Origin of the sequence: Caballeronia eucalypticola (assembly GCF_047608185.1) — a bacterium.
Lineage (GTDB): Bacteria > Pseudomonadota > Gammaproteobacteria > Burkholderiales > Burkholderiaceae > Caballeronia.
This window is the reverse complement of the sequence record NZ_JBLKRU010000011.1, coordinates 1-55822: the sequence shown is the minus strand read 5'-3', so window position 1 is coordinate 55822 and position 55822 is coordinate 1. Positions and strand designations below refer to the sequence as shown.

The window sequence follows — 55822 nt, the reverse complement described above, 5'->3', positions numbered from 1 at the left end:
CCACGATAGAAGCTGAACAAACAGGCGAGAGTCAAATCGCAGTTGTGACACCTGCCGCAGGACCTCAAGTCTAATCAGCCGGCACGGGAGAGGAAACACCTGGATGCCGCGATCCCGGACCAATCAATGTGAATTTTGGGCCATAGGCGAGCCGGAGTAGCCAACGCAGTAACGTGATACGTTTTGCATCGTCGCTTCCGGAAAGTCGACATCTCCGCCTTGTTCCCCGCACGCAAAAGACTTTTGCCGGCTAGCTCATCCTTCTTTTCGGGCTATTGCGTTAATCTGCCTTATCGCTCGTCAATACCGGTTAGGAGGCATGTGCAGCCCGACAAGATCTTAGTTCGTGACGGCCGCCTCTTTACCTCAGCAGGCGTGACGGCTGGTATCGATCTGTGCCTGTCGCTGGTTGCGGAAGACTGGGGACACGAGTTGGCGGTGCATGTTGCAAAACGCCTTGTCGTCTATATTCAGCGAGAAGGCGGCCAGTCTCAGTACAGCCCGTATATTGGTGCAGGAAGGGATGAAGATCCGATTATCCGCAAGGTGCACCGCTACGTGACCGAGCATATAACCGACGCGCTTTCGATCGAACAGCTCGCGGGCGCGGTTGCCGTGAGCCGAAGGACCTTCTCAAGAATATTTTCGAAGTACGCGAAGGTGACACCGTCGGTGTTTGTCGAGCAGGTTCGCGTCGACGGCGCGAGAAAGCTGCTCGAAGAGACAGATGCGCCGCTGAAGACAGTTGCATTTAAATGTGGCTTCCGTAGTGCCACGCATATGCGCACAACCTTCTCCCGGCGACTGGACGTCACGCCAAAACAATATCGGCAACGATTCCGCGGCGAGGCAGGCAAGCAGCCACGGACCAGTAACAGCGCGCCCAGGCAGATTGCTTTTCAAGGGCGGCCTGCTGCGTCGACCGGAGTTAGCGTTTTGATCCCTTACTCCAGTCCCATGCAACAGGGAGTGTTGTGAGTAACGTGGACTCCGAACCATCCCTTCCGGACCTTCTGGAACCAGGCTTGTCGCTCATCTTTTGCGGCATCAATCCGGGTATGCGTGCGGCATCGACAGGTCATCACTTCGCGGGTCGAGGCAACCGGTTCTGGCGGGTCATGCATCTTGCGGGTTTTACGCCTGAACAGATTCGTCCCGAAGACGATTACACCGTTCTTCGATACGGCTGCGGTCTCACAACGGTAGTCCCGCGACCAACCGCGCAGGCGGCAGAGCTATCGCGATTGGAAATTGAACTCGCCGGCGATGCTTTTCGACGCAAGATCGAGCAGTACGCACCGCGCCACATCGCGTTCCTTGGGAAGATGGCGCTCGCGGCGATCTCCGGCACGAGCAATATCGAATGGGGGCTGCAATCCAATGTATTTGGCGGCGCACACGCATGGGTCTTGCCGAACCCGAGCGGACTGAACAGGGCGTTCGATCTCGATGCGCTGGTGGCAGCCTATCGGGAAGTTCGCTTGGCTGTAGCGTCCATGCCCTGAAGGTGCGCGTTCTTGCGTAGTGTCTCGGTAACGAATTCCACGAAGGCCCGAATCTTGCCGCTGGTGCTTCGCCGCTCTACATGCAACAGGCTGACCGGCGTCGACTCGGGCTCGAATGCGTTCAGGATAGTCTGGAGCTTGCCATCGTCGAGGTCAGGGGCCGCCTGATACGACAGGAATTGGGTTATGCCCACGCCATCGACGGCCGCAAGAATGGCCGCGGGACCCAGGTCGACGATCATCCGCGGCCGAAGCCTGACCGGCAACCTCGCACCGTTCTCGTTGATATCGCTGGCCAAACAGGACCGGCGCAGAAATGGTCAACGTGCCCACGGGATTGAGTTGGTCAGCCGTAATGGTGGCTTCTGCATCGGTGATGGCATCCAACACTTTCCTGCAGGCTTCAAGATAAGTTATGCCTGCGTCGGTTCGTGGCGGGCGCGGCGGAATATCCCACGCTGGACGGCGCGGCGTCGTACGACCGCGAGCGCGGAAGTCCGAACGGCATCCTCTCGCTGCTCGGGGTCAGCCCAACGGAAACGCAGTCGCAATCCGCCTCGGGTGCTACGCCGCTGGGCGTGGCGCCGTTGCCGGGGTCCAAGGGTTCGCCGGCTTACAACCTCTATCAAGCAGGTGCCGATGCATCCTGGGAACTCGATATCTGGGGCCGCAATCACCGCGGTGTCGAAGCCGCCTCCGCCCTCGCGGACGCTTCATATGAAGACCGGAACGCAGTCTTATTGTCTGTGCGCGCGGAACTCGCGAGAGACTATATCGAGTTGCGTGACATGCAATCATTACTTCGGATCGCGAATCAAAATCCCGATATCGCTCGCAATACCGCGAAACTCACGCAGGTACGCGAGCATGAAGGCGTAACGACGGACCTGGACGTCGCCAACGCTTCAGCGCAGGCGGAGTCCATCGAAAGTCTGATTCCGACGCTGGAATGGCGCAGCGAGACCACGATCAATGCGATAGGCGTATTGCTCGCCGAGGAGCCCGGCGCGCTTCGCCAAACGCTCGGCGAGCCGCATGACGTGCCTGGGCTGCCTGCGCAGGTGCCTATCGGCTTTCCGTCGGAACTAATGCAGCGCAGACCCGATATCAGGCGAGCCGAAGCGCAACTGCATGCGGCCACGGCGTCGATCGGCATGGCAAAGGCCGACTTTTACCCGCGCATATCGTTGAATGGCAGTGCGGGATTCCAGACGCTTCAGTTCTCCAGTCTCGCCAACTGGGCGTCGGGACAGTTCGTTGTCGGCCCCTCGATTACTATGCCGATCTTCGAGGGTGGGCGCCTCAAGGGGACGCCCCATTAGCGCGAGGCGCAACAGCAGGAGGCCACCATCGTCTATCAGCACACCGTACTGGAAGCATGGCGCGAAGTGGACGATGCACTTGTTGTCTACGACGCCGAGCAGCGCCGACGCGAATCTCATCACGCTCTGCAAGGCGCTCGGCGGCGGCTGGGAATCGACTTACGAGCATGGAACCGTCTCGCGTTGACGGGGGCATTGAAGCCCCCGGCAAGCGCACTACTGCTGCGGCAAAGCGTACGCAATGATGTAGTCGCCAAGCTTCGTACCAAACGAGCCATGTCCGCCCGCCGCGATCACAACATACTGACGGCCGTTGATCGAATAGCTCATCGGCGTGGCTTGACCGCCTGCGGGCAGGCGGGCCTCCCAGACCTGCTTGCCGTTGTTCACATCGAATGCGCGGATGTAGTTGTCCGCCGTCGCGCCAATGAACGCCACGCCGCCCGCAGTGACGATCGGACCGCCCAGCATCGGCATGCCCATCTTGAACGGCAGTGGAATTGGCGAACTGTCGCGCACCGTGCCAATACGCTTCTTCCACACGATCTCATTGGTCTTCAGATCGATTGCAGAGATATAGCCCCATGCCGGCTGCTTGCACGGCAAGCCCAACGGCGAGAGGAACGCGTTGATCGTGACGCCGTACGGCACGCCGTATTGCGGCTGGATGCCCGACTCCGTGCCGCTGCCCTTCGCGCCCGGCACCGGCTCCATCGGGTTGCCCTGGCCGCGCGGAATCAGACGCGAGACGAACGGCAACGCGATCGGGTTCGCCACCGCGATCTGGCGGTCGGTGTCCACAGCGATACCACCCCACTCGAACATGCCCAGGTTGCCGGGGAACACGAGCGTGCCCTGCAGCGACGGCGGCGTGAACGTCCCTTCGTAACGCAGCTTGTGGAACATCACGCGGCACACGAGCTGGTCGTACATCGTCGCGCCCCACATGTCGGCATCGGTCAGGTTTTTCGATGGACGATAGGTGAGCTGCGAGAACGGTTGCGTCGGCATGACGTGGTCGCCCGGCGCAGCGCCTTGCGGCACTGGCGTTTCGGGCGCCGGCACGACAGGCACACCGGTGCGGCGATCGAGCACGAACAGGTTGCCGGTCTTGGCCGGCGCGTAGACGACCGGCACGGTCTTGCCGTCCTTGTCGGTGATGTCAGCAACCGTGGGTTGCGACGGCTGGTCCATGTCCCACAGATCGTGGTGCGCGGTCTGGTAGAACCACGCGAGTTCGCCAGTCGAGGCATGAAGTGCAAGCAGGCCACTCGCGTAACGCTCTTGCTCCGGCGTACGGTTGCCGCCCCAGATATCGGGTGTGGTCACACCCATCGGCAGATAGACAATGTCGAGCTTTGCATCGTAAGCGGCGGGTGCCCACGAGTTCGGCGAATTCCACGTGTAATGCTCGCCCGAGCCCGGAATGTGATTCGGATCCTTCGCGCCCGGATCGAACGCCCAGAGCAACTGGCCTGTGCGCACGTCGAAGCCACGGATGACACCCGACGGCTCGCGGCTCGAGAAGTTGTCCTCGACCGAACCCGCCACGATGATCACCTTGCTGGTGATGATCGATGGCGACGTGGGCTCGTACATACCGGGCGTCGTGACTGGCTGGGCGTGTTGAAGGTCGAGGTCGCCGTTGCTGCCGAAACCCGCGCAACGTTGGCCCGTCAACGCGTCGAGCGCATAGAGGTGGCCATCGTTGACCGGCAGGAAGATGCGGCGGGTGCAGGCAGCCGTCGCAGCGGTTCCCGAGGTGTCTGCGGCCGGGGCGGCATCGCTCGCCGGCGTTGCGGCGGCTACGCCGGCTTCAGAGGCCGTGGCGGGTGCAACGGCCGTGGCACTGGCCGAAAGATCGACGTACGACACGCCACGGCAAGTCACGTGCTGGAACGACGGATCGGCCTTCAGTTGCGGATCGAACTTCCACTTGAGCGCGCCCGTTTTCGCGTCGAGCGCAAACAGGATCTGATGCGGCGAGCACAGATAAAGCAAGTCGCCAATCTTGATTGGCGTGACTTCGTTGGTGATCTCGACAGGGTCGTTGGGCCCCTTCATGTCACCTGTTCGAAAGGTCCAGGCCACCTGGAGATTCTTCGCATTCTCAGGCGTGATCTGCTGCAGTGGCGAGTATCGAGTGCCTTCCTGGGTACGGCCATAGGCAGGCCAGTCCGCAGGGTCGATCCCGGTACTGTTACCGCTCGTGGCCGTGGCAGCATTCAGCGTACCGTTGACCTGCTGCGGGTCATTGAAGCTCGCGTATACGAGCACGCCCGCCCATGCCACGAGCGCAATGACGAGTGACGCTACACCCAGCTTGCGATCGCCCGCCAGCCGCCAGCTAATGAGCAGCAGCAACCACACGCCGAAGATGACAAGCACACCGGAGCGCGGCGCGAGTGCCCAGAAGTCGGGACCTGACTCAAAGAGGGCCCAGATCGCCGTGCCGATCAGCACAAGCGCATAGAGCAGAAGCGCGGCGGGACTGCGCCGCCAGAGCAGCCATGCCACGACCAACAGCACGACGCCTGTGATGACGTAGTACGCCGAGCCGCCCACCGCGAGCAGCCAGGCGCCGCCAATGAGCAGATAGAGCGCAGTCAGTACCGTAAAGAGCAACGTGATAACGCCGATCACACCCCGCGAATTCGACTGACTGGTCATTGATCTCGTCCCTTTTGAGTGGATACCGCCTGCCAGTGGTACCGACGCCGAATTCACAGGCCGGAGCACGGGAAAAAGCATATCAGAACGCCTGCATCATCTCAGCGTACCCGCGGCCTTGCAACTCGCCCGCTAAGGACGAATCATGCCGTCGCGATCGCCTAGCACGCGCCGTTCCTCCTGCAATTTACATAGGCCATGATTCGGCAGAGGAATGTGCGCGCAACTAGGTTATAGGTCGTTCAGAGTGCATAAGGCAAGGGTTGACCAGCAGAGTCGTGCAAAGCGTCCTAGGGGGATCGAGGATATAACTGATCACAGGCCAGTTCGCGGCTCATAAGGCTTGCCGGGATGGTTCTGAATCGCGGCGAACTGTTGCTTGAGCAGCGAACTCACAGCCGTCTTCTGGCTGTTGTCCAACGCTTCGTAGAAAGTGATCCACGCATTGGCTGACTGTTCGCGTGCCTGGGCATCCTCCTTTTCCACCTTGAGGTTCGCTGCATGAATGGCACGCAGGTCGAGAATCTGCGTTTGCTGCGCCGCCTGAAACTGTTGCTGAAGTTGATCCTCATTCATCCGTGCGCTGAGATGGCTTTGACGCATGGTGTCCATTGCAACGTCATAAGCCGTTTGCTGTGTGGTACTAAGGTTCAATTGTGGCTGCAAGGATTTCATCTCTTCAATGAAATGATTCCCGGCTGGCGCGGCGAGCGTGCCGGCCTGGGCCGATCCAAATGTCACGGCGAGCGCCGCAGCGGCTGCGATGAGAATCCGCGTTGTTTTTGCCAGCATGATGCTTCTCCTTATGTTTGGTCGTTGGTTGGACCGGCAATGCTTGCTGCCGAATCCATAGGACAGAATCGTAACGACCAACAATTAGAGAAGAATGAGAAGCACACGCCTTGGAATATGCCGTTGGCACTACTTGCGCCTGGGCGCCATGTAACCCAGATAAGCGATGATCGCATCGAGGTCAGGATCGCTAATGAGGTCCTTGTTGAAGCCTGGCATCTTCATGCCGGACCATTCCCGGATTGATTTCGGATCGCGGATATAGGCCCTTAGCGCCCACGGCTGGAAGTACTCGGTCGGATTATGCGGAAGGTTCAGATCAGGACCGACCAATGCATCGCCCGCGCCGTTCATGCGATGACAAACCATGCACTGCGTGGCAAAGAGCGCCTGTCCGCGGCGAACAGGCGAGTTCGCCGGCACGTCTTTATCCACGGCGAGTTGCGGCCATTTTGCCGCGCGCGATGTCACCACGCGGATGGCATTGACCTGATACGGCCACTGTTCGCTCATCACACCCGACGCGCCCGGATTGATCCATACGAGATAGAACGGACCCACATCGGTTCCCTTCGACGTCCGCGGCCAAGGCTTATCGTGCGATTCGATAGCAAGCCATGGCGTCGCGCCGTGACCGCCATCGCCACGCACGAGCGCGGCAGGCAAATTCGTGATGAAGCCATCGGTTGCGGTGATCTGCAGTTCGGAATCCGCGGGCAACGTTCGCACGCCGGGCAGCGATCGCAATGGCACGGCGCGGTAAGTCATCATGCGATGGAAGGTGACATCGTCCGGGACCTGGATCGTCGCGGCATCGGGCATGGCGAGCAGGGCTTCAGTCGCGAGCGTAGCGGGCTTATCTGTATCGATTACTAACGTTGCAGCCGTGCAAGGAAAAGCGAAGAAGAGCAGCAACATCGCCTGTACTAATGCGACCTTACTCAGCGATATCGTCATTGCGAAGGCTCACAAAAATCAACACCAATGCAAAGGTCGTAAAGAACCGGAACGCGCTTTCCTCTCCGTTCCATGTCGTCGACATCCACATGTCGAACCATTCGCCGCCAATCGACATGAACGAAACCTGCCACGTGAGGAAGCCGAGCGTGAGCCCTGCAATCGCCATCCGTTTCGCGCGGCTGAACGCCGGTCCGGCCGCCCGGCGCGCGCGCCAGATATTGAAGGCGCCGATCCAGCAGCCCACGGCGGTCGCCGTTTCCAGCGAAATGATCAGCGCGTAACCGGCGTTCTGCACGACGGGCGATGTAATCGCGCGATACCGGTTCGCGTTGCCCGGAAAAGTCGTGTCCATGAGGAATACATGCTGCACGAACGCAAGGTTGCTGCCGTAATCGGTGAGGTTGCCGAAGCTCACGAGTGATGTGAGCAGCGCCATCGCCATCACGAGCAGAAGTTTCGATACGCGGACAATCACATGGGCCTCGCCAGGTCGATGCAAGCTCAGTCGTCGGAGGGTTTGCGCTCTTGCGGCATGCCGAGCATCACTGTCCAGCCGAGTCCGCGCACGTTGCGGATCACGCCCTGGCCGAATTTCTTGCGCACTGAATGGATTAGAACGTCGACGGCATTGCTTTCCACTTCCTTGCCCCAGCCGTACAGCTTGTCCTCGATCTGCCCGCGCGAGAAGATCGTTCCCGGATGTTCGAGCAGCGCGTGCATCAACGCGAATTCGCGGGCGGACAATGCGCCGGCCTTATCGCCGAATGTGAGCGTGCGCTGGTCGAGATTGAGGCTCAGGGTCTCATCGCCAAGCCGGGACACGGCATAACCCGCCTTGCGCCGCAGCACCGCCCGCATCCGGGCCAGCAGCTCGCCGACTTCGAAGGGCTTGAGCAGATAATCGTCGGCGCCAATATCGAGGCCTTCTATGCGCATGTCGAGATCGTCACGCGCGGTCAGGATCAGCACCGGAACCGGATTACCACCGGCACGCGCGGAGCGCAGCAAGTCGATGCCCGACATGCCCGGCAAGCCGATATCAAGCAGGACAACTGTGTAATCGGCGGCGCTCATGGCCTCGCGTCCGGCAACGCCGTCGCGCACCCAGTCCACGGCGTAATCCGCGTCCTTCAGCGCACGCATCAGGCTTTGCCCGATCTGGAGATCGTCTTCAACCAGCAGGACTCTCATGCCTCTCTCCTGTCGACCTTCGACCAACACTTCTCACCCTATTCTCACACGCTCGCCAGCGGAAAACTCACCGCCGCCACAATCCCCGAGCGGCCATCGCGGCGATTCTGAATCACCGCCTGACCGCCATATTTCCCCGTGATCGCTTTCACGATCGACAGCCCGAGACCGGTTCCCTCAACGTCTGCGTGCGTATCCGAATTCGCGCGAAAGAAGCGGTCGAACACACGCGGCAGCGACTCCTCCGCGATACCCGGACCGGTATCCGTGACCTCGATCCACAAGGCGTCCGCCTCGCGACGCATGCGCAAATCGATCGTGCCGCCATCCGGCGTGTAACGCACCGCGTTGCTTACGAGATTCTTCACGGCAATAGCGACGTCCGCGCGCGGCGCGGCGACCTTATGGGTGAGCATGGCTTCCGCGCCAATGTCGATACCGCGCGCCGACGCGATCGGCAACACACCGGAGACGGCATCGACCACGATGGGCGACACATCGGCCGGCTCTATCGCGGCGCCGAGCGGCGCGTCCGCGCGCGCGAGCCGCAGCAACTGCCCGATCAGCATGCTGCTGCGCGTGATCCCGCTGCGCAGTTCCTGAAACCGCTCCTGATTGCCGGCCACGATATGCGGCTGCAGGTTGTCCGCCTGCAACTGCAGCGCGGTGAGCGGCGTGCGCAGTTCGTGGGCGGCATCGGCAATGAACTTGCGCTCGGATTCGATCAGCTGCGCGAGCCGCGCGATCATGCGGTTGATCGATTCGACGAAGGGCAGCACCTCGCTCGGCACGCCTGTCACTGGCAGCGGCTTCAAATTCCCGGCATCGACGGATTGCGCGGCCAGCCCGAGCGGCGTCAGCCTCCGCAGCGAGCGATGCACGATCACGACGACAGCGAACAGCACGAGCGGCAAGAGGATCAACGTAGGCCACAGCGTGGTCAGCGCGGTTTCGCGCACCAGTTCGTCGCGCACTGACGAACGCTGCGCGACCTGGATCACGCTTTCGTCGGTGCGCAGCGTGTAGATGCGCCAGCGTTCGCCATTCACGATCTCCGATGAAAATCCCGCCGGGGCATCTGCCGGCAGCGACAGCGATGGCTCGGTGGAACGCAGCGGGATATCGGCGTCGGGCCTGCGGATGGTGATCACGATATCGCGCGCCGGTTGCGAGCCGCGTGCGGGCGCGCTAGGGATTCCATCGGCGAGACCGCCGCGCATGCGCATGGCGACCTGCTCCAGGCGCAGGTCGAGCAGCGCGCTTCCGCCGGTGCGGCAGAGCTGATACGTGCTGACACTCTGCGCGATGGCGACAACGCTGACCAATATCGCCAGCGCGATGATGAGATTGTTGCGGAGCGAAGGTCTCATGGAAAGGGCGCGTGAAGGCGGATAAAAACGACGGGTTCATCAATCGATACCACTGCTGGCTCAAAGACCCAAGCGCGTCGAGGGACCGCGCCCGCTCATTTTCTGCTCATTCTGGCTTGTGAACATGCAGTCATTCGAAGCGGTGGTTTGCTTCACGACCCAACCGGAGATGACTCATGTTCCAGCTCTTCAGCAACCATTCGAGCGCCAGCGACAACGACCAGGCTGCCTCGCCCGTGCACGACAACGGCTCAGCCGAGGAAGCCGCGCTGCCCGCTGAACGTCCTGCTACGTATGAGGAAATGCTGCCCTGGCTGCTGCTCGGCGCGGTACCCGGCTTCTGATTCGTGCATTCCCGCAGCATCGCTCATTTTCCCCTCATTTTGCATCGTCAGAATCCTGCTCACCGATACAACGCACACGAATCTACAGAACACGATAAGGAGCCCGTCATGATCACGTCACTGCAAGCCCTGCTCGACATATCCCTCGCCATTGCCAGCGGAGCCCTCACCGTCGCGGTCTTCGCGACGCTGGTTCAGCTCGGCGGCGTGGTTCGCCAGCGCGCGGCAGTCCTGTTGAATCGTCCGGACGATTCAGTGCGGATGCAATGAATTAAGCAGTTCGGATAGCCCGAGCCACAGGATTTGCACGCCGATGCAGAAGATCGCGAACGCGAAGAGCCGCATGGCGACTTGCGTGCCGGACGGTCCGAGCAGCCGTTGCACGTTCGACACGAAGCGCACGCACAGATAAATTGTTATGCACAGCAGCGCGAGCGCCACGCCCACGCCAATGAAGTGAACCGGCTGCAGGCCGCCGCGCGGGGTGCCGGTGCCAAGCGCAATGGCGACTGAGATTGCGCCGGGACCGACGGTTATCGGCAACGTCAGCGGATAGAACGCCTTCGAGTTCGGCGAAACACGCCGATGAGACCCCGGGTCCGGCTGCATTTCCTCGCTGGCTTCCTCGCCGGAATCGTCATCGGAAGACTGGAGCAGGTTCCAGCCCGCCATCGCGATGATGAACCCGCCCGCTACGCGCAGCACGGGTATCGATATCCCGAGAAACGACAGCAAATACGCGCCCACCGAAAGCGACGCCAACAGGATCACGAAGCTGTTCACCGCGATGCGCCGCGCGATGTCCGCGCGCTCCGTCGGCGTCGCGTGCGGCGTGAGACTCAGGATGATGAACGCCGCCGCCGGCGGGTTGATGATCGGGAATAACGCCGCGACAATCAGCAGAACTGTCCTGGTCATTTCGTGGATCACGTCGTCCATCCGTTTAGGTGGGCAAAGGAAGCCGGGCAGCCCGAGCGGGCGAGTGCACGACCGTACTGCACGCAAGATTACCGAATACTGCGGCAAATCGACCACCGGGTCGACTACGCTTGTTGTGCAACGGAGTATTGAGACGTTGATCGCGCGATGCCGGCTTCACACACAATCGGGAGTGTTACATGAGGCATTTGCAGGCTGTCGTCGTTGTAATGGCGTGCGCGTTGGCGCTGCTGTCAGCATCCGCCTTCGCCCGGAATGTCCAGTTTCCCGCCGAAAACGCCTGCCCCGACGTGGCGAACCGCCCCGACCGGGATCCCGCGTTGCGCCAGCAGATCGCGCACACGGCGAGCGGCGATATCGCGTATTACCGCTTCGGGCACGGCAGTCCGGTCGTGCTGCAGACGGGCTATCGGGCGACGGTCGCCGAATGGGATATCGCGTTTCTTGCCGCGCTTGCCGAAAAACACGACGTGATCGTCTTCGATAACCGCGGCGTCGGGCGCTCGCAACCGGACGCGGTGTCATTCACCGTGGAAGACATGGCGAAAGACGCCGCCGCGCTGATCGACGCGCTGCATCTGCGCGACGTGACGGTCATCGGCTGGTCGATGGGTGGGGCAATCGCGCTGCAGCTTGCCATAGACAGGCCGGCCGCGCTGCGCCGGATCGTGTTGATGAACGCGCCTGCGCCGGGACGGCTCGGCGTGCCGGTACCGCCCGCGATTGCGGCAGTGCTTTCCGGCGCGCCTGGGACCACCTTCGCGAGCGTCATGCGTGTGCTGTTTCCCCCGGCCGCACTCGACGCCGCGCAGCAGTGCTTCCGGGCGAACATGTTCGGCCCCGCTGATTACGGTTCGCCCAAAATCACGGCCACGGTGACCGAGGGCCAGACAGGCTTGCTACGCGACTGGGCAGGCGACGATGCCACCGAAGTCTCGCTCAAGGCGGTGCAGGCCGACACGCTGATCGTGGGCGGCGCTGACGACGTCGTCCTGCCCAAGGAGAACTCGGACGCGCTGGCACGGTTGATTGCTGGAGCGCGGCTGTGGGCGGTGGCAACGGCGGGACACGCGATGATGTACCAGTATCCCGATGCGCTCGCCGCGTTGATAGACGGTTTTATTCAGAAAACGGCCGGCGACTCAATCCCCAACGCCGGACTAATGAAGTCGCGCGCGACGCCCTGAGACGTCAACGCGCCCAGTAGGCGTATCCGCAATTCCAGCAGCCGTAGTGCCGCGGATACGCGTAGCCGTATCCGTATCCATAAGGACGCCCGTAGTAACCGGCCACAACCGGAGGCGGGGCGTAATAAACGGGCGGCGGAGCGGCATAAACCGGCGCTGCGGCGACCACGGGCGCAGCCGGCATGACCGGATACACGGGCGCGGAAAAACCGACGCCGACGAACACGTGCGCCTGCGCGCAGGTAACCAAGCCGCACCCGAGCGCGGCGGCGACGACCAAGTAACGAACGGTTTTCATTTTTGCTCTCCTGTCATGCGATGCAAGCGGTTCGCTGTATCGCATGAAGGCAGTGTGAGCCGCAAGAATGAGCAGAAAATGAGGACGATGTTTCAAAGGGAGAAAGGGCCGAATCATTCCGCCCAGCCATTAGATTTTCTTGGGTTCGTGTCAATTAATCATCGTTTGTCAGTGCGATCCAAACCGCCGATATTGAGCGCTCAATTCACGTCACGAATGGAGGATCAATGGTTACACGGCGGAGGTTCACGGGCGCTCTTGCGGGCGCGTCCCTAGCAGGTGTTATAGCGGAATCGTTTGGAACATTGGCGATGGCTGCGGATAGCGCTGGGGGCCGTTTGGCGGACAAGGCAGGCAAACGGCTTGCACAGATCGAAGCGAGCACCGGCGGCCGGCTCGGTGTCTCGATCCTCGATACAGGTTCAGGCGCTCGCGCCGGACTGCGCGCCGATGAAGCGTTTCCCCTGTGCAGCACCTTCAAGTTTCTCGCCGCCGGTTTCGTACTGGCGCGCGTGGACAAGGGCCAGGAAGACCTCGCGCGCAAGATCGTGTATTCAAAAAGCGATCTGGTCGATTACTCGCCAGTCACCCAACATCACGCCGACAGCACGGGCTTGAGCGTCGCCGCGCTCTGCGAAGCCGCGATCACGCTCAGCGACAACACCGCCGGCAACCTGCTGCTCGCGAGCTTCGGCGGACCGGCCGCGCTGACCGCGTTTCTGCGGACGCTGGGCGACACGCAGACGCGCCTCGACCGCAACGAACCGACGCTCAACGAAAGCACGCCCGGCGATCCGCGCGATACCACCACGCCCAATGCCATGCTCGCCACGATGCGTACGCTGCTGCTGACGGACAGGTTATCGGTGAATTCATGCGCCCGGTTGCGGGACTGGCTGATCGCGAACAAGACCGGCGGGCAGCGGATCCGCGCGAAGCTGCCAAAGCAATGGCGCGTCGGCGACAAAACTGGCACCGGATCACACGGCTCGACCAACGACATCGCGATCATCTGGCCGCCCAAACGCGCGCCGCTACTGGTTACGGCTTATCTGACGCAGACGAACGCCGAAGCCGCTCGCCGGGAAGCGGCGATTTCAGATATTGGCGAGCTGATCGTATCGTCGTTTTGAACGACGGGTTTAAAGGCACAATAGCGATCCTTCACGTCAACCGATCACGCTTAAATGATCACCAAGCTCTCGCTTAAAACCGGCCGATTGATCCCGCTGCTTCTGATTTCTGGCATCTGCGCGGCGACCGCAACATCGGCTTTCGCCGCGTCCGCAGAACCCACGGACAAGACATCCGAAGCGCTGGACGCGTGCCTGAACAATCCGAAGACCGTCTCGACCGCGGACATGTCGGATTGTTATTCGGTCGCCTACAAGGCGTTTGATCATCGCCTGAACGTTGCGTATCAGAGCTTGCTGAAGACGCTTCCGGCAACACCCGCACAAAAACTGAAGGCATCGCAGCGGACCTGGCTGACTTTCCGCGATGCCGAACTGGCGACTCAATCGGCAATATTCGCAACGCGTCAGGGCACGATGTACGTTCCGATGCAAGAAGATGAAGGCATGTCCCTCACGCGCGACCGAGCGTTGAGACTGGAGTCATATCTGGGGGTGTTGTCGGTCGGAGAGTAGTGAGATACGGCCCCGGGATCTCCGAGACGTCAACGGGACGCACGGGGCATCGGAAAGCCGGAGTGCACAAGCAGAACACATGGGATTCGCTGGAACAGCGATTGGTGGGCCGGGTGGGATTCGAACCCACTATCGGTCGATTATGAGTCGACAGCTTATACCAATTAAGCTTCCGGCCCTTTTGCAGGAAAACGCCCTGCCGCGAGTCAACGAGCTACCAAGGGAATACGTCCGAGCGACGCTTCCAGCGCCCGTCGAATTCAATCCGACTGCACTCGCGAAGGCCTGCGAGTTTGCCTTGAAACGGCTCATAAAACAAGCGCGGCGGACCTATTCGGGCCGCCGCGCTTGGGATCCATCAACGCAACATCAATTCCCTTCCAGGAACGACTTCAGCTTGTCCGACCGGCTCGGATGACGAAGCTTGCGCAGCGCCTTTGCCTCGATCTGGCGAATCCGCTCACGCGTCACGTCAAACTGCTTGCCTACTTCCTCGAGCGTGTGATCCGTGCTCATCTCAATACCGAAGCGCATCCGCAGGACCTTCGCCTCGCGCGGTGTCAGCGAATCGAGCACGTCCTTCACCACGTCGCGCATGCTGGCGTGCAACGCAGCGTCGGCCGGCGCCACCGTATTCGTGTCTTCGATAAAGTCGCCCAGATGCGAATCGTCGTCGTCACCGATCGGCGTTTCCATGGAGATCGGCTCTTTCGCGATCTTCATGATCTTGCGGATCTTGTCTTCCGGCATTTCCATCTTTTCGGCGAGCGTTGCCGGATCCGGCTCAAGGCCGGTTTCCTGCAGGATCTGCCGCGAAATACGGTTCATCTTGTTGATCGTTTCGATCATGTGAACCGGAATCCGGATGGTCCGCGCCTGGTCCGCAATCGACCGCGTGATGGCCTGACGAATCCACCACGTGGCGTACGTCGAGAACTTATAACCACGACGATATTCGAACTTGTCCACCGCCTTCATCAAACCGATGTTGCCTTCCTGGATCAGATCCAGAAACTGCAGGCCGCGGTTCGTGTACTTCTTGGCAATCGAGATCACGAGACGCAAGTTCGCTTCCGTCATTTCGCGCTTCGCCTGACGCGCCTTCAGTTCACCGGCCGCCATCTGACGATTGGTTTCCTTCAGGTCCTTCAGCGGCAACACAACCCGCGCTTGCAAATCGAGCAAACGCTGTTGCTGTTCGCGAATCGCCGGAACGTTACGCGCCAGGATCACGCTATAACCATGGTTCTCGGCAACGACCTTCTCCGACCACTCGAGATCCGTTTCGCTACCCGGAAAACGCGCGATAAATTCTGCACGCGGCATACCGCATTTATCGACGACGGTATGCAGGATCTGACGTTCCACCTGACGCACTTCATCCACCTGCGCACGCAACGTGTCGCACAGGCGCTCGACGGTCCGCGCGGTGAAGCGGATAGTCATCAGCTCGCTCTGAATAGCTTCTTGCGCTTTCAGATAAGCCTTCGACTTATACCCTTCCTTCTCATACGCACGACGCATCTTGTCGAACCACTCGCTGATCAGCGAGAACTTCTCCAGCGACGCACGCTTGAGCGCTTCCAATTGGGCGGCGTTGGCGTTGGCCTGAGCGGTCGTTTCGTCGACTTCTTCCTCGTCCTCGTTCGGCTCTTCCTCTTCTTCCTCTTCGCTTTCGATAGCTTCCGCTTCCTGCTCGGAGAAGCCATCAGCGTCGGCGGCGTTCGGATCGATCAGGCCGTCGACCAGTTCATCCACGCGCGTTTCTTCGTTCTGCACGCGCTCGGCCATGGCCAGGATGTCAGCGATGGTCGTCGGGCAAGCCGAAATGGCCATGACCATGTGCTTCAGGCCGTCTTCAATCCGCTTCGCGATCTCGATTTCGCCTTCGCGCGTCAGCAGTTCAACGGTACCCATTTCACGCATGTACATGCGGACGGGGTCGGTCGTGCGGCCGAATTCGGAGTCGACAGTGGAAAGCGCGACTTCAGCTTCCTCTTCAACTTCGTCGTCCGATGAAGCCGCCGGCGCGTTGTCGTTGAGCAGCAGCGTTTCAGCGTCGGGCGCTTGTTCGTAGACCGCCACGCCCATGTCGTTGAACGTGCTGATGATGCCTTCGATAGCTTCCGTTTCCGTGAAGTTATCGGGCAGGTGATCGTTGATTTCCGCGTAGGTCAGGAAGCCGCGTTCCTTGCCGAGCTTGATGAGCGCGCGCAGCTTCGCACGCCGCTCCTCAAGCTCTTCAACGGTACCGGGCGCGCTCGAAGCGAACGCGTCCTTCAACAGTGCTTTTTCCTTCGCACGCCGGTCACGTGCCTTGACCTTTTCGACCTTGACCGGCGGCGCGGCTACCGCTTCCGCAGTCGAGTCCGCGGCCGGGTCGGCCTGCACGTTTTGCGTTGCGTCGTCATCGACGGGTACTTCGTTCAGCTTTTTCGTCATGGAGTTCGCCGTACCGGCATTAGTCTCGACTCGCGGCTGCTGGACGACAGCCGATGGAACCGTGGATACAGAATATGCGCGCGCTGCCTTGTCCTGCGACCCCTTGGCAGTGCGTCGCCCCGAGTCCTGCGCCGGTCCCCGCTTCACGACGCGCACGCGGGCCAGCTTCGACCCCTGCTTCGTGATGCGTTTCCGGCCCGCATTAGCAGCCGCTTCCGTTGCACTCGCTTGCTTGCCGGCCGAATTTCCGGCCTTGCCACTCCTGCCAGTCTCACCCGCCATCAGGCCAATCTGGTCTTTTGGCTGACCTAGCGTCTTCTTGCCCACCGGCCTCACGGCTTTCGCCGTGACTTTTGCCGTTCTGGCGGACCCTTCAGACCCTGTCGACCCTCTACTCACTGCCGTTGCAACCGAGCTTTTTTTACTTGCACCCGACGGCGAAGAGGGATTGGCGATCGCCCTGGTTTTCGACACTCCGGGGGAAGGAACTGATCGGCTATGGGCCACTGCCCGTTTCGACTCGATCGAGCCGCGTACCGTTGTTTTCTTCCCGCTAGCAGTCTTAACCATGCGTGTCTCACCTCGTTCGCAAATGAGCACAAAAGTCAAAAAAACAACTTGCTGAAAATCTTTAATTGTAGCATGCGCGTCTTAAATGTCCCGACTCACCCCACGCAAGGCCTTTATTTGAGCAGCTTTAGCCGATAAATCCGAAAATTCGGCAATTTCTTCCGCAGTCAAGCTCGATTGCTGCGCCAGTTGATCCAGCCGATTCCTATAGCTGTCGTGACGCAACTTGAGAACCGTCGCATGCAACTCTTCCGCGAGCAGCTTTTTCTGCTCCTGTACGCGTTCGTTGGCCGCTTCGTCGGCCGGATCGCGCATCAACAGATCCCGTACATTTTCATCATAGGCGAGAATTTCCTGGAAGATATCCTCGTAAGTCGGGGCATTGGCGGCGTTGCGCAGGAGATCCGACAGCATCTGGAACTCCGCCGTTTCCCCCAGTTCCCGCGCGTGCCCGATCACCTCGCTGAATAATTCCCCGTGCTCGGTCATGGTGACCAGCGTCTGCTCACTTTCGTGATCGAGAGTGGCGTAAATGCCCGGGTACATCACCAGGTTGCGCAGCGCACGCTGTTCATGGCCTTTGACGCGACGCCGCTCGCTCTTGGGCAACGCGGCCCGGGCAACGGCCGCCGCACGCGAGTCGATGTCACACAATGCCGCGATCTCACCAAAAGGTGTACTCAGCCGATCGGCCAGCATGTGCAGGATTTGCACGCGCAACGCGTTCGCCGGTAACGCCTGAAGCAGCGGCTTGGCGTCGAAGAGCGCCTTGGCGCGGCCTTCCGGCTGGTCGAGCTCCTTGTCGTTCAGGACTTCGTTCAGCAGGAATTGCGACAGCGGCATCGCGCGATCGACCTGCTCGCCAAACCCGTCGGTGCCGAATTCACGTACGTAGCTGTCCGGGTCGTGTTCCTTCGGCAGGAACAGGAAGCGGATCGTGCGATTGTCGGCGGCATGCGGCAAACAGGCGTCCAGCGCTCGGCGCGCGGCACGGCGGCCAGCCGAATCGCCATCGAAACTGAACACGACGGTATCTGTCTGACGAAACAGTTTCTGAACATGGATAGGCGTGCAAGCCGTGCCGAGCGTTGCAACGGCGTTCGCAAAACCCAGCTGTGCCAACGCGACAACGTCCATGTACCCTTCGACGACCAACGCGTACCCAAGTTCGCGAATAGCCAGCCGCGCCTCGAAAAGGCCGTATAACTCGCTGCCTTTGCTGAATAACGGCGTTTCCGGCGAATTCAGGTACTTCGGCTCTCCGCCGTCAAGCACGCGCCCGCCAAAACCGATGACGTTGCCCTTCACGTTCCTGATGGGGAACATGACGCGCTCGCGGAAACGATCGTATCGGCGAGACTGGCCCTGGTTGTCGCTTTTCTCGCTGACGATCACGAGACCCGCTTCCACCAGGTTGTCGTTCTTGTAGTCAGGGAATGCCGCTTCGAGGCTCTGCCAGCCGTCGGGCGCGTAGCCGAGCCCGAAGCGCAACGCGATTTCGCCCGTCAAACCGCGTTTTTTCAGGTATTCGATAGCGTTGGGCGCCCCGCGCAATTGCTTGCGATAAAACTCGCAGGCGGTCTGCATGACTTCGGTCAACGCGACGCTGACGGCTTTACTCGGCGCGGGCACGTAACCTTCGCTGCCCGCGCCGCCGCTCGATCCGCCGCCGCGCATTGACGGTTCCTGCGGAACGGTCAGGCCGCACGACTGCGCGAGTTCATTGACGGCTTCGGGGAACGTAAGCCCGCTGTGCTCCATGAGAAAGCTGATCGCCGTGCCGTGCGCGCCGCAGCCGAAGCAGTGATAGAACTGCTTCGTCGGGCTGACGGTGAACGACGGGCTCTTCTCGTTATGGAACGGGCACAGGCCCATGAAGTTCGCGCCGCCCTTCTTCAACTGGACGAACTTGCCCACCACGTCGACGATATCGACGCGGTTTAACAAGTCCTGAAGAAACGAATGCGGAATCACTTAATGAGTTTTCTGGGTCAGACTTTTTTGAGCACTCAAGCCAGGTTTGTTTCTTATTTGTCTGGAATCAAGCTTATTTGGCAAGCGCCGCTTTGACCAGACCCGACACCGCCGTCATGTCCGCACGGCCCGCCAGCTTTGGTTTCAGTACGCCCATGACCTTGCCCATGTCCTGCGGTCCGGCCGCGCCGGTTGCCGCCACGGCCGCCTGGATCTCGGCGTTGATGGCTTCGTCCGACAGCTGCTCGGGCATGTAGGCCGCCAGAACGACCAGTTCGGCTTGCTCCTTCGCCACCAGGTCGTCGCGTCCGGCCGTCTGGAACTGGCTGATCGAGTCCTTGCGCTGCTTGATCATTTTATCGATGACGGCCGTAATGGCTGCGTCGTCCAGCGTCACGCGCTCGTCGACCTCGCGCTGCTTGATTGCCGAAAGCAGCAGGCGGATGGTGCCCAGGCGCTCGGTTTCGCGGGCGCGCATCGCGGTTTTCATGTCTTCGGTGATCTGGTCTTTGAGGCTCATCGCTTGGGAACTCTGCGGGTGCTGTGTTGAAAGAATGCGGACGTCAGCCGTTCATGGCGCTAAAGCAAAAACCCGCTTGGGACGTTTCCTCAAGCGGGATCATGAACGGGGTTGATTCGGGTACCTTTGAAGCCGGCCGGAACGGCGCTGAGACGGGGTTCCGAGACAGATTGAGTGGCCGCGCGTGGCAGGGATCGTCTTCCTGTCTTCATGGATCACCGCCCGGTTTTCACTCATTTTGCGCTCGCGCCCGCTCGTGCAAATTGCCGCTACGAGCGAAGCAGTATAGCAGGTCGAAATCATCATTTTCCAGGGGAAGTCGTGTTACGCGGATACCAGCCCTTACGTGCGAAAGCCATGCTGGTCATGCCTTTGCGGTTTTACGCCCGGACCAGTTCCGCCGCCGCTTTGCCCGCCGCCACGCCCGACGCCCACGCCCACTGGAAGTTGTAGCCGCCAAGCCAGCCGGTGACATCGACCGCCTCGCCGATGAAATATAAACCCGCGACGCGCGAACTCATCATGGTCGTCGATGAAAGCTCGCGGGTGTCCACGCCGCCGCGCGTGACCTCGGCTTTCCGATACCCTTCCGTGCCGTTCGGCGTGAGCGTCCAGCGCGACAGCGATTCGCCGATCTGGCGCAGCGTTTTGTCGGGGAGATCGGCGAGACGGGCGTCGGCGGCCACGCGCTGTACGTCGAGCCAGGTTTGTGCGAGCCGTGCCGGCACGCGTTCGGCGAGGAAGGTGCCCACTTGTTTGCGCGATTCCCGCTTGGCCGCGATCAGTTCGCCGGTGGCATCCACTCCAGGCAGCAAGTCGATGCAAATCGGCTCCGACGGGTTCCAGTAGCTCGATATCTGCAGCACGCCCGGTCCCGATAACCCGCGGTGCGTGAGCAGCAGGTCCTCGCTGAATTCTCCACGGCCGCGACCTGCGCCTGCGCTCAATTCCACGGGCACCGACAATCCGGATAACGCCGCGAACGGCTCCCAGTCCGCGGGAGCGAAGGTCAACGGGACGAGGGCGGGACGGGTATCGATCAGCTTGTGGCCGAACTGCTTGGCCAGCCGGTACGCAAAATCCGTCGCGCCAATTTTCGGGATCGAAAGGCCGCCGGTCGCTACGACGAGTGCCGCGCTTGAGATCGTGCCGGCGTTGCTGTCGAGGAAAAAACGGGCGCCGTCGCGGCGAATCGTATCGATGGTGACAGGCCGGCGCCACGTCACGCCGCCCGCGTCGCATTCGCTTTTCAGCAACTGGATGATCGATTCGCTGGAGTCATCGCAGAAAAGCTGGCCCTTATGTTTCTCATGCCAGGCCACGCGATGGCGCTTGAGCAGCGCGAGAAAATCCTGTGGCGTATAGCGAGCAAGCGCGGAGCGGCAGAAATGAGGATTGGCCGAGAGGAAGTTGGCCGGTCCGGCATTGATATTCGTGAAATTGCAGCGGCCGCCGCCCGAGATGCGGATTTTTTCCGCGAGCCGTTCGGCATGGTCGATCAGGACCACCCGGCGGCCGTTTTGCGCGGCTACCGCGGCGCACATCATGCCCGCCGCACCCGCGCCGATGACTGCGATATCGTAGGTTTCCATGGCGCGCATTGTAACGGTTGGTGTGATCGGGTTCGAGGCGGCTTGGGGTCCCGGCATCGCTGCCGGGCTAACGAGCTCAAACCCGCCCGCTGCTATACTTATTTGTTACTCCAAACCCCTCTGCCCCATGCTTGTTCTTGGCATCGAAAGTTCCTGCGACGAAACCGGCCTTGCGCTCTATGACACCGAGCGCGGCCTGCTTTCCCACGCGCTGCATTCGCAAATCGCGATGCATCGGGAATACGGCGGTGTCGTGCCGGAACTGGCTTCCCGCGACCACATCCGCCGCGCATTGCCTCTGCTTGAACAAGTCATGGCGGAAGCCGGGACGGTGCGAACGGATATCGACGCTATCGCATTTACGCAAGGCCCCGGTCTCGCCGGGGCGCTTCTGGTGGGCGCGAGCATCGCCAATGCGCTGGCGATGGCGTGGGACTTGCCGACTGTCGGAATTCATCATCTGGAAGGGCATCTGCTGTCCCCATTGCTGGTGAGCGAGCCGCCGCCGTTTCCGTTCGTCGCGTTGTTGGTGTCGGGCGGTCATACGCAATTGATGCGGGTAACGGACGTGGGCGAGTATGAAACGCTCGGCGAGACGCTGGACGACGCCGCCGGCGAAGCCTTCGATAAAACTGCAAAGCTGCTCGGCCTCGGTTATCCGGGCGGCCCGGAAGTGTCGCGGCTTGCCGAATTCGGCACATCGGGCGCAGTTAAATTGCCACGTCCAATGCTGCATTCCGGCGATCTGGATTTCAGCTTCAGCGGCTTAAAAACCGCGGTGCTCACGCACAGCCGCAAGCTTGGCACGAATGTCTGCGAGCAATCGAAAGCGGATCTGGCACGGGGTTTTGTCGATGCAGCCGTCGATGTGCTGACCACGAAGTCCATTGCGGCGTTAAAGCAGACGGGCTTGAATCGGCTGGTCGTGGCGGGCGGCGTGGGTGCGAACCGGCAATTGCGCGAGGCGCTGTCGGCCGCTGCGAAAAAGCGTCGCTTCGAAGTCCATTACCCGGATTTGTCGCTATGTACCGACAACGGCGCGATGATCGCCCTCGCCGGGGCTTTGCGTCTCGCGCGCTGGCCCGATCAGGCCGTGCGCGATTATGCGTTTACGGTTAAGCCGCGCTGGGATTTGACATCGCTGGCGGCGGCTTAAGCTGAAACCCGCTTGTCATGCTCGATCACGGCATAAGCGCTGTGATTGTGGATGGACTCGAAGTTCTCGGCTTCCAGCACGTACGCCACAATGCGTTCGTCCGCGTTCAGTCGCGTGGCGACATCGCGGACCAGGTCTTCAACGAATTTCGGATTCTCGTAAGCACGCTCGGTGACGAACTTCTCGTCGGGCCGTTTCAGCAAACCCCACAACTCGCACGACGCCTCTTCTTCCGCAATCCGGATCAGATCCTCGATCGCGACATCGCCTTCAAACTGCGCCGCGATAGTCACATGCGAGCGCTGGTTATGCGCGCCGTACTGCGAAATCTGCTTCGAGCACGGGCACAGGCTAGTCACCGGCACAAGCACTTTCAGCGAGATCCGCGTCTCACCATCACGCACATCGCCCGTCAGCGTGACCTCATAATCCATCAGGCTTTGCACGCCGGACACGGGAGCCGTCTTCATCACGAAATACGGAAACGACACTTCGATACGTCCCGAATGCGCCTCAAGCTTTGCCAGCATCGACGTAAGCATGCTGCGGAAAGCGGTCTGATCGAGCGGCGCGCGGTGTTCGTCGAGCAAAGCGACGAAACGCGACATGTGCGTGCCTTTTTGATCGGCCGGAAGATGAACGTCAAGATTCCAGACGCCAACGCCTGGCTGCAATTCGCCGCTGGAGGTCCGGATGGTCAGCGGATATCGAACTGCTTTTACACCCACGCGCTGGATTGGGATTTGCCGGATGTCGAGCGAGCTCTGGACGTCGGGCATCGCAAAGGCGGGATTCATCTGATTCATTCTTTTTCCTTGTCCGTGGCGTCGTTCACGTGACGAGAACCTTGACGCCCACGGATAAAACCAAACGGGCGTCCCCGACGCCCGTCCTCACCCCACGTTCTTCACTCAGGCGACGCGTTTTGTGAGCTTGCCCGCATCGGCTTCAACGCTACTGAGGAACCGCTCGCGAATCGACTTGGCAATACCAGCGCCATCCAGTCCACACGATACAAGCAGCTTCACCGGATCGCCGTGATCGATGAATACATCGGGCAGGCCCAATTGCAGCACCGGCTTGATGACCGAGCTCGCCAACAGGCTTTCCACGCAAGCCGAGCCCGCGCCGCCCATGATCGCGCCTTCTTCCACGGTCACGAGCGCGTCGTGGGTGGCGGCGAGTTCACGCAGCAATTCGGCGTCGATCGGCTTCACGAAGCGCATGTTCGCGACGGTAGCGTCCAGTTCCTCGGCCGCCGCCAGCGCGGGGGCGACCATGGTGCCGAACGCGAGGATGGCGATGCGTTTGCCGGAGCCCACTTTCTGCGTGGATTCGCGGCGGATTTCGCCCTTGCCGAGCGGAATCGCGGTCATCTTCTTGACGATCTTCACGCCCGTACCGGCACCGCGCGGATAACGCACGGCGGACGGATTGGGCTGCTGCAACGCCGTGTACAGCATCTGACGACATTCGTCTTCGTCGGACGCCGCCATCACCGTCATGTTCGGGATGCAGCGCAGGAACGCGAGATCGTAATTACCTGCGTGCGTTGCGCCGTCCGCGCCGACCAGACCCGCGCGGTCGATAGCGAATACCACCGGCAGGTTCTGCAATGCTACGTCGTGGATCAACTGGTCGTAGGCGCGCTGCAAGAACGTGGAATAGATCGCGACAACCGGGCGCATGCCGTCGGCAGCGAGACCGCCCGCGAACGTCACGGCATGTTGTTCCGCGATACCGACATCGAAGTAACGATCCGGGAAGCGCTTCTCGAACTCCACCATGCCCGAGCCTTCGCGCATGGCCGGCGTGATACCGACAACGCGCGAATCCTGCTCGGCCGCGTCGCACAGCCATTCGCCGAATACCTGCGTATAAGTTTTCTTCGATGGCGCCGTCGACGGCTTGATGCCTTCCGCCGGATTGAACTTGCCGGGGCCGTGATAGAGGACCGGATCGGCTTCGGCCAGCTTGTAACCCTGCCCCTTCTTCGTCACGACGTGCAAGAACTGCGGACCGCGCAATTCCTTGATGTTTTGCAGCGTCGGAATCAGCGATTCAAGATCATGGCCATCGATCGGGCCAATGTAATTGAAGCCAAATTCCTCGAACAACGTGGCCGGGACAATCATGCCCTTCGCGTGTTCCTCGAGCTTGCGAGCGAGGTCCAGCATGGGCGGTGCGACGCGCAGGACGCGCTCCACACCGGCACGCGCCGCCGCGTAGAAACGCCCTGACATCAGGCGCGCCAGATGGCGGTTCAGCGCGCCGACCGGCGGCGAGATCGACATGTCGTTGTCGTTCAGGATCACGAGCAGCGGCACGTCGTCGGCCACGCCGGCATTGTTCATGGCCTCGAATGCCATGCCGGCGGTCATCGCGCCGTCGCCAATCACGGCGATGGAATAGCGGTTATCGCCCTGCAATTTGCTGGCGATCGCCATGCCCAGCGCCGCCGAAATGGACGTGCTGGAATGCGCGGTCCCGAAGGTGTCGTATTTCGATTCGCTACGGCGCGGGAAGCCGGAAATGCCTCCAGCCTGGCGCAGCGTCTTCATCTGGTCGCGACGGCCGGTCAGGATCTTGTGCGGATAAGTCTGATGACCGACGTCCCAGACGATGCGGTCGTGGGGGGTATCGAAGACGTAATGGAGCGCGATCGTCAGTTCGACCGTTCCGAGATTCGACGACAGATGCCCGCCCGTCTGCGACACGCTGTCGAGCACGTAGGCACGCAGCTCTTCGGCCAGCGGTTTTAGTTCGTGGCGGTCCAGGGCGCGCAAGGCGGCCGGATCGTCGATGGTTTTCAGCAAGTCGTACATCGTCGTCCCATTTAGGAAAACTGGCGGAAGCCGTTCGGTTGTTTCCGGCGCTGCTTCAAGCATGCGTGAGCTGCAGAAATTGCTCCGTAAACACGCCCGCCGGTCCCGCGTTTTATCGTATGTTTCAGTGCACCCGGTTTACAACCAGGTCAGCTAATTCCCCGAGCCGACCGGCACGCGGGCCGAATGGCGCGAGCGCGGCGTGCGCATCGCGGCCGAGTTGCGCCGCCAGTTCGCGCGATGCATCTAGTCCGATGATCGACACGTAGGTCGGTTTGTCATCCTTCGCGTCCTTACCCGCCGTTTTCCCCAGCGTGGCGGAGTCGGCGGTGACGTCGAGAATGTCGTCCACCACCTGGAATGCAAGTCCGACCGCGGCTGCGTACGCGTCGAGCGCGTTCATGGCCGCTGCGTCCGGCGCTTCGCCACAGAGTGCGCCCATTCGCACGGCCGCGCGCAGCAATGCACCTGTTTTCTTGCGATGCATGGTTTCAAGTTCCGGGCGCGACAGCTTGCGGCCCACGCTTTCCAGGTCGATGGCCTGACCGCCGGCCATGCCGACCGAGCCGCTCGCCAGTGCCAGTTCCCGCGTCAGCGACGCCTGCTGCGCCGCGCTCAGGCCGTTGTCCGCCGTCAGCGCAACGAAAGCCTGTGATTGCAAAGCATCGCCTACCAATAATGCCGTCGCTTCGTCATATTGCACGTGTACCGTTGGTTTTCCGCGACGCAGGGCGTCGTCGTCCATGGCCGGCATATCGTCATGCACCAGCGAATACACGTGAATCATCTCGAGCGCCGCGCTCGCCGCGTCCAGTTGCTGGGAACCAGCACCGGTCAGCTCACCGGCTGCGTGGCACAACAGCGGGCGAACCCGCTTGCCACCGCCGAGCACCGCGTAGCGCATGGCTTCATGCAATTTGGCGGGCGCCACGTCCGTTCCCGGCAAGTAATGCTCCAGCGCCGTTTCCACGCGGTCAAGACTCGCGCGCATCCATTGATCGAAAGTCATAAGTCGTCCCCGTTATCTGCCGTTGTGCCGGCGCCCTGAGTGGCGCGCTGGACCTCGGCGGGCAGCGGTTTTAGTGTGTCGCCGTCGAGCACGCGAACTTGCTGCTCGACTTTCTCTAGTTGCTGCTGGCAAAAGCCGACGAGCGCGGCGCCGCGCCGATAAGCCGCTAGCGATTCCTCGAGGCTCAGCGCGCCGCCCTCCATGCGCGCCACGAGTCCTTCCAGTTCGGCCAGCGCTGTTTCGTAATTCTCCGGGAGCGGCGCGTTTTCCGCGCTGGCCGAGCCTTCCTGCGTTGCGGTCTTCGCCATGAATCGTGGGTGTAATGTCGGATTTCGGGAAACAAGTCGGACATTCTACGGCAAAAGCAGCTTTTCCGACCTTCACCGTGCGCTTAACCATGCCTATGGCCTGTCTCGGCCCATTTCTCCTTATCTCCGGAAAAGCGGAGAAAGCGGCTAGGCGAGCGGAACTCTTCGGCGGGAATTGACCCAAATCAAGGCCCTAAGCGCCCCATTGAAGGGGTTTTCGGTATAATCGCGGGCTCCCTAAATCGAATTTTCGATGGTTGGGTTGTTCACTGCTTTCACGTCTTCACGGGAGTGGGAATGTCCAATCTGAGCAATGCATTGCAACTGAACGCGATTCACAGTCAGTTGCCAGTCACGGCTTACTTTGACGAAGCGCTTCTCAAGCGCGAAATCGACACGCTGTTCAAACGCGGTCCTCGCTATATCGGCCATGAACTCATGGTGCCCGAGGCGGGAAGTTATTTTGCTTTGCCCGGCGAGGGCGAAGGGCGTCTGCTCGTCCGTAACAAACAGGACGAAATCGAGTTGCTTTCCAACGTGTGCCGCCACCGCCAGGCCATCATGCTCAAGGGGCGTGGCACGGCGGAGAACATCGTATGTCCGCTGCATCGCTGGACTTACGACCTCGACGGCCAGTTGCTGGGCGCACCGCATTTCGCCGATAACCCCTGCCTCAACCTCGGCAAATCTCAGTTGCAGAACTGGCAGGGCCTGTTGTTCGAGGCGAGCGGCCGTGACGTCGCGGCCGATCTGGCGCGGCTCGGTCCGGCGAAACATTTCGACTTTTCGGGCTACATGTTCGATCACGTCGAAATGCACGAGTGCAATTACAACTGGAAGAGCTTTATCGAGGTGTACCTCGAGGATTATCACGTCGCACCGTTTCATCCGGGTCTGGGAAGCTTTGTTTCCTGCGATGACCTGACCTGGGAATTCGGCGACTGGTATAGCGTTCAGACGGTTGGCGTGCACAAGAACCTGGAAAAGCCGGGTAGCCCGACGTACCGCAAGTGGCACGACGAAGTGCTGCGCTTCCGTGACGGCAAAATGCCCGAGTTCGGTGCTATCTGGATGGTCTATTACCCCGGCATCATGATCGAGTGGTATCCGCATGTGCTCGTGGTGTCGTGGCTGATTCCGCAAGGGCCGCAGAAGACCACGAATATCGTGGAGTTCTATTACCCGGAGGAAATCGCGCTGTTCGAGCGTGAATTCATCGAGGCGGAACGGGCGGCGTATATGGAAACGGCGCGCGAGGACGACGAGATCGCCGAGCGTATGGACGCGGGAAGGCGCGCGCTGATGAAGCGCGGCGAGTCGCAAGTCGGGCCGTATCAGAGCCCGATGGAATCAGGGATGCAGCACTTTCATGAATTCTTGCGGCGGCAGTTGGGCGAGATTTGAGGCGTTAGCGGTTTGAATAAGAAAGACGGGCTCAGGCCCGTCTTTTTTTGTTTAGACTTGAAACTTAACTACCGCGACGCGCCGTCCATCGGCCCGCCAAGCCGCGCGTTCGCCCCGGGAGCTGTCATGCCGCACACTCACTACACCACGCTTATCTCCGCGATCAACCTTGTCGAACGCCTCGCCGCCGCACCCGGCAGCGTGTTTATCGTCGATTGCCGCTTCGACCTCGCCGCGCCCGAAGCCGGCCAAGCCGCTTACGCAGCCGGACATATTCCGGGCGCACATTATCTGCATCTCGATCGCGATTTGTCGGGCGCGAAGACGGGCAAGAACGGCCGCCATCCGTTGCCGGAACGCGCGGCGCTGGTCGCCGCGCTCAGGCGTGTGGGCCTGAACGAAGGTCAGCAAGTTGTCGCCTACGACGCCCAGGGCGGCATGTACGCAGCACGTCTGTGGTGGCTGTTGCGCTGGCTGGGCCACGATTCCGTCGCACTGCTCGACGGCAGCCTGAACGCGTGGCAAGCGGCCGGTCAACCTCTCGATACAGCGACACCGCCCGCATCCGAAGGCACGTTCAAGGCCGGTGCGCCGCTGGCGGTCACGTTTGACGTCGACGCCGTCGTGCGCAATCTGAGCACGCACGAACGAGTGCTGATCGATGCCCGGTCGGCGGACCGGTATCGCGGAGAAAACGAGACGCTTGATCCGGTTGGCGGCCATATTCCGGGCGCGCTGAACCGCTTTTTCAAGGACAACCTGAATGCCGATGGCCGCTTCAAAACCGCGCACGAATTACGCGAGACGTTTAGCGGGCTGCTTGGGGCGACGTCGCCTGATCGAGTGGTGCTGCAATGCGGTTCGGGCGTGACGGCCTGCCATAACGCACTGGCGATGGAAATCGCCGGCCTGCATGGCGCGGCGCTGTATGGGGGATCGTGGAGCGAATGGTGCGCGGACGGCTCACGGCCAGTGGCAACAGGCGCGACTGTCTGAGATTTATGCTTCGCCGCGGGTGAGAGCCAGCGAAGCGACGCGAGTGGGCGGCGGTTTCGGCCGCCCATGGCTGCAAAGGAGACGCGGCGAAGTCCGTAGCGCACACAGGATCGCGTCCGCGCTGCAGCCTCATCACTTCACGCCATGCTCCCTGAACCACGCCAACGCGCGCTTCCAGCCATCTTCCGCATCGGCTTTCCGATAACTCGGCCGATAATCCGCGAAAAATGCATGCGGCGCGTCGTCATAAACCACGATTTGCGAGCCCCGCGCGACCGCCGGTCCCGTCGCAATCGCCTGCTTCATCTGCTCGAGCGAGTCTTGAGGGATGCTTGGATCGAGCTTGCCGAACAGGCCGAGCACCGGCGCCTTCAAGTTTGACGCGAGATCGAGCGGATTCGCCGGATTGTTCTGCGTCTTCGGCCCCACCACCCGTCCGTACCACACCACCGCCGCTTTAAGCTGCGGATTGCGCTCGGCATACAGCCAGGTGATGCGGCCACCCCAGCAAAAACCATTGATCCCGAGCCGATGTAAATCGCCACCATGTTCGCCCGCCCAGGCAACGGTCGAGTCGATATCGGAGAGCACCTGGTCGTCCGGTACTTTAGAGACGAGTTGCTCGTTCAACTGCTGCATCGATGTGTATTTCGACGCATCGCCTTCGCGCACATATAGATCAGGCGCGATGGCCAGATAACCGAGTTTGGCAAAGCGCCGGCAGACATCGGCAATATGCTCGTGCACGCCGAAAATCTCGTGAATCACGATGATCACCGGCAAGTGCGTCTTGCCCAAGGGCTGTGCCCGATACGCGGGAATAAGCGTGCCATCGGCGGCCTTGAACCCGACCGGACCGGCTTCCAGACCTTCGCTATCGGTGATGATGGTTTGCGCGGACACCGGCATCACGCAGGCGGCAAAACCGCTGCCGACCGCGGCCTTGATAAACGTGCGCCGGTTGAACGGGACATGCGGAACGAGGCTGTCGATATCAGGCGTAAGCATGCAAAGCTCCAGCGGCATGGGCCGCGAAGGACACTGGCACACGGTGCTAGCGAACCAGGCATCCGGTATGGGTAAGCCACGCCAACAGCCCGCAAGCCGAAAGCACGGCAACGACTAATTGATATCCGCTCTAAATCACTTTAGCCACTTTGAAGGGCCTGTTGTGCTCCAAAGCCGGCCGCCCATTCTAAACAACTCTAATGCAGCTTGACGCGTGGCGCGGTGGAGCGCCGCAGCCAGTGAGCGACCGTATCGAGCGCCATGCGCGCCCAGCCGTGCAGCGCCGCAATATGCATGCGGTAGAGCGACTGATACATGAAACGCGCGAACAGCCCTTCGATCAGCATGTTGCCGCCGATCAACCCACCCATCAGGCTACCCACCGCGCTGAAATGCCCGAGCGACACCAGCGATCCGAAGTCGCGATACGTGTAGTCGGGCAACGGCTTGTCCTCCAGCCGGCGCTCAAGCGACTTCAGCAGGAAACTCGCCTGCTGATGCGCGGCTTGCGCGCGCGGCGGCACGTTGCGCCCGTCCTTCTCGCCGCCGGGCCACGGACACGCGGCGCAATCGCCGAGAGCGAAAATGTTGTCGTCGGTTTCCGTTTGCAGCGTGCGGCGCACGATCAGCTGGCCGAGCCGGTTAGTCGCCAGGCCGTCGAGTTTCGCGAGCACGCCCGGCGCGCGGATACCGGCCGCCCAAACGGTCAAATCCGCCGCGATGGTCTTGCCGCTCGCCGTGCGGATGGACCCGCGCGACACTTCGGCCACCGTCTCGCTCGTCATCAGCGAAACGCCGAGTTTGTCCAGCAAGTCGGCGGTCGCGGTGGACACGCGCTCGGGCAACGCGGGCAGAATACGCGGCCCGGCTTCGATCAGCACAATTCCAATATCGTGTTTCGGATCGAGTTTGTGGAGCCCGTAAGCGTGCAGCACTTGCGCCGTGTTACGCAATTCCGCCGATAACTCCACACCCGTCGCCCCGCCGCCGACAATCGCAACCTGAATCCGCGGCTGTCTCGGCCCGGTATTGGATGCGTTGGCCGCATCCGGCTCCGGCGCCCGGTACTCCGCTCGAATGCACGCCGCGATCAGCCGTTTGCGGAACAATTCGGCTTGATCGACGGTATCGAGTGCGAGCGAATTTTCTTGTGCACCCTGAACGCCAAAAAAGGCCGTCGTGCTGCCGATCGCCACGATCAGCGTGTCGTATTCCAGATCGCGCTGCGGCATCAACTCGCCGGCTTCATCGTCGAGAAGGGGGCCGAGCGTGACGCGTTTAGCAGCCCGGTCGACGCTCAGCAGATCGCCCTGCTGGAACTCGAAACCATGCCAGCGCGCCTGCGCGGCGTATGGCAGTTCCTGCGAGAAAGGGTCCATGCTGCCGGCCGCGACCTCATGCAGCAACGGCTTCCAGATGTGCGTGGAATTACGGTCAACCAGCGTGACTTGCGCGCGCGCTGCGCGCTTGCCATCTGCGCTGCCGAATTTGTCGCCAAGACGCGTGGCCAGTTCAAGGCCGCCCGCTCCGCCGCCGACGATGATGAAACGGTGCATGCACATTCCCCCAATGACATCATTCAAAACCAACTGGCGGCGATCCGCGCGCTCAGTGAGCCTCTTCCCAGTTATTGCCCACGCCGACTTCCGCCACCAGCGGCACCTTCAGTTGGGCGACGCCGCACATCAATTCCGGCAGGCGCTTGCGGACCTCCGGCAACTCGGCTTCGGGCACTTCGAGCACGAGTTCATCGTGGACTTGCATGATCATCTTGGTCTGGATCTTCGATGCTTCCAGCCAGTCCTGCACGGCGATCATCGACAGCTTGATCAGGTCGGCAGCCGTGCCTTGCATCGGCGCGTTGATCGCGGCGCGCTCGGCGCCTTGCCGGCGCGGTCCGCTGCCGCCGTTGATCTCGGGCAGCCACAAGCGCCGTCCGAACACGGTCTCGACGAAACCATCGCGCTTCGCCTTCGTACGCGTTTCGTCCATGTAGTTGGCAACACCCGGATAACGCTGAAAATACCGGTCGATATACAGCTTCGCCGCATCGCGCGAAATTCCGATATTCGATGCCAGCCCAAACGCGCTCATGCCATAAATCAAGCCGAAGTTGATGACCTTTGCGATGCGCCGCTGATCGTTCGATACCTCAATGGGCGTCACGCCGAAAATCTCCGAAGCAGTCGCGCGATGCACGTCTTCGCCTTCGGCGAACGAGCGCATGAGCGACGGATCGCCCGAGATATGCGCCATGATCCGCAGCTCGATTTGCGAGTAATCCGCCGACACGATCTTGCTTCCCGGCGGCGCGATGAACGCCTCGCGAATCCGCCGGCCTTCGGCCGTACGCACCGGGATATTCTGCAAGTTCGGTTCATTCGATGACAAGCGCCCCGTCACCGCCACGGCTTGCGCATAGTTCGTATGCACGCGGCCGGTCCGCACGTTGACCATGCGCGGCAGCTTGTCCGTGTACGTGGACTTCAGCTTCGACAAGCCGCGATGTTCCAGCAAAATCTTCGGCAGCGGATAATCTTCGGCGAGCTTCTGCAGCACTTCTTCGTCGGTGGAAGGCGCGCCGCTCGGCGTCTTCTTGACCACCGGCAATTGCAGCTTCTCGAAGAAAATCTGGCCAATCTGTTTCGGCGAACCCAGGTTGAATTCGCCGCCCGCGAGCATGTACGCCTCGGCTTCCAACTGAATCAGGCGCGTGGCAATCTGGCCGCTTTGCACGCGCAGCAACTCACCATCGATCAGCACGCCGTTACGCTCCATCTTGCGCAGCACGCGCGACGTCGGCATTTCTATGTCGCGATAGACCTTGAGTAAATCCGCTTCATCGGCAAGCTGCGGATAGAGCGCCTGATGCAACCGCAACGTGATGTCCGCGTCTTCCGCCGCGTAGGGCGCGGCCTGGTCGAGCGCGACTTCATCGAAGCCAATCTGCGACGCGCCCTTGCCCGCCACCTCTTCATACTTGATGGTCTTCGCGCCCAGATGCCGCAGCGCGAGATTGTCCATGTCGTGCGGCCGGTGCGATTCTAAAACATACGATTGCAACAACGTGTCGTGCTCGACACCATTCAATTCGATACCGTAGTTCGCCAGCACTTGTTCATCGTATTTCAGATGCTGACCCACCTTCTTCTTCGACGGATCTTCAAGCCACGATTTAAGCTTCTGCAAGACCTCGTCGCGCGGCAATTGCAGCGGCGCATCCGGTCCGCGATGGGCAACCGGAATATACGCCGCGCGCCCCGGCTCGACCGATACCGACAACCCGACCAGTTGGGCGAGCATGGGGTCGAGCGCGGTCGTTTCGGTATCGAAGGAAGTCAGCTCGGCGGCGTTGATGCGCGCGAGCCATTCGTCGAATTGCTCCCACGTCTGCACCGTTTCGTAATGCCGTTCCATTTCGGTGGCCGGCGCAGGCGGCGTGTCCACCGGGCCTTCCACCGCGTCCGCAATCTCCACTTCCCGCAGCCAGGTCTTGAAACCGTGGCGCGTGAACAGGTCGCGCAGCTCGTCGCGGGCCTCGGGCCGCGCCGGAAGCGTTTCCTCGATCGACACGATCTGCTCCGTCAGGTCGCAGTCCGTCTGTACGGTAACGAGCTTTTTCGCCATGGGGAGGAACGTCAAAGCCTTGCGCAGATTGTCTCCCACCGCACCTTTGATTTCGTCCGCATGTGCCACGATGCCATCAAGGGTTTCGTATTGTGTGAGCCACTTCAACGCTGTCTTCGGCCCGCACTTTTCAACCCCCGGTACGTTATCGACCGTATCGCCGATGAGCGAGAGATAGTCGACGATCCGCTCCGGCGGCACGCCGAACTTACCCTGCACCCCGGCGCGATCGAGCGTCTCGTTGGACATCGTGTTGATGAGGGTGACATGATCCGTCACAAGCTGTGCAAGATCCTTGTCCCCGGTCGATACGACCACTTTCATGCCGCGCTTTTCGGCGGCAACTGCAAGCGTGCCAATGACGTCGTCGGCCTCCACGCCTTCGATCATCACCAGCGGCCAGCCGAGCGCTCGCACGATCACGTGGATGGGCTCTATCTGTTTGGAGAGGTCTTCGGGCATCGATGCCCGGTTTGCCTTGTAATCTGGATACCAGTCGTCACGAAATGTCTTGCCCTTGGCGTCGAATACGCACGCGCTATACTCTGCGTTGATGTCTTTTCGCAACCGCCGCAGCATATTGATCATTCCGTACAACGCGCCGGTTGGACCGCCGTCAGGGCCGCGCAGATCCGGCATGGCGTGGTAGGCCCGATAGAGATAGCTGGATCCGTCGACCAATAGCAGGGTCTTACCTTCAAGATTAAGTTCTTCAGGCATTATGAACAAAAGAAAAGTGATTCCGAGTCTGCGATCGCTCGCAGATCAAGAGCGCGCGACAGCCAAGAAGGCCCGCGCATCGTGGCAGATGTTCACGATTATGGCAGAGTTTATCGAGGCGACCGAGTACCTCTCCGAGATCCGTCCTGCCATCAGCATCTATGGTTCGGCGCGCCTGAAACCGGAGTCGCCGTACTACAAGCTCACCATAGAAATCGCGCAGAAATTCTCCGACGCGGGCTTCGCCGTCATCTCCGGCGGCGGCCCCGGCATCATGGAGGCCGCCAACAAGGGCGCCCATGCGGGGAAGTCGCCATCGGTGGGGCTGAACATAGAGTTGCCGCACGAGCAGTCGGGCAACCAGTGGCAGGATATCTCGCTGCGCTTCCGGCACTTCTTCACGCGCAAGGTTACGTTCGTGAAGAATTCGGACGCGGTGGTGGTCATGCCGGGCGGTTTCGGTACGCTCGATGAAATGGCCGAAGTGCTGACGCTGATCCAGACCAAGAAGTCGCGGCACGTGCCTATTGTGCTGGTCGGCGCCGAGTTCTGGGAAGGCTTGCTCTCGTGGTTCCGCAACACGCTGGTTCCGACCGGCGTGATCAGCGAGAAGGATCTCAACCTGATGCAGGTGATCGACGATCCGGACCAGGTGCTGGAAGCCGTGCTGCAGTTCTACGAAGACCGCGAGACCGCGGAAGAACCGCCGGCCGAAGGTAAGTCGGACGAAGACCGGATGTTCTATCTTTGATGGCTTGATAGCAGATGCACTAAAAAAGCGGCTCCTTTCGGAGCCGCTTTTTTGCTTGATCGGAATGCTATTGGAACGCCACCTCGGCAAAACCGCGCAACTTCCGGCTATGCAGTTTCGATAGCCCGTTCATGCGCAGCAGTTCCATCGCCTTCACGCCGATCTGCAAGTGCTGATCCACTTGCGCACGATAAAACTGATCCGCCATGCCCGGCAATTTCAATTCGCCGTGCAAAGGTTTATCGGAGACGCAAAGCAAGGTTCCGTAAGGCACGCGAAAACGGAATCCATTGGCAGCAATGGTTGCGCTTTCCATATCGAGCGCAATGGCGCGGCTTTGCGACAACCGCTGTACCGGCTCACGGTGATCGCGTAACTCCCAATTACGATTGTCGACGCTCGCCACGGTTCCCGTGCGCATGACGTGCTTCAAATCAATGCCTTCGAGTTTCGTCACTTGCGCCACCGCTTTCTCCAGCGCGACCTGGACTTCAGCCAAGGCAGGGATGGGAATCCAGAGCGGCAAGTCGGCGTCGAGCACGTGGTCTTCGCGCACATAACCATGCGCCAATACATAGTCGCCCAGACGCTGCGTATTCCTCAATCCCGCGCAATGTCCAAGCATGATCCACGCATGCGGCCGTAGTACGGCTATATGATCCGTGATCGTCTTCGCATTCGACGGACCCACGCCAATATTGACCATGGTGATGCCGCTGCCATCGGCACGTTTCAGATGATACGCGGGCATCTGCGGCAAGCGCAGAGGGGCTACGCCCTGTTGCTCCTCTTGGGAGTCGCCAAGATTTTCATTGCCGGTAATCACGTCGCCGGGTTCCACGAACGACATGTATTCGCTTCTATACGCCCGCGTTTCTTCATCGTCCGCACGTGACATGATCTTGCGGCCCAGCTTCACGAACTCATCGATATAAAACTGGTAGTTCGTATAGAGCACATAGTTCTGGAAATGCGTAGGCGATGTCGCGGTGTAATGCTTGAGCCGATGCAAGGAGAAATCCACCCGCGCCGCCGTGAACAATGCAAGCGGATGCGGTTCGCCCGGCGCCGGTTCATAGGTGCCGTTCACAATGCGGTCGTCGAGGAGCGCGAGATCGGGCATATCGAAGATATTGCGCATGGCGAGCAGCCGGTCGCGATCCAGATCGCCTTCCAGGTGAATGCCTTCTGCAAATGCAAAGTGAATGGGCACGGGTTGCGCCGACACACCGACTTCAATCCCGACGTGATGGTTCTTGGTCAGCAGCCGCAATTGCTCGCGATAATAATGGCCGAATAAATCCGGCCGCGTGAGCGTGGTTTCGAAAATGCCCGGCCCGGCGACAAAGCCATAAGAACGGCGTGAATCGATTTGCGTATTCAACTCGGTCCGCACGCGCACGAACGGATAACACGCGCGCACGCGATGTGAAAATGGTTCGTTTTTTCGATAGCGCGCGAACGCGTCGCGCAGGAAAGAGGTGTTGGCTTCGTAGATGGCCGATACCCGCGCAACCGCGGCCACGGGGTCGTCGAAAGACTCCGTGGGGAAGTTGTTGGCGGGGGTGGAATGGCTTGCTTGAGTCCGGTCGTTTGTCATGATCTTCTGCGCTCTTGTGATGAATCGACATTAACACGGAAGAACCACACGCCCATGAACACCCCTCCCGGCGATGCGTTTCTTCAACACCTTCCGCCGCGCCAACACGGTTTCATTGAAACCAGCGCAAAATAAGGCTTTTGGGAAGGAGTCAACGTCCCTTTAGTGTCCCCTTAGCGAGTGCGTTTTGCTAAAATCCGGGCACTCATCTGGAGAAACATCATGAAGCCGCTTCAATCTGTCGCCATCGCGGCCATTCTCGCCGCAGCCAGCATGGGCGCCTACGCGCAATCGGCCGTCGCGACGGATGAACCTCCGGCGCACGTCATGTCGCCGGAAGAGAATGCCGGCCTGCCAGACCTGAAGGCCATCAACCGGCCCGCCGCACAAGTTACCTCGAAGGTCGAAATTTCGCCGCCGCGCCTGCCGAGCTATCACGAGCAAAGCACGAACGGCACGGAAATCACGGAATATCGCGACAAAGGCAAACCCGTTGAAATCGATGTGCGCTCGAACTTCGGCACGCGTTATCAGATGAGCGCCCCCGCCGACACGTCGCCGACTGTCCGCGATAACGGCAAGCCCAGCACGCGCCTGCCTTCGTGGAACCTGAAGTACTGAGCGTTTATTGAAGGCTTGTTGAGCGTTTGTTGAACGCTCAACCCCCTGCGACGACCGCCGTTTCATCCGCTGGGCCCAACGTTGCGCCGCCGTATGTGTCGTGTGCAACGTGTGTCGGCACCGCAACGCCTGACTGACGCGCCCGTCGCATTGCGTCGCCGGTCATCCTGCATGTTCACCCTCATCAAAGCTCTCCCGCATGGCCGTATTCACCGCTGTCACCGATTCCCAGCTCACCGACTGGCTGCAACACTACGAACTCGGCGAAGCCGTCGACTTTCGTGGCATTGCATCCGGTATCGAAAACAGCAACTTCTTCCTGACGACCACGCGCGGCGAGTATGTGCTGACGATCTTCGAGAACCTCACGGCCACGCAATTGCCGTTTTATCTCGATTTAATGCGTCATTTGGCGTCGCACGCGGTGCCGGTTCCCGATCCCATGCCACGTCGCGACGGCTCGCTTTTCGGCACGCTGAACGGCAAGCCGGCGGCGATCGTGACGAAACTGGACGGCGCGCCGGAAATGTCGCCGGGTCCGTTGCATTGCATCGAAGTGGGTCAGATGCTGGCGCGGCTTCATTTGGCCGGCCGGGATTTCCCCGTGCATCAGCCAAACTTGCGCAGCCTCGCGTGGTGGCAGGAGAACGTGCCCGCCGTGCTTTCGCATTTGAGCGACGCACAGCGCGCGCTGGTCACCAGCGAACTCGAGTATCAGGCGGCGTTTTTTGCATCGGAAGAGTATCGGTCGATGCCCGAAGGTCCGTGTCATTGCGACTTGTTCCGCGACAACGTGCTGTTCGCGCATCCGACGGCCGATGAGACGCGGCTCGGCGGATTCTTCGATTTCTATTTTGCCGGCAACGACAAATGGCTCTTCGATGTCGCCGTCTGCGTGAACGACTGGTGTGTCGATCTGGCGACCGGCGCGCTGGATATCGCGCGGGTCAATGCGTTGTTGCGCGCTTATCAGACAGTGCGGCCGTTCACCCCGGCCGAAGCGCATCACTGGAACGACATGCTGCGCGCGGGCGCGTTGCGCTTCTGGGTGTCGCGTCTTTATGATTTTTACCGGCCACGCAAAGCCGAGATGCTAAAACCGCACGATCCAGGCCATTTCGAACGCATTTTGCGCGAGCGCATCAAAGTTGCGCCTCCTCCCGTTCACGGTAATTAATCAATGCAATTGATCGAAGTCCCCGCTAAAACCGGTTATGTGTGGTTCCGCCAGGGTATCTGGCTGTTTCGCCGGAATCCGCTCGCGTTTCTCACGGTGTTCTTCGCCTATCTGTTTGCCATGACGCTGATCTCGCGGCTGCCGCTGATCGGTCCCGTGCTGCCGCTGCTGCTGATTCCGGGCGTAGCCGTGGGGTTCATGGCGGCTTGCCGCAATACGATCGCCAAGAAACCGGTCTGGCCGACGGTGCTCGTCGACGGCTTTCGTTCCTATGGGCAGATCGTTGCCCGCCGCCTGCTGGTGCTTGGCGTGATCTATGTGGCAGCCATGGGTTTGATTTTCGCCGCGTCCGCGCTGGCTGACGGCGGCTTGCTGCTCAACTTGATGCTCGGCAACGGCCCGGCCGGTGACCCCGAAACCGTGGCGGCGAGCTTCAATCCGCTTGCGGTCCTGGTTGCCATGGTCTGCTATCTGCCGGTTGCCATGCTGTTCTGGTTCGCGCCCATTTTGGTCGCCTGGCACGACGTGCCGCCGGTGAAAGCGCTGTTTTTCAGCTTCGTGAGTTGCTGGTGCAATCGCGGCGCCTTCGTGATTTACGGCGTGTTGTGGATTGGTATTGCGCTAGCCGTTTCTTTCGGACTCAGCGCGTTGATGCAGGTGCTCGGCGCGGCGCAGGACATGGCCCTCGCGGTGTTGATGCCGGCGTCCATCCTCGTGACAACCGCGTTGTATTGCTCGTTTTACGCGACGTATCGCGGCTGTTTCGGCGTGCAATCGGAAGAAACGCCGGACATCCCGGATCCGTCCGAACCGCAGATGTGAGTGTTGCCCAATAAACAGGACAGATGATTCGAACGCCGATGACTATTCAGTCATCGGCGTTTTTGTTTGAGGTTTCGCGAAGCGAGAACACGCGGTTTCCTTCGTGCGCTAAATATTTGCGTACACTTACGCCACATCCATTTTTAGCGTGTTCAGGTCGGACTGTCATGACTTCTACCCCGCAATTTCCGCTCGAACTCGATGCCCAGCTTTGTTTCGCGCTGTACTCGACTTCGCTCGCGATGACCAAGACGTACAAGCCGCTGCTGGATAAGGTCGGGCTGACCTATCCGCAATATCTGACCATGCTGGTGCTATGGGAGAGCGACGACCTCACCGTCAAGCAGATGGCCGAACGGCTAAGCCTCGATTCGGCCACCATGACCCCATTGCTCAAGCGCCTGGAAGCGCAAGGGTACGTCAAGCGCGTGCGCGGCATTGAAGACGAACGGCAAGTGCATATCCACCTTACCGATGCCGGCCGTGAACTGAAGAAAGCCATTCGCGGCATTCCCGGCGAGATCTACTGCGCCGCCGGATCGGATGCCGACCGGCTTATCAAGCTGCGGGACGATCTGGTACGCCTGCGCGCATCGTTAATGGAATACAACGACGCTTAAAACACCGATAGTCACAATCAATCACGTTCAGGTGAATTTAGTTTGTACACAAATTATTATCGCGATATATTTATTCTCGTTTGGCACCGCGTTACCGTACTTGGATCCTGCAGTACCCTTTCTGCCGCCGAGCGGCAACCATTGAACAGGAGAACATCATGAGCATTCTTTACACAGCAACCGCAACGAGCACGGGTGGCCGCGACGGCCGGGCAGTGTCGTCGGATGAAAACCTGGATGTCAAATTGAGTGCGCCGAAGGCATTGGGTGGCACGGGCGCAGCGGGCACGAACCCGGAACAGCTCTTTGCCGCTGGCTATTCAGCCTGTTTCCTGAGCGCAATGAAGTTTGTCGCCAGCCAGGAAAAGAAGACCATTCCCGCCGATACGACAGTGACCGCCGACGTAGGCGTGGGCCCGAATGACAAAGGCGGTTTCGCGCTGGACGTTGAATTGCGGGTTTCGCTGCCGGGACTGGATGCGGCTGAAGCGCAAAAGCTGGTGGAGACGGCTCACCAAGTGTGCCCGTACTCGAATGCGACACGCAATAATGTCGACGTGCGCGTCAAGCTGGTCTGAGCATCACAGCGTGGGCGCGCGGTTGAGCGACGAAAATCCTCGCGCCTGTCGCTCCAGCAAGCCTACGGCGCATAGCCCAGACGTCCCAGACGCAAAAATGCCGGCCTTGTGGCCGGCGTTTTTTTGCTTCGACAACGCCGTTTTCAGCGTGACGAATCCTGCTTTTCCTTCTACGAACTACGAACTCCGCAGAATTACTGCGCGAGCCACGAAGGATGACGCGAGTTTGCGCGACGATCCAGCTTCTGCATGCGGTATTCAAGGTCGTAAATGTCGCTGGCTTCGGCCAGGTAAGCGTCGTTACGCTCCTTGTCACGCTGGTCAGCGGATTTGGTCAGGAACAGGAAGAGGCGGCTGAGCAGATACATGGTGAACCTCGCTTGAGTGATTAGGGTAAGTACCTAGTGCTTTGAACGAAGTATAGGGTAATCCCTAATCAAATGCTAGTGCTCAAAAAAGAATCACGTTGATACGAAAGACTTTTTTACAACACTTGAGGCCTAGACCAGGGTTTCGTCGCGAACGGCTGATTGCACGCGGCGCTGGTATTTGAAGAATTCCCACAGCATGGCCGATGCGTCCGGCCCTTTGGATGAATGGAACTGCACGGTGTCGTCGCCGCCGCTCCAGGCATGGCCCAATCCACGGACGATGCACGTCTTGATAACCCGCCGCCCGCTTTTGACGTAATCCGTCACCACGCTGTCGGCGTGCGTTTCCTCCCGGCGCTCGCCGTTGCGCCAGGCGCCGTCAGCATCGATGAAACGGTTCAGGCGCAGGAATTCCGTCGTCAATTGCTCAGCGTTCGTCTTCGATACGACCGAATCCAGTTCGCCGTGGATGATGATGGCCGGCATGCCGGGGTAATCGGCGACATCGACGGCAGCGTCGATCAGGCCGACCGGATCGCTACGGCTGCCCCGCCGCATGGCGTCCATTGCGCCGATGGCGGAGCTTGCATCGCCGAAAACCACGCCTGAGTGCAAGCCGACCGCCGCGAACATTGATGGATATTTAACGGCGAGCATGGCTGCCAGCCCCGCACCGGCCGACATACCGGCCAGATAGATGCGTTCGGGGTCGAAATGATGACGCGCGACTGCTTCCCGCACCAGGGAAACGACCGCTGCCGCTTCGCCCCCGCCTGAGTTGGCGGAATTTTCGTACCAATGCCAGCAGCGATGGACGTGCGCCGTCTTCGATTGCTCGGGGTACAGCACGGCGAATCCGAACCGGTCAGCCAGCAAATTAATACGCGTGCCTTGCGCAAACTCTTCAGCCGATTGCTGGCAGCCGTGCATCATCACGACGAGCGGCATGTCCGTGAGGGACGCACCAGTCGGCAGATACAACGCGTACGCCAGATGGTTGACGAACCGGCCGGCCGTTGGGGGGGCCGAATGGAATGATCGGCTCCACTTTCCCGCGGCCCACGCCGAGGCGCGCGGCCTGACCCGCGACTCGCGTGCTACACGCGGTTTGGGTGTAATTTTGGGGCTGATCTTCGGTTTCGCCGCAGCCGGTTTAGCCGCCTTGGCGCGAACAGGCTTCGCCGGAGCGCGCGATTTCGGCGCTCTGGGCGGAGCGATCTGTGTCGCTACAAGGCGTTTCAAGCCTCGTAGCCAGAGTTTTGTCAGGCTTTTTGGCATGGAATTCGGGTCCGTACACGGAGACGTGGATCGTCAAACCGGTCGGGAAACCCATCGGGAATGACGAATGTTGTGCAGTGCACAATAGCATTTATTCCGCGACTGTGCGCGCACCACAGAATTTCACATTGCGTCACTTTGTCGTCACTTAGACTGTTGATAGGGTACGTTGCACGAATTTTGCATCGATCCATTGCAATTTATAGTCTCCCTCTAAAAAATTTTAAGGGCCACCCGGCAGGTATACTGTCGGCTTTCTCCCGCTCCGCAGAAACAATCTTCATGCCCGACTTGCCACTTTCGCTTTGGCTCTCCATTACTTCGCTCGGCAGCGTCGGCGTCATGATTCCGCTCGCGCTCGCCGTTGCCGCATGGCTGGCGCTGGGCTATCCATGGCGCTATGCCGCGTGCTGGCTTGCTGTGCTTGGCGGTGCCAGCGTCCTGGTCGCGCTGACGAAGATCGCGTTCATGGGCTGGGGTGTCGGTGTGCGCGGCCTGGATTTCACGGGCATCAGCGGTCACGCGATGGTGTCGTCGGCGGTATTGCCGGTGGCGTTGTTCGTCGCGTGTTTACCGGGGCGGCAATGGGTGCGCGCGTTCGGCGTTTCCGTAGGCGTGCTGACTGGAATTGTGGTCGGCATATCGCGGATCTTCCTGAATGCCCATTCAGTGTCCGAGGTAGTGACAGGATGTGGGCTCGGTGCGCTCGCGGCGCTGGTGTTCGTGGTGTTCGCCTGGCGCGCTGAATCCGGCAAGTTGTCGGCGGCGCCGGTTGCGGTGAGCCTTGCGATGGTGGCTATCGTGCTGCACGGGATTTCGGTGCCGACGCAGCGCTGGATCACCGATATCGCCCTGCATTTGTCGGGCCGCGAGCAACCCTATATTCGCGCAAAATGGAAAGCGGGTCGCTATGACAAGCCCGTTGCACGTCCAGCGCATATTGATGTGCGGTTCTCGGGGACGACGGAATCTTAAAGGGGCGTTCGTTCGCGTCGTTGAGCGCGAATGAAGCGGCTATCGTTATAACCCCAAATATATTACGATGCGCTTTCTATTCCGTTCGACCTGTCCATCGTGTTCAATCTCAAACACTCGCTGATCGCTGCTGTCTTCACGTTCACACTGCAATCCACCGCCCACGCCGATGAAATCGTCGTGTCCGCTGCAGCAAGCCTAACCGATGCGTTCAAAACCATCGGCGACGCCTACGAGAAACAGCATCCCGGCACGAAAGTCCTGATGAACTTCGGCGCCTCCGACGTGTTGATGCAGCAAATCGTGAAAGGCGCGCCTGCCGATGTGTTCGCGTCCGCCGATCAAAAGGCCATGGACAAGGCTATCGACGAAAAGGTCATCGCCACTGAATCGCGCCGCGATTTTGCCGCCAACTCGCTCGTGCTGATCGTTCCGAAAGACAGCACGTTTGCGCCCGCCAGCGTGAAAGACCTCACGGCCGCCAGCGTGAAACGCGTGGCTTACGGCGATCCGGCATCGGTACCGGTCGGCCGCTATACCGAAGGCGCGCTCAAGCAAGCCGGTGTATGGGATGCGGTCAGCGCCAAGGGCGTGCTTGCGGCCAACGTGCGCCAAAGCCTGGACTACGTGGCGCGCGGCGAAGTGGACGCCGGCTTCGTATTCAGCACCGACGCCGCCGTGATGCCGGATCGCGTGAAAGTGGCGCTGAGCGTGCCGACGCAAACATCGATTACCTACCCGATCGCCCAGGTTGCTCAGAGCAAACACGCCGCCGATGCCCAGCAGTTCATCGCGTATGTGTTGTCGCCGGACGGCCAGAAGACGCTCGCGCAATTCGGCTTTAAACCGCCAGTGAAATAACGCGGCTCTATCAAACTTAGACTATGGACCAGGCGTGGATTCCGTTGCTGTTGTCGCTGAAAGTAGCGGGATGGGCGACGGCAATCGATGTCGTGCTCGGCGTTGCGGTGGCATTCGGCTTGTCGCGCTGGCGTTCGTCGGCGCGTGAGCTTGTCGACTCCTTGCTGACGCTGCCGCTGGTCATGCCGCCCACTGTCCTCGGCTATTACCTGCTTGTGTTACTCGGCCGGCGCGGCGTGATCGGCGCATGGCTCGACAAGTTCGACATCCAGCTGGTGTTCACATGGCAAGGCGCGGTGATCGCGTCCGCCGTGGTCGCATTTCCCCTCGTGCTGAAGTCGGCGCGAACCGCATTTGAAACCGTCGATCCGCAATTCGAACGCGCGGCACGCACGCTCGGCGTCAGCGAAACCGCCGTGTTCTTTCGCGTGACGCTGCCGCTTGCCGCGCGCGGCATTCTGGCTGGCGCATTGCTAGCGTTTGCGCGGGCGCTGGGGGAGTTTGGCGCCACGCTGATGATCGCCGGAAACTTGCCGGGCAGGACGCAGACGCTCTCGGTCGCCGTCTATGCCGCCGTTCAGGCGGGCGACGACAGCACCGCTAACATCCTCGTGATTGTCACCTCGGTTACGTGCGTGGTCATCCTGCTCGCAGCCGGCCGGCTGCTGCCGCAGCGCTCCACGGCATCGGTACGTTAGACACACATCAATGACCGCCCTGACAGTCCGCCTGCGCAAGCACTTCATCACGCCCGAGCGCGATTTCATGCTCGATATCGCGTTTCGTTCGACCAGTCAGCGCATCGTGCTGTTCGGGCCGTCGGGCGCAGGGAAAAGCCTGACATTGCAAACCATCGCCGGGTTGATCACGCCGGACGAAGGCGAAATTATCCTGAATGGAACCACGCTGCTCGATACCGCCAATGCGATCGACCTTAGCCCGCAAGCGCGCAGGATTGCGTATCTCTTTCAAGACTACGCGTTGTTCCCGCACCTGAATGTGCGCCAGAACATTGCCTTTGGCTTGAAGCGCGGCTGGTGGAATCCATCGAAGCACGTTGTTCACGCCGATGTGGACTACTGGCTGAACGCGTTCGACCTGATGCAGGTTGCGCGGCAGTTTCCGGCGCAGTTATCAGGCGGACAAAAGCAACGTGTTGCGTTGGCGCGTGCATTGGTCCCGCATCCGCAATTGCTTTTGCTCGATGAGCCCTTTTCAGCGCTCGACATGACCCTGCGCCAGCGTATGCGCCAAGAGCTGGCCGACCTTCAAAGCCGCCTGGATATTCCCATGGTGCTTATCACGCACGATCCCGACGACGTCGCCATGTTCGGCGATCAGGTCGTGAGTTTGCGCGAAGGCATCGTGCAACCGGACGATGCGCTCAACACCCTCAGTCCGTCACGCCAAGAATCACGCTCGACGCCTTGAACGCAGCGATAGCGGCCTGACCTTGCACCAGGCCGAGCGTTGCGACGCTCTCGTTGGTGATGATGGCCGTGACCGTGGTAGCGTCGTCCAGCGCCAGCGATACTTCCGCATTCACCGCGCCCGGCGTCACGCTCGACACCTTGCCGCGCAACTGGTTTCGCGCCGAAATCCGCATGGGTTCGGAAGACCCTTCGGCGTCATCGACCATCAGCATGACCCATGACGCCTTCACGAGCGCGAACGCTTCAACACCCTCCTTGAGACCAAGCGACGCGGTGCTTTCGTGCGTGACGACGGCGACTATCGACTGGCCGCCGGACAACCTGAGGTCCACTTCGTCATTGACGGAGCCACGCGTGACTTTGCTGACCGTGCCAAACAGCTGGTTGCGTGCGCTTGTCTTCATGCCGATTCGTCCAATAAGCCGCCAATCCTGCGCGAAGCCTTCAATTGCCGCGCCCGCGCGTTCCAGAAACGCCCGATGCTCCCGTTCGATCACCCGATAGGTATCGATCAGTCTCAGCGCTTTCGGCGTCAACGTGGTTCCGCCGCCGCCCTTGCCGCCCGTGGCACGCACGACGAGCGTGGTGCCGGCGAGGTTGTTCATGGTGTCGATGGCATCCCACGCCGCCTTGTAACTCATGCCGACCGCCTTCGCCGCGCCCGTGATCGAACCGGTCTGCTGGATGGCCGCGAGCAACGCGATGCGCGCCGCGCCGCCGAGCGTGGCGTCGCCGCTTTGAAACCAGACTGAACCGGCCACTTCGATGGGATCGTGCGGTGTACTACTGGATTCGTCGATCATGGGGCAGAGTGGTATGGATGTGCGGTTATTGTATCGATGCAATTCAGTTACTTGATGCGCGGCGGCTTTATCTTGCGCAGGATGCGCTCGCCTTCCGTTGCGCTCATCCGTTGCGCATTGACGGCGAAGCCCTTTGCCAAACCCTTTTGGAATTCCCCGGCCTCTTTCAGATCGGCGAGGCGCCGAGCAGCGACGGCGGCGTCGTTGCCTTCACCCAGGACGCTCTGCAGACTCCCCAACGCGTCTTCCACTTGCTTGCGGGTTTTGCGGGTCAGCATCGAGCGAAAAAACTCGAGCGCGTAACGTAAGCGCTTGGCGTGAATGCGCACTTTGTGGCGCTTCGCGGCATCGAGCGTAGTGAGATCGGGAGCCCGTTCGATCTTCCGATAATGCTTCGTGATGCGCTTCTGAGCATATTCGGCGAGCGATTGGTCCGTATGGTTCGGGGGCGGTGCGAGCGTGCCGAACCACTCGACATACGACAGCGCGAGCCGAGCGTATCGCGGGGAATTCATCGCTTCCTGCAGACGCCGGCGGGCATCGGTGCGATTGTTATCGGCTGCCTTTTGTGTCGGATTCCATGCGGCCTTGCGATGCGGATCATCGGACGCAGCGTAAGCGGGCAGCGTGGTGTCGGTGAAGACGTCCCAGTCGCGGGCATCGCCCAGCAGGTCGCCGAACCATTTCAGGTCGGGCGCGATTCCGGTATTCCATGCATCGTCGATCCAGTCAGGGAAAAGCTTGAGCGCCGTCTTCAAGCGGCGCTGGGCCACGCGCAGCTGATGCACATGTTCGACCTCGAGGCCCGCGCGCGAAGCGGCATCGTTGCCGAACCAGTGCGCTGCGACCGACTTGCCGATCGCGACGAACGCATCCGTCGGAATCGCGTCTTTCGGCAGCTTCAGCTTGGCGGCCTTGACCGGCTCGCGCGACGTGTTGCTGACGGCGACGGGCACGATCAGGAAAGGCAGCGTCTCCACAATCTCATGCGCGGCCGCGAGCAACGCTTTGCGTTCGTCAGGAGCAGCCGTGAGGGTCAGGGTTGCCGGCTGATGATCTGTATCGAGCCGCAGCGTGGCGCGCACGTGAACGCCGGTATCCATCTCGCCGGGCGTGTCCCACTGCACGACCGCAGTCTCTGTAGCTTCGCTCAATGTGAAACCGGCATTGCCGATAAGGATCTTCAAGTCACTCAGCGAGGCTTCAGACTTGATCCAGCCATGCAGCGTGTCGAAGGGCCCTGCTTCGGTTTCAATCCGCCGGATCAGCGGCCGTTCCTGATGCATTGCCACGAACACCCGATGGTCATCGTGCGTCTCGATCCCGATCTCCCAATCGGCCAGCTTTGAAGTCACGTTCGAACCCAAATGATCCAAACCCGTCCCGGCTTTTTGCGACCGCAGCAAAAAATCCATGCGATGCGCCGTGGCGAATCGACCCAATCGCGCCAGCGCTTCGTCCGGCGGACCATTCAGCGCATCCAGGGAAACCATCCTTAACTCGACGAGTTGCAACATAACTTCCTCATCATGATCGAGCGTGTTTATTGGGCAGCAAGTCGCAGACCGCTAATTCAAATCAGACGAATTTCAATCCTTTCAGGTGTCATCAAAACGCCATAAACCGTGTGCAAACATGGTCGACGTCATCGCCAGAAGCAACGCCTTTCAGTGTTTCGCCTTTCAGAGCGGCTTTAAGCCTGAATCCCCTTAAGCCCGAATCCCCTTACGTAACACGCTCAGCCTCTAAGCTCAAAGGACGTTCCATGCCTGACTTGACTCTTCCCGATAGTAACGACAGCAACGGGCCCCGCTCGCTCGGACGCCGGCTGAGCATGCCGATATTCCTCGTCGTGATTGGCGTGGGCATTATCTATTGCGTGACGCACCTGATGCACGACCTGGAGTCGGTCCAGCAGTCTTCAATACTGCCTTACGTCCTGCTCGGCGTTGCATTGATGATCGCGCTCGGATTCGAATTCGTAAATGGCTTCCACGATACGGCAAATGCCGTCGCCACCGTCATCTATACGCATTCGCTCGCGCCGAACCTCGCGGTCGTCTGGTCGGGCATGTGGAATTTTCTCGGCGTGCTGGTTTCCAGCGGCGCGGTGGCCTTCGGCATCCTGCAACTGCTGCCGGTGGAACTGATCCTGGGCGTGGGGACATCGCAGGGTTTCGCGATGGTCTTCGCGCTGCTGATCGCCGCGATCATCTGGAATCTCGGTACCTGGGCGCTCGGCATTCCTTCATCGAGCTCGCATACGTTGATTGGCTCGGTGATCGGCGTCGGCTTGATGAACCAGATGATGCACGGCCCGTCGGGGACATCGGGCGTCGACTGGGGCCAGGCTCTTGCAGTGGGCAAATCGCTGCTGTTCTCGCCGCTGGTCGGTTTCATCCTGGCAGGCTTGCTGCTCTATGTGATGAAGCTCGTGGTACGCGTTCCCGCGCTCTATAAAGAGCCGAAGAAAAATACGCCGCCGCCGTTCTGGATTCGCTGCCTGCTGATCCTGACCTGCACGGGCGTATCGTTCGCGCACGGTTCCAATGACGGCCAGAAAGGCATGGGCCTCATCATGCTGATCCTGATCGGCACCGTGCCGACCGCCTACGCGCTGAACAAGGCCGTTACGCCGGCCGAGACGCAAACCTTCCTGTCGGTCGGCCATCACGCGTCCGAAGTGCTCGGCAAATACACCAACGGCGCCGCACCGGTTGCCGATCCGCGCGCAACGGTTCAGCACTACGTACAAACCAAGAAGGTCGAGCCGGACACCGTGGTCGCGCTCCAGCAGCTCACCGATATCATCGATGGACAAGTTGGCCCTTCAGCATCGATGGCAGCCGTGCCGCAAAACATCGTGAATAACGTGCGTAACAACATGTACGTGACGTCCGAAGCGCTGCGTCTGATGGACAAGCAAAACGCACCCGCTTTCGCCGCCGATGACGCCGCCGTGCTCAAGAACTTCAAAGGCCAGCTCGATCACTCAACCAAGTTCATTCCGACGTGGGTGAAAGTGGCCGTGGCGGTAGCGCTCGGCTTGGGCACCATGGTCGGCTGGAAGCGGATCGTGGTGACGGTCGGCGAACGGATCGGCAAGACCCATCTGACGTACGGACAAGGGGCGTCGGCGGAACTGGTCGCGATGTTGACCATTGGCGCAGCCGACGTCTACGGCTTGCCGGTCAGTACGACCCATGTGCTGTCCTCGGGCGTGGCGGGGACCATGGCGGCGAACGGTTCAGGGCTGCAATGGCGCACCGTGCGCAGCCTCGCGCTTGCCTGGATCCTGACCTTGCCTGTTTCGATCGCCCTTGCTGCGGGATTGTTCTGGGTGTTCCGCGGGCTGTTCTGATCGTCCGCTGAGTCTCTTGCACGTTGCAGCACGTCAGAGCGCGAGCGGTTTTTCAAATCGCTCGCGCGTTTGCAGAATTTGCCGATAGCCGGCGGCTGTTTGTCCCTTCTCCGGCCGCCCTCCTCAATCCACTGATCTTTGCCGTCAGGCACACCGCTTGCTCTATCTAAGCGGCAATCGCGAGGGTATTTGGTGCTGCGGGACACGCAAGCTGAGGCAAACCGCCAATACTCACGCCGCATCACGCGCGGCATCGCCATTCACTCTTCAGCAGACTTTAATAAATAAGGAGAAGTGGAATGATCGGAACAATCTTGCTTGTCGTGTTGATCTTGCTGCTGCTAGGCGCTTTCCCCTCATGGCCGCACAGCCGTAGTTGGGGATACGGCCCAAGCGGAATTTTGGGCGTGGTCGTGATTATCGTGATCGTGCTGCTGCTTATGGGACGAATCTAGCGTTAAGTTGATCGGCGTGTCAGCTGCTTGGCCTTGCAGTCATGCGCTGACTTAACACCGACGGCGCCTTAGTCAAAGCGGGCCCTAGCCAGCATGCCGGGAACCGCTGCGTTATTGCCCGCCTAGGGAACGCTGCTAAAAAGAACGCCTGCCTGAGGGAGAACATCCCTGACGGCAGGCGGTTTTTATTGGCTTTTCATTGAGTGGTTTTGACCGCTCTTCGACAACCGCTAATCCAGGAGTACACATTCATGGATCTCCATCTTGAAGGCAAACTCGCGCTTGTTTCGGGATCGACGAAAGGCATCGGCCTGGCCATTGCCACCGGACTGGCGCGTGAAGGCGCGCACGTAATCGTGAACGGGCGCAAGCAAGCGTCTGTTGATGAAGCCCTGCAAAAGCTGCGAGCCGAGGTGCCGGATGCAAACGTGGAAGGCTTTGCCGGCGATCTCTCCGATGCCAGCCAGATCGATGCGCTGGTCGCGCGCTATCCGGCTGTGGATGTGCTGGTGAACAACCTGGGCATCTTCGATCCAAAGCCGTTCGAGGACATTCCGGACGACGAATGGTCGCGTTTCTTCGATACCAACGTGATGTCGGGCGTACGCCTGGCGCGTGCTTATCTGCCGAAGATGAAAGCGAAGAACTGGGGCCGAGTGGTGTTTATCAGCAGCGAAAGCGGTATTCAGATTCCCGTCGAGATGATCCATTACGGCGTGACGAAAACAGCGCAGTTGGGATTGTCGCGTGGGCTCGCCGAACACTGCGCAGGCACGGGCGTGACGGTGAACGCGGTGTTACCCGGTCCGACGCATTCCGATGGTCTCGATGAAATGGCCACGAAGGGCATGGGCGACAAGTCGTTCGCAGAATTCGAGAAAGGCTTCTTCGAAACGGCACGCCCGAGTTCACTGCTCAAGCGTTTTGCCACGACGGAGGAGGTAGCAAATATGGTGGTGTACGTGTGCTCGGAAGCGTCTTCGGCCACGAATGGCGCCGCGCTGCGAGTGGACGGCGGAGTCGTGCGGTCGGCTTTTTAGAACGTGGGTTGCCGCGCTAGGTCAGCATGCTAAAACGCAAGATCACACGCGCAAGACACGTCCATCCGGCCCGATCAGCGGCGGCAGGCGCGGCGTTGAGTCCGTGCCTTTGGGCGCCGTTTTCGCATGGCCCGGCATTGCCGGAGCGGGCGAAAGTGCAGGTGGCGCGAGGTTGGTTTTATCGGCGACTTGCTTGACGGCCGGGCCGCTCTTGCGCTTTTTCTTTGCCTGCGCCGTCAGCACGCCGCGCGGTTTGGCCTTCGATTTATGCATCTGCGCTTCGGGCGGATTCCAGACTTCGACGTATCGCTCAGCCGCTGCCGCGGCGAGCGGGCCCAAACCCATGAATCCGGCGAGGATCGCAAGCACGACGTTCGAAGAAAGAATGGATAAAGCAGATCTCACAACAAGTGCTCCAGAGTATTCAGTGTCCAACAGCGCGCGAAAGTATTGCGTCCAGCGAGCGCTGCGATGTGTCCAGTTCAAGCAACGCGCTGTCCAGTCGTTGCAGCGCCAATGCGACCGTACGGCCGCCCGCGCCCAGTTCAGGTTCGCTGCGCGTGGCGTCAAAAGCGGCCGATACCGCGCGCGTAGCCTGCACGTAACGCGCGAGTGCGGCGGCTTCAGCAGAAGAATGGCTGTTCATGTTTCTCGTCCATGCAAAAGCACTAACCTGTGCACTAAGCTGTATGAATATACAGTAATGCCGCGCGACGGAAAAGCATTCGTGCGGGAATCAGCAGTGTGCACGTAAACCCGTCTGGTTTTAAGTTGCACTTAATTGTCGGAGGGCACATTACAAACGCGAGCTTTTATCGCCGCCATCAAGGGCGGCTTCTATTCAGGGCTTTCACCGCGAGGACACGTCATGGCCGCCAGTGCATCGTTTCAGAACATCAAGTCCACGATGAAAACCGACCACTCCCTGCCGCTGCACGAATGTCGCCTTTCCGAGGCGGTGGAAAGGCCGTGGGGCAAGCCGTATCGAATGGTCGAGTGGGCGCGCAAGAGCGATCCGTGCAGTCAATTGAGTGTCGTGCCCGCAGAGTTCACGACCTCCGAGATTGCAGAAGTATTGCGCGCGCATGTGTCGGGGCGGCGCTACGGTCCCACGGATTCCGACGCGTCCGTGCAGCAAGAGTAAAACTAATCAGCGGGCGCGGCGGTTTCCAGCGCCGCTGCGCATCACACGAACAACGTTACGCGGCGCGGGTTGCAGTTAAAACTTGATAAAGTCCACAAATGGACTAATATACGAATCAAGTTCTTAATGAGACTTTTCCATGCCCCGCGCCCAACGCGTTCCGCGACCCGTTCCGCCGCCACACCCTTCCATTGCAGACATGTCCGCGGCGGGCTTGCGTGCATTTTTCAATATCGCTCGCGACTGGGCGCTGTCGGCCGATGAGCAGATCGTCCTGCTCGGCTCTCCCGGGCGATCCACCTTCTTCAAATGGAAACAGACACCGCAAACGGCGCGTCTTGGGCGTGACACGCTTGAGCGGCTTTCGCTTATTCTCGGCATCTATAAGGCGTTGCAGATCTTGTTGCCGCAAGCCGAAGCCGCGGACGGCTGGATCAAGCGCGCGAATACCGCGCCGCCGTTTGGCGGACGGCGCGCGCTTGACCGCATGCTCGCGGGCAACGTGAGCGATCTCGTGGCAGTTCGCCAATATCTCGATGCGATGCGGGGCGGTTGGGCGTGAGCGACCTATCCAATCTTCCGCAAGCTGAAAACGACTGGCACGCTGACTGGCCGCATATCGACCTCAAGTGGTCGCCGGCCTACCGCGTGATTCCCACGCGTTTTCCTGCCGTGAACCTGTTCGACCGCGTGGCGTCGCCACAGGATTTCGATGCCCTCTACGCGCTCGAAGCCATGACCAATGACCGCTTGCGCACGGAAGTGGGCGACCTGGATCTGGTGCCGCTTGCTGAGCGAAAGTTTGGCGCCGGTTACGGCCCGATCATGGCGGCTTTTACGCACCTGAATCCAAACGGCAGCCGTTTCTCCGATGGCAGCTACGGCGTGTTTTATTGCGCGCGCGACCGGCGTACGGCGATCGAGGAGACGCGTTATCACTCGGCGCTGTTTCTCGCGGATACAAAACAAGCGCCGCTGCGTCAGCAGATGCGGCTTTACACGGTGCTGGCGCAAGGCGGTGTCATCGATTTATGCAAGGGCCGGCTGGAACAAGCCGCGCTCGATCCCGCCATTCTTTCGCCATCCAGTTACGTCGCGGGTCAGGCGTTGGGACGGGCTGCGCGGGAAGCGGGTGCGCCGGGAATCGCGTATCCGTCGGTGAGGGATCACGGCGGTGAATGCCTCGCCGCTTTCCGCACTACTCTGCTACGCGATTGCCATCACGCGGCTTATCTGGAGTACGAATGGAACGGCGAGACCGTCACCAACGTCTTCGAGATGAGCAAGGTCGGATAGTTTGGTCCGAGCATTTAGCTGATGACCACAGCGGTCGACGACCGCACACGCGCAATTTTCTTCGTCGCGGGGCGCGCGGCCGTCGATGCAGCTTTCGGCGCGGCCGCCTTCGATACCACCGCCAGCGCCTCGGTGGCGACATCTTTCGACGAATGCTTCAGCGCCGCCGCCTTCGCCTTTTGACTGGACTTCGCGAGCAGTCGCGCGAGCCGAGGATCAGCTCCGTTAGCCGGATGCTTGCGGCCTCGCGCTGCTTCGCGAGCGCGGCGCTTCGCGTCTTTTTCCAGAAAAATCGCGAGCATGGCTTCATCGGATTTCAGGCCGGAACGACGCGAGGGCGGGAGTTCATCGGCCAGTTCGCCGGCTTCGAAAGCTTCGATGACCGCTGGGTGGACATAACATTTGCGGCATACGGCCGGCGTATTGCGCAATATCTTCGATACCTCCTTGATCGTGCCGACCACATGCTTGCGAGCTTCGGTCACGGTTTCCCACGCCAGTTTGCGCAGCGCGGCCAGCGCGAACACGCTGCCGGCCCATGTCCGGTAGTCCTTTGCGGTGAAGTCGGCGCCGGTGATGTCGTGGAGGTAGTCGTTGATATCGGAGGAGCTGACGGTGTGGCGATCTCCGTTTGCGTCGAGGTACTGGAACAGGTCGTGGCCGGGAAGGTCCATGCAGCGTTTTATGATCCTGGCGATGCGTGGGTCGCTCACCGAGACATCGTGTTCGATCCCGCTTTTGCCGCGAAACTGGAAGCGCAGCGTGCCGGATTTGACGCTCAGGTGTTTTTTGCGCAGGGTGGTGAGTCCGTACGACTTATTGTCGCGAGCGTATTCTTCGCTGCCTACGCGAATCAGTGTGGTGTCGAGGAGCCTGACAACGGTGGCCAAGACCTTGTCGCGGGGCATGCCTTCGAGTTCGAGGTCCCGGGTGACGCGTGCGCGCAGTTTCGGCAATACCGCGCTGAACGCCAGCATCCGTTCGTACTTGGTGGCGTCGCGGGTTTCGCGCCAGTGCGGGTGATAGCGATATTGCTTGCGGCCACGGGCATCGCGGCCGGTGGCTTGCAGGTGGCCGTGTGAATCGGGGCAGATCCAGACGTTGGTGTAAGCGGGAGGGATCGCGAGTGCGTTGATGCGTTTGATGTCGGCATCGTCGGAGAGGCGGTTGCCCTGGGTGTTGAAATAGACGAAAGCGCCGTTTTTCCATTCGCGCGTGTAGCCGGGGCGGGAATCGTCGACGTAGCGAAGACCTGGAGGCAGGTCTTCTGGGCAGCCTTTGATCTCGCTTTGCGGTTGTTGGTCAAGGGGTGCTGTCACTGCGTGCCTCGCTTTGGTCTCGCTCAATTGGACTTGTTTCAAGCAATGGCCATTCCAGCGGCCGTCGTTCGCACTTGGGGTTGGTTAGGGTTGGTCTTGGGGTTGCACGGGTTCTTGCGTTAGCGATCTCGTTCATTGCCGGGTTGCACGGGTTCTGCGTTAGCAGTCTGAGTCATTGCCGGGTTGCTGCTTTCCAGGTCTTCGCGCGTTCGGTGTTAGCTGTTTTCTTTATCACTATTAGCCACTGCGCGTGGCGGCGCGTCATTTCTTTGTCCAAAGGTAACTAGTCAGCACTTGTAAACTGCTGCGAAGCTCGGCATGATTCGGAGATGACATTTGTGCCCAACCTTAAAAATCTAACGGACGAGCAGAAAGACGCGCTCATCATTGATTTGGTGAGGCGTCTGAACGAGATTGAAGCGAAGCTCGGCAAGGACAGCCACAACTCGAGCAAGCCGCCGTCCTCGGATGGCCTGAAGCGCAAACCCAAGCCCAAATCGCAGCGCACGGTGAGCGCAGCCATGCCAGGCGCTCAGCCAGGCCATGAGGGCAAGACGCTTAAACGCGTGGCGCACCCGGATCGGGTTGAGATTCATCGAGTGAGTCGGGTATGTGATAACTGTGGTCAAGAAATCACGGCCGATCGCGTTTCGGTACTGGCCGAAGAGCGGCAGGTGATTGACTTGCCGGTGATCCGGTTTGAAGTGACAGCCCATCGCGTGGAGCAGGCGCAATGCGGCTGCGGCAAAGTGCATTGCGCCGAGTTTCCCCAAGGTCTTAGCCAGGCGGTGCAGTACGGCAACCAGATCCAGGCCGCAGCGGTCTATCTGACGCAATATCAGCAGTTGCCTCTGGAGCGTACCTCGCAGGCGTTGCGCGACCTGTTTGGCCTGAGCCTGAGTGCAGGCACAGTGCAAAACTGCATCACGCAAGCTGCAC

General features: G+C 60.4%; 53 protein-coding genes, 1 tRNA gene and 3 pseudogenes. 28 read left to right on the top strand and 29 right to left on the bottom strand.

The window, feature by feature from the left end; all coding sequences use genetic code 11:
* Positions 1 to 321 precede the first annotated feature (321 nt).
* Positions 322 to 978: pseudogene (locus ACMX25_RS15020) on the top strand (GlxA family transcriptional regulator); the annotation flags it as partial.
* A 47-nt stretch (positions 979 to 1025) separates the two neighbouring features.
* Positions 1026 to 1505: a G/U mismatch-specific DNA glycosylase gene (gene mug / locus ACMX25_RS15015; protein WP_414950750.1), complete on the top strand. Its 480-nt coding sequence runs from the start codon at positions 1026 to 1028 to the stop codon at positions 1503 to 1505.
* Here the strand turns inward: mug and ACMX25_RS15010 are convergent.
* A pseudogene (locus tag ACMX25_RS15010) lies at positions 1466 to 1934 on the bottom strand (LysR substrate-binding domain-containing protein); the annotation flags it as partial. The gene mug and the pseudogene ACMX25_RS15010 sit on opposite strands and share 40 nt — an antisense overlap.
* Between ACMX25_RS15010 and ACMX25_RS15005 the strand changes: the two are divergent.
* A pseudogene (locus ACMX25_RS15005) lies at positions 1898 to 3014 on the top strand (efflux transporter outer membrane subunit); the annotation flags it as partial. The pseudogenes ACMX25_RS15010 and ACMX25_RS15005 overlap by 37 nt on opposite strands.
* A gap of 29 nt (positions 3015 to 3043) precedes the next feature.
* Here ACMX25_RS15005 and ACMX25_RS15000 read toward each other — a convergent pair.
* The 6 genes from ACMX25_RS15000 to ACMX25_RS14975 form a co-directional block, all read right to left on the bottom strand.
* Complete coding sequence (locus ACMX25_RS15000) at positions 3044 to 5497, bottom strand: glucose/quinate/shikimate family membrane-bound PQQ-dependent dehydrogenase (protein WP_414950749.1); 2454 nt, start codon at positions 5495 to 5497, stop codon at positions 3044 to 3046.
* A gap of 315 nt (positions 5498 to 5812) precedes the next feature.
* Complete coding sequence (locus ACMX25_RS14995) at positions 5813 to 6289, bottom strand: hypothetical protein (protein WP_414950748.1); 477 nt, start codon at positions 6287 to 6289, stop codon at positions 5813 to 5815.
* 129 nt (positions 6290 to 6418) lie between these two features.
* Positions 6419 to 7246, bottom strand: a complete 828-nt coding sequence (locus tag ACMX25_RS14990) for a cytochrome c (protein WP_414950746.1) — start codon at positions 7244 to 7246, stop codon at positions 6419 to 6421.
* The gene (locus ACMX25_RS14985; protein WP_414950928.1) at positions 7227 to 7724 is read right to left on the bottom strand and encodes a DUF2165 family protein; all 498 of its coding nucleotides are present in this window, start codon (positions 7722 to 7724) and stop codon (positions 7227 to 7229) included. The genes ACMX25_RS14990 and ACMX25_RS14985 overlap by 20 nt, the downstream gene beginning before the upstream one ends.
* Positions 7725 to 7750: 26 nt before the next feature.
* A complete protein-coding gene (locus tag ACMX25_RS14980) occupies positions 7751 to 8440 on the bottom strand; it encodes a response regulator transcription factor (RefSeq protein WP_414950745.1) in 690 nt (229 codons plus the stop codon).
* A gap of 44 nt (positions 8441 to 8484) precedes the next feature.
* A complete protein-coding gene (locus tag ACMX25_RS14975; protein WP_414950743.1) occupies positions 8485 to 9810 on the bottom strand; it encodes an ATP-binding protein in 1326 nt (441 codons plus the stop codon).
* 176 nt (positions 9811 to 9986) lie between these two features.
* On the opposite strand from ACMX25_RS14975, the gene ACMX25_RS14970 reads away from it, so the two are divergent.
* Positions 9987 to 10154 carry a hypothetical protein gene (locus tag ACMX25_RS14970; protein WP_414950741.1) on the top strand — a complete coding sequence of 56 codons (168 nt, stop codon included), beginning with the start codon at positions 9987 to 9989 and terminating at the stop codon, positions 10152 to 10154.
* A 108-nt stretch (positions 10155 to 10262) separates the two neighbouring features.
* Positions 10263 to 10424 (top strand): hypothetical protein, encoded by a 162-nt coding sequence (locus ACMX25_RS14965; RefSeq protein WP_414950740.1) that lies wholly within the window; start codon positions 10263 to 10265, stop codon positions 10422 to 10424.
* Here ACMX25_RS14965 and ACMX25_RS14960 read toward each other — a convergent pair.
* The gene (locus tag ACMX25_RS14960) at positions 10407 to 11072 is read right to left on the bottom strand and encodes a MarC family protein (RefSeq protein WP_414950739.1); all 666 of its coding nucleotides are present in this window, start codon (positions 11070 to 11072) and stop codon (positions 10407 to 10409) included. The two genes, ACMX25_RS14965 and ACMX25_RS14960, sit on opposite strands and share 18 nt — an antisense overlap.
* Before the next feature lie 200 nt (positions 11073 to 11272).
* Between ACMX25_RS14960 and ACMX25_RS14955 the strand changes: the two genes are divergently transcribed.
* Positions 11273 to 12280, top strand: a complete 1008-nt coding sequence (locus ACMX25_RS14955) for an alpha/beta fold hydrolase (RefSeq protein WP_414950738.1) — start codon at positions 11273 to 11275, stop codon at positions 12278 to 12280.
* A gap of 4 nt (positions 12281 to 12284) precedes the next feature.
* Here ACMX25_RS14955 and ACMX25_RS14950 read toward each other — a convergent pair whose 3' ends face one another.
* Positions 12285 to 12578 carry a hypothetical protein gene (locus tag ACMX25_RS14950; RefSeq protein WP_414950737.1) on the bottom strand — a complete coding sequence of 98 codons (294 nt, stop codon included), beginning with the start codon at positions 12576 to 12578 and terminating at the stop codon, positions 12285 to 12287.
* A 227-nt stretch (positions 12579 to 12805) separates the two neighbouring features.
* Between ACMX25_RS14950 and bla the strand changes: the two genes are divergently transcribed.
* Positions 12806 to 13711: a class A beta-lactamase gene (gene bla / locus ACMX25_RS14945; RefSeq protein ID WP_414950736.1), complete on the top strand. Its 906-nt coding sequence runs from the start codon at positions 12806 to 12808 to the stop codon at positions 13709 to 13711.
* A gap of 54 nt (positions 13712 to 13765) precedes the next feature.
* A complete protein-coding gene (locus ACMX25_RS14940) occupies positions 13766 to 14227 on the top strand; it encodes a lysozyme inhibitor LprI family protein (RefSeq protein WP_414950735.1) in 462 nt (153 codons plus the stop codon).
* A 102-nt stretch (positions 14228 to 14329) separates the two neighbouring features.
* On the opposite strand, the gene ACMX25_RS14935 is transcribed toward ACMX25_RS14940, so the two are convergent.
* The 5 genes from ACMX25_RS14935 to ACMX25_RS14915 form a co-directional block, all read right to left on the bottom strand.
* Positions 14330 to 14406 (bottom strand) — tRNA-Ile (locus ACMX25_RS14935).
* Between the two features lie 190 nt (positions 14407 to 14596).
* On the bottom strand, positions 14597 to 16951 hold the full coding sequence (gene rpoD, locus ACMX25_RS14930; RefSeq protein WP_414950927.1) for an RNA polymerase sigma factor RpoD: 2355 nt from the start codon (positions 16949 to 16951) through the stop codon (positions 14597 to 14599).
* 369 nt (positions 16952 to 17320) lie between these two features.
* The gene (gene dnaG / locus ACMX25_RS14925; protein WP_414950734.1) at positions 17321 to 19213 is read right to left on the bottom strand and encodes a DNA primase; all 1893 of its coding nucleotides are present in this window, start codon (positions 19211 to 19213) and stop codon (positions 17321 to 17323) included.
* 73 nt (positions 19214 to 19286) lie between these two features.
* Positions 19287 to 19733, bottom strand: coding sequence for a GatB/YqeY domain-containing protein (locus tag ACMX25_RS14920; RefSeq protein ID WP_414950733.1), 447 nt, complete (start codon positions 19731 to 19733; stop codon positions 19287 to 19289).
* Positions 19734 to 20113: 380 nt separating this feature from the next.
* Positions 20114 to 21325 (bottom strand): BaiN/RdsA family NAD(P)/FAD-dependent oxidoreductase, encoded by a 1212-nt coding sequence (locus ACMX25_RS14915; RefSeq protein ID WP_414950732.1) that lies wholly within the window; start codon positions 21323 to 21325, stop codon positions 20114 to 20116.
* Between the two features lie 127 nt (positions 21326 to 21452).
* Here ACMX25_RS14915 and tsaD point away from each other — a divergent pair, with 127 nt between their 5' ends.
* A complete protein-coding gene (gene tsaD / locus ACMX25_RS14910; protein WP_414950731.1) occupies positions 21453 to 22481 on the top strand; it encodes a tRNA (adenosine(37)-N6)-threonylcarbamoyltransferase complex transferase subunit TsaD in 1029 nt (342 codons plus the stop codon).
* Here tsaD and folE2 read toward each other — a convergent pair.
* The 4 genes from folE2 to ACMX25_RS14890 all read right to left on the bottom strand — a co-directional run bounded on the left by folE2 (position 22478) and on the right by ACMX25_RS14890 (position 26623).
* The gene (folE2, locus tag ACMX25_RS14905) at positions 22478 to 23287 is read right to left on the bottom strand and encodes a GTP cyclohydrolase FolE2 (protein WP_414950729.1); all 810 of its coding nucleotides are present in this window, start codon (positions 23285 to 23287) and stop codon (positions 22478 to 22480) included. The genes tsaD and folE2 overlap by 4 nt on opposite strands.
* A gap of 105 nt (positions 23288 to 23392) precedes the next feature.
* On the bottom strand, positions 23393 to 25306 hold the full coding sequence (gene dxs, locus ACMX25_RS14900; protein ID WP_414950728.1) for a 1-deoxy-D-xylulose-5-phosphate synthase: 1914 nt from the start codon (positions 25304 to 25306) through the stop codon (positions 23393 to 23395).
* A 124-nt stretch (positions 25307 to 25430) separates the two neighbouring features.
* Entirely contained in the window at positions 25431 to 26315 is an 885-nt protein-coding gene (locus ACMX25_RS14895; RefSeq protein WP_414950727.1) for a polyprenyl synthetase family protein, read from the bottom strand.
* Positions 26312 to 26623, bottom strand: coding sequence for an exodeoxyribonuclease VII small subunit (locus ACMX25_RS14890; RefSeq protein ID WP_062086216.1), 312 nt, complete (start codon positions 26621 to 26623; stop codon positions 26312 to 26314). The genes ACMX25_RS14895 and ACMX25_RS14890 overlap by 4 nt, the downstream gene beginning before the upstream one ends.
* A gap of 297 nt (positions 26624 to 26920) precedes the next feature.
* Here ACMX25_RS14890 and ACMX25_RS14885 point away from each other — a divergent pair, with 297 nt between their 5' ends.
* Both ACMX25_RS14885 and ACMX25_RS14880 read left to right on the top strand, forming a co-directional pair.
* Positions 26921 to 28027, top strand: a complete 1107-nt coding sequence (locus ACMX25_RS14885; RefSeq protein ID WP_414950726.1) for an aromatic ring-hydroxylating oxygenase subunit alpha — start codon at positions 26921 to 26923, stop codon at positions 28025 to 28027.
* Positions 28028 to 28153: 126 nt separating this feature from the next.
* Positions 28154 to 29023, top strand: coding sequence for a sulfurtransferase (locus ACMX25_RS14880; RefSeq protein WP_414950724.1), 870 nt, complete (start codon positions 28154 to 28156; stop codon positions 29021 to 29023).
* 132 nt (positions 29024 to 29155) lie between these two features.
* Here ACMX25_RS14880 and ACMX25_RS14875 read toward each other — a convergent pair whose 3' ends face one another.
* From ACMX25_RS14875 to polA, 3 genes are all read right to left on the bottom strand, one after another.
* A complete protein-coding gene (locus ACMX25_RS14875) occupies positions 29156 to 30031 on the bottom strand; it encodes a dienelactone hydrolase family protein (protein WP_414950722.1) in 876 nt (291 codons plus the stop codon).
* A 197-nt stretch (positions 30032 to 30228) separates the two neighbouring features.
* On the bottom strand, positions 30229 to 31587 hold the full coding sequence (locus tag ACMX25_RS14870) for an NAD(P)/FAD-dependent oxidoreductase (protein WP_414950721.1): 1359 nt from the start codon (positions 31585 to 31587) through the stop codon (positions 30229 to 30231).
* A 52-nt stretch (positions 31588 to 31639) separates the two neighbouring features.
* Positions 31640 to 34378 (bottom strand): DNA polymerase I, encoded by a 2739-nt coding sequence (polA, locus tag ACMX25_RS14865; protein ID WP_414950720.1) that lies wholly within the window; start codon positions 34376 to 34378, stop codon positions 31640 to 31642.
* Between the two features lies 1 nt (position 34379).
* On the opposite strand from polA, the gene ACMX25_RS14860 reads away from it, so the two are divergent.
* The gene (locus ACMX25_RS14860; RefSeq protein ID WP_414950719.1) at positions 34380 to 35129 is read left to right on the top strand and encodes an LOG family protein; all 750 of its coding nucleotides are present in this window, start codon (positions 34380 to 34382) and stop codon (positions 35127 to 35129) included.
* Between the two features lie 67 nt (positions 35130 to 35196).
* Here ACMX25_RS14860 and ACMX25_RS14855 read toward each other — a convergent pair whose 3' ends face one another.
* On the bottom strand, positions 35197 to 36729 hold the full coding sequence (locus tag ACMX25_RS14855; protein ID WP_414950718.1) for an AMP nucleosidase: 1533 nt from the start codon (positions 36727 to 36729) through the stop codon (positions 35197 to 35199).
* 222 nt (positions 36730 to 36951) lie between these two features.
* Here ACMX25_RS14855 and ACMX25_RS14850 point away from each other — a divergent pair, with 222 nt between their 5' ends.
* The 5 genes from ACMX25_RS14850 (at position 36952) to ACMX25_RS14830 (ending at position 40547) form a co-directional block, all read left to right on the top strand.
* Positions 36952 to 37350, top strand: a complete 399-nt coding sequence (locus ACMX25_RS14850; RefSeq protein ID WP_299711269.1) for a hypothetical protein — start codon at positions 36952 to 36954, stop codon at positions 37348 to 37350.
* Positions 37351 to 37549: 199 nt separating this feature from the next.
* Positions 37550 to 38527 carry a homoserine kinase gene (locus ACMX25_RS14845; protein WP_414950717.1) on the top strand — a complete coding sequence of 326 codons (978 nt, stop codon included), beginning with the start codon at positions 37550 to 37552 and terminating at the stop codon, positions 38525 to 38527.
* Between the two features lie 3 nt (positions 38528 to 38530).
* Complete coding sequence (locus ACMX25_RS14840; RefSeq protein ID WP_414950716.1) at positions 38531 to 39349, top strand: BPSS1780 family membrane protein; 819 nt, start codon at positions 38531 to 38533, stop codon at positions 39347 to 39349.
* 167 nt (positions 39350 to 39516) lie between these two features.
* Complete coding sequence (locus ACMX25_RS14835) at positions 39517 to 39969, top strand: MarR family winged helix-turn-helix transcriptional regulator (RefSeq protein WP_414950715.1); 453 nt, start codon at positions 39517 to 39519, stop codon at positions 39967 to 39969.
* A gap of 158 nt (positions 39970 to 40127) precedes the next feature.
* Positions 40128 to 40547, top strand: a complete 420-nt coding sequence (locus tag ACMX25_RS14830) for an organic hydroperoxide resistance protein (RefSeq protein WP_414950714.1) — start codon at positions 40128 to 40130, stop codon at positions 40545 to 40547.
* A gap of 194 nt (positions 40548 to 40741) precedes the next feature.
* Here the strand turns inward: ACMX25_RS14830 and ACMX25_RS14825 are convergent, their stop codons facing one another.
* Positions 40742 to 40915, bottom strand: a complete 174-nt coding sequence (locus tag ACMX25_RS14825; RefSeq protein WP_299711284.1) for a DUF3563 family protein — start codon at positions 40913 to 40915, stop codon at positions 40742 to 40744.
* 132 nt (positions 40916 to 41047) lie between these two features.
* On the bottom strand, positions 41048 to 42196 hold the full coding sequence (locus ACMX25_RS14820) for an extracellular catalytic domain type 1 short-chain-length polyhydroxyalkanoate depolymerase (protein WP_414950713.1): 1149 nt from the start codon (positions 42194 to 42196) through the stop codon (positions 41048 to 41050).
* 282 nt (positions 42197 to 42478) lie between these two features.
* Between ACMX25_RS14820 and ACMX25_RS14815 the strand changes: the two genes are divergently transcribed.
* From ACMX25_RS14815 to ACMX25_RS14800, 4 genes are all read left to right on the top strand, one after another.
* On the top strand, positions 42479 to 43171 hold the full coding sequence (locus ACMX25_RS14815; RefSeq protein WP_414950712.1) for a phosphatase PAP2 family protein: 693 nt from the start codon (positions 42479 to 42481) through the stop codon (positions 43169 to 43171).
* Positions 43172 to 43291: 120 nt separating this feature from the next.
* Positions 43292 to 44032, top strand: coding sequence for a molybdate ABC transporter substrate-binding protein (gene modA, locus ACMX25_RS14810; RefSeq protein ID WP_414950926.1), 741 nt, complete (start codon positions 43292 to 43294; stop codon positions 44030 to 44032).
* A 23-nt stretch (positions 44033 to 44055) separates the two neighbouring features.
* Positions 44056 to 44730, top strand: a complete 675-nt coding sequence (gene modB / locus ACMX25_RS14805) for a molybdate ABC transporter permease subunit (RefSeq protein ID WP_414950711.1) — start codon at positions 44056 to 44058, stop codon at positions 44728 to 44730.
* Positions 44731 to 44740: 10 nt separating this feature from the next.
* Entirely contained in the window at positions 44741 to 45463 is a 723-nt protein-coding gene (locus tag ACMX25_RS14800) for an ATP-binding cassette domain-containing protein (RefSeq protein WP_414950710.1), read from the top strand.
* Here the strand turns inward: ACMX25_RS14800 and ACMX25_RS14795 are convergent.
* Together ACMX25_RS14795 and ACMX25_RS14790 are read right to left on the bottom strand one after the other, a co-directional pair.
* A complete protein-coding gene (locus ACMX25_RS14795) occupies positions 45426 to 46268 on the bottom strand; it encodes a TOBE domain-containing protein (RefSeq protein ID WP_414950709.1) in 843 nt (280 codons plus the stop codon). The genes ACMX25_RS14800 and ACMX25_RS14795 overlap by 38 nt on opposite strands.
* A gap of 47 nt (positions 46269 to 46315) precedes the next feature.
* Positions 46316 to 47785: a CHAD domain-containing protein gene (locus ACMX25_RS14790; RefSeq protein ID WP_414950708.1), complete on the bottom strand. Its 1470-nt coding sequence runs from the start codon at positions 47783 to 47785 to the stop codon at positions 46316 to 46318.
* Positions 47786 to 48033: 248 nt separating this feature from the next.
* Between ACMX25_RS14790 and ACMX25_RS14785 the strand changes: the two genes are divergently transcribed.
* The 3 genes from ACMX25_RS14785 (at position 48034) to ACMX25_RS14775 (ending at position 51124) form a co-directional block, all read left to right on the top strand.
* Positions 48034 to 49629 (top strand): inorganic phosphate transporter, encoded by a 1596-nt coding sequence (locus ACMX25_RS14785; RefSeq protein WP_414950707.1) that lies wholly within the window; start codon positions 48034 to 48036, stop codon positions 49627 to 49629.
* A gap of 299 nt (positions 49630 to 49928) precedes the next feature.
* Positions 49929 to 50084, top strand: coding sequence for a DUF3309 family protein (locus ACMX25_RS14780; RefSeq protein WP_089160383.1), 156 nt, complete (start codon positions 49929 to 49931; stop codon positions 50082 to 50084).
* A 251-nt stretch (positions 50085 to 50335) separates the two neighbouring features.
* On the top strand, positions 50336 to 51124 hold the full coding sequence (locus ACMX25_RS14775) for an SDR family NAD(P)-dependent oxidoreductase (RefSeq protein WP_414950706.1): 789 nt from the start codon (positions 50336 to 50338) through the stop codon (positions 51122 to 51124).
* Positions 51125 to 51166: 42 nt separating this feature from the next.
* Here ACMX25_RS14775 and ACMX25_RS14770 read toward each other — a convergent pair whose 3' ends face one another.
* Both ACMX25_RS14770 and ACMX25_RS14765 read right to left on the bottom strand, forming a co-directional pair.
* Positions 51167 to 51529 (bottom strand): hypothetical protein, encoded by a 363-nt coding sequence (locus ACMX25_RS14770; RefSeq protein ID WP_414950705.1) that lies wholly within the window; start codon positions 51527 to 51529, stop codon positions 51167 to 51169.
* A 19-nt stretch (positions 51530 to 51548) separates the two neighbouring features.
* Complete coding sequence (locus ACMX25_RS14765; RefSeq protein WP_414950703.1) at positions 51549 to 51770, bottom strand: hypothetical protein; 222 nt, start codon at positions 51768 to 51770, stop codon at positions 51549 to 51551.
* Between the two features lie 222 nt (positions 51771 to 51992).
* On the opposite strand from ACMX25_RS14765, the gene ACMX25_RS14760 reads away from it, so the two are divergent.
* The 3 genes from ACMX25_RS14760 (at position 51993) to ACMX25_RS14750 (ending at position 53564) form a co-directional block, all read left to right on the top strand.
* Entirely contained in the window at positions 51993 to 52268 is a 276-nt protein-coding gene (locus ACMX25_RS14760) for a DUF2866 domain-containing protein (protein WP_414950702.1), read from the top strand.
* 139 nt (positions 52269 to 52407) lie between these two features.
* Positions 52408 to 52830, top strand: coding sequence for an MbcA/ParS/Xre antitoxin family protein (locus ACMX25_RS14755; RefSeq protein ID WP_414950701.1), 423 nt, complete (start codon positions 52408 to 52410; stop codon positions 52828 to 52830).
* Positions 52831 to 52886: 56 nt separating this feature from the next.
* Positions 52887 to 53564 (top strand): RES family NAD+ phosphorylase, encoded by a 678-nt coding sequence (locus ACMX25_RS14750; protein ID WP_414950925.1) that lies wholly within the window; start codon positions 52887 to 52889, stop codon positions 53562 to 53564.
* A gap of 14 nt (positions 53565 to 53578) precedes the next feature.
* Here ACMX25_RS14750 and ACMX25_RS14745 read toward each other — a convergent pair whose 3' ends face one another.
* Positions 53579 to 54883, bottom strand: coding sequence for a DNA topoisomerase IB (locus ACMX25_RS14745; protein ID WP_414950700.1), 1305 nt, complete (start codon positions 54881 to 54883; stop codon positions 53579 to 53581).
* 338 nt (positions 54884 to 55221) lie between these two features.
* Here ACMX25_RS14745 and ACMX25_RS14740 point away from each other — a divergent pair.
* A partial coding sequence (locus ACMX25_RS14740; protein WP_414950699.1) for a DUF6444 domain-containing protein occupies positions 55222 to 55822 on the top strand: 601 nt, incomplete at its 3' end.

What these genes read in the sequence shown, in the direction of transcription:
- polA (WP_414950720.1), bottom strand. Translation starts at nt 34,378, where the DNA reads ATGCCTGAAGAACTTAATCTTGAAGGTAAGACCCTGCTATTGGTCGAC.
- ACMX25_RS15000 (WP_414950749.1), bottom strand. Translation starts at nt 5,497, where the DNA reads ATGACCAGTCAGTCGAATTCGCGGGGTGTGATCGGCGTTATCACGTTG.
- ACMX25_RS14955 (WP_414950738.1), top strand. Translation starts at nt 11,273, where the DNA reads ATGAGGCATTTGCAGGCTGTCGTCGTTGTAATGGCGTGCGCGTTGGCG.
- ACMX25_RS14995 (WP_414950748.1), bottom strand. Translation starts at nt 6,289, where the DNA reads ATGCTGGCAAAAACAACGCGGATTCTCATCGCAGCCGCTGCGGCGCTC.
- ACMX25_RS14940 (WP_414950735.1), top strand. Translation starts at nt 13,766, where the DNA reads ATGATCACCAAGCTCTCGCTTAAAACCGGCCGATTGATCCCGCTGCTT.
- ACMX25_RS14855 (WP_414950718.1), bottom strand. Translation starts at nt 36,729, where the DNA reads ATGACAAACGACCGGACTCAAGCAAGCCATTCCACCCCCGCCAACAAC.
- ACMX25_RS14860 (WP_414950719.1), top strand. Translation starts at nt 34,380, where the DNA reads ATGAACAAAAGAAAAGTGATTCCGAGTCTGCGATCGCTCGCAGATCAA.
- rpoD (WP_414950927.1), bottom strand. Translation starts at nt 16,951, where the DNA reads ATGGCGGGTGAGACTGGCAGGAGTGGCAAGGCCGGAAATTCGGCCGGC.
- ACMX25_RS14755 (WP_414950701.1), top strand. Translation starts at nt 52,408, where the DNA reads ATGCCCCGCGCCCAACGCGTTCCGCGACCCGTTCCGCCGCCACACCCT.
- ACMX25_RS14950 (WP_414950737.1), bottom strand. Translation starts at nt 12,578, where the DNA reads ATGAAAACCGTTCGTTACTTGGTCGTCGCCGCCGCGCTCGGGTGCGGC.
- ACMX25_RS14775 (WP_414950706.1), top strand. Translation starts at nt 50,336, where the DNA reads ATGGATCTCCATCTTGAAGGCAAACTCGCGCTTGTTTCGGGATCGACG.
- ACMX25_RS14835 (WP_414950715.1), top strand. Translation starts at nt 39,517, where the DNA reads ATGACTTCTACCCCGCAATTTCCGCTCGAACTCGATGCCCAGCTTTGT.
- ACMX25_RS14840 (WP_414950716.1), top strand. Translation starts at nt 38,531, where the DNA reads ATGCAATTGATCGAAGTCCCCGCTAAAACCGGTTATGTGTGGTTCCGC.
- folE2 (WP_414950729.1), bottom strand. Translation starts at nt 23,287, where the DNA reads ATGAATCAGATGAATCCCGCCTTTGCGATGCCCGACGTCCAGAGCTCG.
- ACMX25_RS14915 (WP_414950732.1), bottom strand. Translation starts at nt 21,325, where the DNA reads ATGGAAACCTACGATATCGCAGTCATCGGCGCGGGTGCGGCGGGCATG.
- ACMX25_RS14795 (WP_414950709.1), bottom strand. Translation starts at nt 46,268, where the DNA reads ATGATCGACGAATCCAGTAGTACACCGCACGATCCCATCGAAGTGGCC.
- ACMX25_RS14845 (WP_414950717.1), top strand. Translation starts at nt 37,550, where the DNA reads ATGGCCGTATTCACCGCTGTCACCGATTCCCAGCTCACCGACTGGCTG.
- ACMX25_RS14975 (WP_414950743.1), bottom strand. Translation starts at nt 9,810, where the DNA reads ATGAGACCTTCGCTCCGCAACAATCTCATCATCGCGCTGGCGATATTG.
- ACMX25_RS14870 (WP_414950721.1), bottom strand. Translation starts at nt 31,587, where the DNA reads ATGCACCGTTTCATCATCGTCGGCGGCGGAGCGGGCGGCCTTGAACTG.
- ACMX25_RS14820 (WP_414950713.1), bottom strand. Translation starts at nt 42,196, where the DNA reads ATGCCAAAAAGCCTGACAAAACTCTGGCTACGAGGCTTGAAACGCCTT.
- ACMX25_RS14970 (WP_414950741.1), top strand. Translation starts at nt 9,987, where the DNA reads ATGTTCCAGCTCTTCAGCAACCATTCGAGCGCCAGCGACAACGACCAG.
- bla (WP_414950736.1), top strand. Translation starts at nt 12,806, where the DNA reads ATGGTTACACGGCGGAGGTTCACGGGCGCTCTTGCGGGCGCGTCCCTA.
- ACMX25_RS14880 (WP_414950724.1), top strand. Translation starts at nt 28,154, where the DNA reads ATGCCGCACACTCACTACACCACGCTTATCTCCGCGATCAACCTTGTC.
- ACMX25_RS14960 (WP_414950739.1), bottom strand. Translation starts at nt 11,072, where the DNA reads ATGACCAGGACAGTTCTGCTGATTGTCGCGGCGTTATTCCCGATCATC.
- ACMX25_RS14990 (WP_414950746.1), bottom strand. Translation starts at nt 7,246, where the DNA reads ATGACGATATCGCTGAGTAAGGTCGCATTAGTACAGGCGATGTTGCTG.
- ACMX25_RS14760 (WP_414950702.1), top strand. Translation starts at nt 51,993, where the DNA reads ATGGCCGCCAGTGCATCGTTTCAGAACATCAAGTCCACGATGAAAACC.
- tsaD (WP_414950731.1), top strand. Translation starts at nt 21,453, where the DNA reads ATGCTTGTTCTTGGCATCGAAAGTTCCTGCGACGAAACCGGCCTTGCG.
- ACMX25_RS14790 (WP_414950708.1), bottom strand. Translation starts at nt 47,785, where the DNA reads ATGTTGCAACTCGTCGAGTTAAGGATGGTTTCCCTGGATGCGCTGAAT.
- ACMX25_RS14825 (WP_299711284.1), bottom strand. Translation starts at nt 40,915, where the DNA reads ATGTATCTGCTCAGCCGCCTCTTCCTGTTCCTGACCAAATCCGCTGAC.
- ACMX25_RS14890 (WP_062086216.1), bottom strand. Translation starts at nt 26,623, where the DNA reads ATGGCGAAGACCGCAACGCAGGAAGGCTCGGCCAGCGCGGAAAACGCG.
- dxs (WP_414950728.1), bottom strand. Translation starts at nt 25,306, where the DNA reads ATGTACGACTTGCTGAAAACCATCGACGATCCGGCCGCCTTGCGCGCC.
- ACMX25_RS14980 (WP_414950745.1), bottom strand. Translation starts at nt 8,440, where the DNA reads ATGAGAGTCCTGCTGGTTGAAGACGATCTCCAGATCGGGCAAAGCCTG.
- ACMX25_RS14965 (WP_414950740.1), top strand. Translation starts at nt 10,263, where the DNA reads ATGATCACGTCACTGCAAGCCCTGCTCGACATATCCCTCGCCATTGCC.
- ACMX25_RS14785 (WP_414950707.1), top strand. Translation starts at nt 48,034, where the DNA reads ATGCCTGACTTGACTCTTCCCGATAGTAACGACAGCAACGGGCCCCGC.
- ACMX25_RS14765 (WP_414950703.1), bottom strand. Translation starts at nt 51,770, where the DNA reads ATGAACAGCCATTCTTCTGCTGAAGCCGCCGCACTCGCGCGTTACGTG.
- ACMX25_RS14800 (WP_414950710.1), top strand. Translation starts at nt 44,741, where the DNA reads ATGACCGCCCTGACAGTCCGCCTGCGCAAGCACTTCATCACGCCCGAG.
- ACMX25_RS14850 (WP_299711269.1), top strand. Translation starts at nt 36,952, where the DNA reads ATGAAGCCGCTTCAATCTGTCGCCATCGCGGCCATTCTCGCCGCAGCC.
- ACMX25_RS14875 (WP_414950722.1), bottom strand. Translation starts at nt 30,031, where the DNA reads ATGCTTACGCCTGATATCGACAGCCTCGTTCCGCATGTCCCGTTCAAC.
- ACMX25_RS14830 (WP_414950714.1), top strand. Translation starts at nt 40,128, where the DNA reads ATGAGCATTCTTTACACAGCAACCGCAACGAGCACGGGTGGCCGCGAC.
- modB (WP_414950711.1), top strand. Translation starts at nt 44,056, where the DNA reads ATGGACCAGGCGTGGATTCCGTTGCTGTTGTCGCTGAAAGTAGCGGGA.
- ACMX25_RS14920 (WP_414950733.1), bottom strand. Translation starts at nt 19,733, where the DNA reads ATGAGCCTCAAAGACCAGATCACCGAAGACATGAAAACCGCGATGCGC.
- ACMX25_RS14780 (WP_089160383.1), top strand. Translation starts at nt 49,929, where the DNA reads ATGATCGGAACAATCTTGCTTGTCGTGTTGATCTTGCTGCTGCTAGGC.
- ACMX25_RS14895 (WP_414950727.1), bottom strand. Translation starts at nt 26,315, where the DNA reads ATGACTTTCGATCAATGGATGCGCGCGAGTCTTGACCGCGTGGAAACG.
- ACMX25_RS14815 (WP_414950712.1), top strand. Translation starts at nt 42,479, where the DNA reads ATGCCCGACTTGCCACTTTCGCTTTGGCTCTCCATTACTTCGCTCGGC.
- ACMX25_RS14885 (WP_414950726.1), top strand. Translation starts at nt 26,921, where the DNA reads ATGTCCAATCTGAGCAATGCATTGCAACTGAACGCGATTCACAGTCAG.